The organism is Ignatzschineria sp. F8392 (assembly GCF_002252045.1).
In the GTDB taxonomy this organism is placed as follows: Bacteria; Pseudomonadota; Gammaproteobacteria; order Cardiobacteriales; family Wohlfahrtiimonadaceae; genus Ignatzschineria.
Genome location: NZ_NEFF01000001.1, coordinates 807,401 through 862,019 on the forward strand (window position 1 = coordinate 807,401; position 54,619 = coordinate 862,019).

Consider the following 54,619-nt stretch of genomic DNA (forward strand, 5'->3'; position numbering starts at 1 on the left):
TCTCGGCGCTAGAAAGTATTGCTTTTGCGAAAGAGATAGGGATGACAGATGAAGATATTATCCTCTCTGTGAAAGTGAGTCAGAGCCAGCAGTTAATTAAGGTCTATCGTGATATCGCACCATTGACTCAGGTACCGCTCCATCTAGGTTTAACAGAAGCTGGGATGGGGATGAAGGGAACAGTGGCTTCAACTGCGGCATTAGCCGTCTTACTTCAAGAAGGAATTGGTGATACCATTCGTATCTCTTTAACGCCGGAACCTAATGCCTCTCGGACCGAGGAAGTGCTCGTAGGGAAAGAGATTTTACAGAGTCTACAGATTCGTGCTTTTACCCCAAAAGTGGTCGCTTGCCCAGGATGTGGCCGAACAAGTAGTGATGATTTTCAACATTTAGCGCAAGATATCCAATCCTATATCGATAACAATATGCCTACTTGGAAGACCCAATATGAAGGGGTTGAGAAGATGGTGGTTGCAGTTATGGGATGTATTGTTAACGGCCCTGGCGAATCTAAAATGGCGAATATCGGCATTAGTCTACCGGGGAATGGTGAGCGACCTGTCGCACCAGTCTATATTGATGGTGAACGATCAGTAACCCTAAAGGGGGAGCAGATCGCTCAAGAATTTAAACAGATCATAAACGAATATATTAATGAGAAATATCGAAAACAGTAATGAAGTGGTGCTCGAAAAGCATGATGATGTAGTGAAGGATCAGCAAAAGGATCGTCCACTACGAACCGTTCGTTCATTTGTGAAGCGAGAAGGGCGACTAACAAAGGGGCAAGAGCGTATCTTAGCAGAGAGTCCCTATCTTCTCTCTCATACAATTGTGGATGAGGTCTGGGATCTTGATCAGATTTTTGGCCGTCAAAACCGTGCTCGTACTTTAGAGATCGGTTTTGGTGATGGGGCTTCGCTCTCTAAAATGGCAGAGAATGCACCAGAGCGTGACTTTTTAGGGATTGAAGTGCATCGTCCTGGCGTGGGAAGATTGCTCTTAGATGTTGAAGAGAAGAATTTAAGTAATATTCGTGTTATCGATTATGATGCGGTTCATATCTTAAAGCATGCGATACCTGATGGTGCGCTCGATTGTGTTCAGATCTTTTTTCCTGATCCATGGCATAAGAAGAAGCATCATAAGCGTCGTATTATTCAGCCTGAGTTTGTTGCACTCATTGCGAAAAAACTCTGTACAGGTGGTAGGCTCTGTTTAGCGACTGATTGGGAACCCTATGCAGAGCATATGATGGAGGTGATGCTCGCCGCCCCTGATTATGAAAATAGTGTGGAAGGCTTTATTGAAAACCCTACCCATCGTATGCCGACCAAATTTGAGGCAAGAGGGCGTCGTTTAGGTCATGGCGTTTGGGATCTTGTTTTTCTTAAGAGATGATAATTTCTAAATAGCGTTTCTAGGTCTTCTAGATAGAGTAGAAGATATCTAGCTGCGCTTGATTATTGATGTATCAATAATATATTAATAACGTATTAGCAATGTACTAGTAACGTATTACTGTAAAAGAACTGTAAAAGAGTGGAGGGCGTGATGATTGATAGTGCTATGATTCTCGCTCTCTCGATCTTTATTTTTACAATGATACTGGTGATTTGGCAACCGAAAGGATTAGGAATTGGATATAGCGCCTCATTGGGCGCTATTTTCGCATTAGTTACCGGGACAATTGCGCTTTCAGATATTTGGATTGTCTGGGGGATTATTTGGAATGCTGTTTTAACCTTTATTGCGATTGTTATCATTACCATTGTTTTAGATAAAGCCAATTTCTTTCAATGGGCAGCACACCATATCACTCGTTTTGGTGGTGGCGTTGGCTTAAGACTCTTCTTTTTGATGATGCTTTTAGGCGCCTTGATCTCCGCTTTTTTTGCCAATGATGGTGCCGCGCTGATTTTAACACCGATTGTGATGGCAATTTTAGTGAAAGCGGGGGTCAGTCGTGCTTCAACATTGGCTTTTGTGATGGGGGCAGGATTTATTGCCGATACGGCAAGTCTCCCTTTTACAGTCTCTAACTTAGTAAATATTGTTTCTGCTGATTACTATGCGATCTCATTTGGGCGTTATGCGTCAGTTATGGTGCCGGTCAATATCGTCTCTATATTGATGACGATGTTAGTGTTAGGGCTCTTCTATCGCAGAGAGATCCGATTTCAATATCAACTTTTAGGTAATGAGCTTCTCCCTAGTAATGTTATTGAAGATAAACCTCTTTTTTGGGCTGGCTGGGTAACGTTGATTCTTTTGCTGATCGGTTTTTTTATCTCTGATCACTATAAGATCCCGCTCAGTGTGATCGCCGGTGCCGGCGCGCTCTTTCTTCTCTATGTTGCCGGGAAACGGGGTGTAGTAGCACCTAAAAAAGTGCTTCTATTGGCGCCTTGGCAGATTGTTCTCTTCTCTTTGGGGATGTATCTGGTGGTCTTCGGTTTAAGAAATGCCGGACTGATGGCGTATCTGGTAATACTTCTTAATCAGTTAGTTGAAGCAGGGATCTGGAGCGCAACGATCGGGACCGGGCTCTTGTCGGCGCTTCTATCATCGGTCATGAATAATCTTCCTACCGTTTTAATTGGCGTTCTCTCAATCGATAGTTCTATTGCGACAGGTGTGACGAAAGAGGCAATGGTTTATGCCAATGTGATTGGTAGTGATCTCGGACCTAAGATTACACCGATTGGTAGTCTAGCAACCCTGTTATGGTTACATGTATTGAGTCAGAATAATCTCAAAATTACTTGGGGTTACTACTTTAAAGTGGGAATTGTCTTAACATTACCTGTATTGTTAGTCACCCTTGTCGCTCTGGTTATTCGGTTATCGTAGTTGCCGGGATCTTCTCTTTGATCTCTTCCGGCGTGCCATAGAAGATATCATCAATATACCAACGCTTTGAGAGATGCTCTGTTCTAACAAAGAGCTCATCATCGATCTCTTTTCCTAAGCAGGCTTTAGCAATGGGGGAGTTGACGGAGGAGTAATCTTTATGATGCGCGATCTCATCTGCACCAACAATGCGAAAAAATAGGCGATTTTCATCATCATCGACTAAGGTGACCCAAGCGCCAAAATAGACTTTTCCTTCCTGTTGAGGAGAGTAGGGAACAGGGCGAAGAACCTCAAGACGCTTCCGAAGATGCCGAACGCGACGATCGATTTCACGTAGTTTCTGCTTATTAAACTGATAGTCGGCATTTTCCGAGCGATCGCCTAATCCGGCAGCCCAAGTCACCTTCTGTGTGATCTCGGGGCGTTCAATTCGCCAAAGATAATCGAGCTCCTTTTGCAGAATCTCCATCCCTTCTTGTGTGATTAAGTTGATAGCCATGATAAACCTCTGTTTTTGATCTATTTTTTAATCTCTATTTCTTAATCTCTATTTCTTTCTACCACGTGTTCTTGGTCGATTATTTCTACCTCGGCGATTATTGGTCGAGGTATTTGAGTTGGGTGTCTGATTAGTATTAGGGCTCAATCCTTGGGTTAAATTTTGGATAAAATTACCATCTGATGATTGACCTAATCCCCCTGGAACGCCGAAAGGATCGCGATTTCTTCTACGATTTTCCCGCGCGATATTTGCTTCAAATGAGCCTGACTCAAAGGGGAGTCGATTTTTATTGACGATCTCATCGTGATTATTGCTGAAGAAATCGCTTTGGCTCTCACCTTTTGGCGCCGATTGAGCGGAAGGTGTTGGTTGATTCTCTCGATCATCCCGGCGACGACGAGCTGTGCGCGGCTTGACTTCACGTTTGACGCGTTCTTGACGCTTAACACGTCCACGGCGTGGTGTTCGTTCTTCACGTGTACTATTTTGAGCGCTCTGGGTATTCTCTTGAGCATTCTCTTCAATATTATTGGTGGTTTGAGATTGTGACTCTACTCTATTTTCGGCTACTTTTGCCTCGTGCTCTTCAGTGGCTTCAGGAGCAGGATTATTTTTAGAGGTGCGTGCTCTATGATCTCGGCGATTGCGTTGGTCTCTACCATCACGATTCTCTCGATGATTGTTATTTCGATTACTCTCTCCACGGCTTTGACGCTTTGGTGGTTTGATATCGACCATTTCGATAGGAAGATGAAGGTCGGGGTACTCTTCAAAGAGTGCATCGACCCATACCTGGTCATTTTCAGAAGCGATCGAGATAAAGTGTTGTGGGTTAAATTTTTGCTGAACAAACTGTAAGCGCTCCTCATATTCAGCATAAACAGTAGGAAAATCGAGGAAGAAGACGGCATCACATTTTGTAATCTTATCCGCAAAATCTTGAACGACACGATGCATTAAAATCAAGGTGTTAAATTGCCCTTCATGATAGCGATCAAAGAGACTATTGGCTGTTTCATCATCGATCTTTTCATGCACAATACGGCTACGAATACGCGCACGATAGAGATATTTCTCTAATAGGCGAGCTGATTGTCGATTGTGGGTGATCACTAATACATCTTGAAGATTATGTTCTCGGATATAATCACGAATATATTGACGCTGTAAATTTCTGGGAACCATTGCAATAAAGGTGCCACCTGTACTCTGTTGCTCTTTTGAAGCGGTCGACTCTGCGTCTTTTTGAGTCTCTTTCTTTGCTTTCTCTTTTATCTCTTCTTTTACTTCTTTTACTTCTTTTACCTCTTCTTTGCTCTCTTCCTTTTTATGGCTACTAAGACTAATTTTCATCCCTTTCTTAGCTGCAGGTTTTGTATTCGATGAAGGTCTAGTCTCTGCTGTTGCTGATGCTATCTCTTCAATATCAACATCAATATCGTTATTAGCTTTAGCTTTAGTTACAACTTCTACCTGGCTATTAGGAACATTGATAATATTGATATTAACGGCTTTTTCTATTTTTTCCTTCGGAAGAGAGGCTAAGATCGGCTCGCTAATTTCAGAAAAACAGGTAGCTAGAAAATAGGAAGGATGATTTTCAAAACTTTCGATGAGATAACTGCGATTTTGTTCTTCGAGGAAGAAGAGATCATCGATAAGTGCAATCGGTACTGCTTGATCGACAATGATACAGTCGAAGTTTGCTGGATTGAAGGGTTGTCTGCGCATCGCATCGAGTGAGAAGAGAGTATAGGGCGCGATAATGAGATCAGAAGCTGAGATATTGATAGGCTTATCCGCATCTTTTGGAAATAGTGTGTTGACGCTCAGTTTAGGATCGAGTGCTTCAAGAAAGAGCTTAAGGAAGATGGTATCACTGATAGAGCGAGTAATAATTAAACCGCTCGTGAGTAACTTCAGAGTGAAGAGTCGAGAGAGTTGAACCAAGATAACCGAAGGTGGAAGAATCTCTTCTACCTCTAAAGGGGCTTTCTGCTCTAATAGGGACTTTCCTCTGACAGAGAAGGTGTTCCAACGTGATAATATCGTCTCTTGTGTCGAATTCATATAATCTTTTTCTAAGTTGTCTTTGTGGTTGTAATTTTAATTGTGATTGTAGTTGTAGTTGTCATTTAGGTCCCTAATAGGACTTAAATATCTATCTTAAGTATCCATTAAGTATCTACCAACTAGGTATTTAATATGTATCAATATAGGAGAGAATCAAACTTCTTCTTTTTCTTTAGATTCTGCAATAAACCATACACTTACTCTTAAGAGCTTGCTTTAACCTTGGTCAACTTTAATCTTGATCAACACCGATGTTGATGCGATTAATTTTGATGAAGAACAAGATATCGACCAATAAGGCACTACAGCTCTCTACTGTTTAAATTTTTTAAAATTTTTTTTAAATTCTTTAAATTTTTACTCAAAACTCTTTTAACAATTCTTTCAAAATAGACTTCTAAATTGCTTAAAGTTCTGTAATTCTCTTTTTGAGATCGATGCCTGCCATTTAATGGGGAAGCAACGTTATTATTTGTACTTAATTTTTATTTAGTTTTAGTTTGAGCTCTATCGTTTGAGCTATTTAACCTTGAGTTATTTCACATTTTAAGTTTTTTAGCTCTCTTCTCAATGCTTATAAACTTGCTTTAATTTTGTAGCATTTAAGGATCGAGACCACTTAATAAATCTTCTCATTGGAGTAGTGATTTTATAATATGACGATTGAATGAGTATTGTAAATCGATAACGATATAAAATCTCTCTATAAATCGATAGGTGAAGCGCTAGATCAAGCATTATATTTCGCTATCAAGTTTATATCTCTATCTTCTATCCCTGTCTATGTTTATGGATATTAATGGTGTCAAAGTAATAGATCGTAACATCGTTATCTATAATGTCATTTAATCTAATCTATAGGAGATTCTATAATAGATCTTATGCTTTAAGCGTGCGGTTGCTATTTTAAGCAGTCTCTATTTAAGTGTTATATCTGGTATAGATATTATTCATACTTGATCTGCTTTATAGCGCTCTATTTATCGCCACCTGCAATCGATAGATGTGACACTCAACTTCAATCTTTGATAACGCTTTATAATTTAGCACGATAAGGGTAGAATGAAAAGCTCGTATTTGAATATATAGTGTCTACAACAGTATCTACCATTCCGGGCTCCGGAACGACTTATGGGAAAGGATTGATAAGAGTATGAAGCGAATCTACTTTTGGTTGAAATTGGCGATTTGGTTACTGATTTTTGCGGTAATGTTTATCATTTTCTATGTGAATCGTCATAGTGATGTCACCTTCAATTATCTGTTAGGTGAAGCAACAATTAATACCTCCCTCTTTATCTGTATTGTCTTTATTGTGGGGGCGATTTTTACAATCGCTGTTCTTGCATTGCTCAATGTTTCTCGACTCTTCCAACATCTCTCCCTGAAAAGCTCTGTGAAGAAGCTTGAAAGAGAGAATGCAGAGTTAAAGCGTAAAACGCATGTACTTTAATCAATAGAGCTTTAATAGAGCATGAGTGAGATGGATCAGTTTTTAGAGGAGCAGAGCGATTTTGATTTCTAGAGTAATCGGTATAAGCGCCACAACCTCTCTACAAAAAAGAGCCTCTTCGATAAGCAGATTCCCCTACCATGATCGTGATAGGGGAGTCATTGTTGCAATTTAATTATGCTTGAATATATCTGGTTACTTCTACCATTAGGCTTACTGATTGGCTGGCTTGCAGCGAAGCGAGATAACGTCAAAAAGCAGAAGATGCTCCGTTATCTCAATCTCCGCTACTTTATTGAAGAGAGTCAGGAGGTCGATGAATCGTTACTAACGCTCCCTCCAGATTTCGATGCTGATAACTTACGATTTAGCCTGATGTTAGGGGATCTTTTTAGAAAACGAGGAGAGATCGATAAAGCGATCAATCTTCATGAATACTTGATTAAGGAAGCTCCTACGAAAGCATTAACGGAGAAGGTCTATCTCTCTTTAGCGGAAGATTATCTTGCTGCCGGCATGCTTGATCGTGCCGAGAGTACACTTCGTCAACTTCTTGAGTCGGCAGAGTATCGAGATCTTGCTCTCCTCAAGTTAACAAAGATCTATAAGCAGCAACGAGAATGGTTGCAGAGTATTGCGATGCTCGAGCAGATGGAGTCGCTCACACCTCTTTTAAAAGCAGAGATGGCACATCTCTATTGTGAATTAGCGGAAGAAGCATTGGCAGAGAAGAGTGCAACAGGGTTAGAGCGCGTGATGCTGTGGCTCGATAAAGCTTATAAGGCAGATAAAAACTGTGTTAGAGCAACTTTGATTCGAGCTTATGGCCTCTATCAATATGAGCAATATGCCTTAGCCTTAGAGACATTATTGGAGATTGAGCGACAAGAGATTAAGCTGATTCCACTTATTGTTCCGATCGTTTATGAACTCTACCATCTACAAAGTCGAGAAGAAGATTTTCTCACTTGGTTAGAAGCGGTGATCGCTAAAAATCACCATATTATGTTAAAGGTTTGGAAGACGCATTACCTTATTTTGCATCAATCATTTGAGGCGGGGATCAATTATCTACAATCATCTCTCAAGCGAGATCCTAATTTATTGGGGCTAACAATTCTCAATCAACTACAAAAATATTGTCAAGAGAGTGAATCTGCGCGATTGATCGATCAAACATTTCAGGAGATGCTCGATCGTTATGCGCAGTTTCAGTGTGATTCTTGTGGCTATACGACAAAGACCTTACAGTGGAGTTGCCCAAGTTGCTTTGAGTGGAATCGCTCTATGCCGGTAGAAGATATCGTCGCGTTAAAAGTTAAACATCACGGTTCCGCTTAAATTTTGCCTCTCTTTTACTCAAAGAGCGACTAATTTTAAAACAGCACTTTGAGGGAGGTGATTGTATAGCTTATTCTTTTTCTCCTTATCTTTATGTAAAGATGAATTAAGCACCTGAATTAGGCTCTCTTTTCGAAAAAGAGGTGTATAATGTGCGCGTAATAGATGAGGCTGATATTGAATCTCTAATCTCGAATCTCGAATCACGATAATCTCTAACCTTGGATAATATCAACAATGATTAATATCGATATTATTTTGAGGACTATTACTGCTAGGTAACTTTACAGAAGGGTCATTATAGATACGATCTTTCTGCTCTTGTTTCATCGCTATAATAGGGCAGCCTCTCTAGTTGTACCGCTTTTTTATTACTCTTGAGAGACCTCTAATGAAAGAAGATAATCTGTTATACCATCTTGAAGATCGACCTCCCTTTTCAATCTCACTCCTCCTTGCCGCTCAGCACCTACTTGCTGCACTCGGCGGTATTATCGCTGTTCCCTTAGTGATCGGTAGCGCCTTAGGCCTTCCTAGTGCCGAAAAAGTGGCCTTAGTGAATGCCGCGCTCTTAGTTTCTGGTGCAGTTACCTTTGTTCAATCTCGAGGAATTGGTCCTATCGGGCTTAAATTGCCGGCTGTAATGGGGACAAGTTTCACCTTCGTAGCATCAGCTATCGCAATCGGTAATAGCGAATATGGTGTTGCCGGGATTTTAGGATCTTCATTAGTTGCTTCTTTAGTGATGATTATTGGCAGCTTCTTTATGCCACAAATTCGTAAACTCTTTCCACCTGTTGTCACCGGTACAGTGGTTGCAATGATCGGTTTAAGTCTTCTTCCTGTAGGGTTAGATTGGTTTGCCGGCGGGCAGGTGGGCTCTCCACAATATGCTTCAGGCCCTAATCTTTTAGTTGCTTTCTTTGTGCTCTTTGTGGTGATTGCTTTGACGCAGTGGGGAAAGGGTATTTTAGCATCTGCATCAATAGTGATCGGAATGATCGTTGGCTATTTGGTGGTGATTATTTTAGAGAAGGGCTTTGGCTATGAACTAGGTTTAGTCGATTTCTCAGGTGTTGAGTCTGCTAAAGTTTTCGCGCTTCCATCGCTCTTTGAATATGGTTTTGCCTTTCCAATCTCCGGCATTATCGGAATGAGTATCGCTTATCTTGTAACGATTGTTGAATCGAGTGGAAACTTCCTCGCACTAGGTGAAGCAACGCAGACTAAAGTAACCGGTAAACGGATGAAGGCAGGAATCTTATGTGAAGGATTAGGGTCAGCGCTTGCTGCTTTAATGTCCACGACGCCTTTTTCAACCTTTGCACAAAATATCGGCATCATCTCTTTAACAGGCGTTGCAAGTCGTTTTGTGGTTGCAATGGCAGGAATTTTACTTCTCTTTGCCGGCATCTTTCCTATCTTCGGTGCATTAGTTGTTTCGATCCCTCTTCCTGTCTTAGGGGGTGCGGGATTAATGATGTTTGCGATGATTATCGCTGCCGGGATTCAAGTTTTAGGACGTGTTGAGATCAATAAACGTAATGGCTTAGTCATCTCTGTCTCATTGGGATTAGGCTTGATGGTAACGATGCGCCCAGAGGTGTTAAATGCACTTCCTGAGTTTGTTCAGGTAATCTTTAAATCAGGTATTACCGTCGGTTCGCTCTCAGCTTTGATCTTAAATCTTATTCTTCCCGGAAGAGAGATTGTAGCGGATGATGAGGCAGAAGCTTAATCGATCTCCAGTAGCGACCAATGCCGGCCAAACTTACTCGATTGAGTTTGATCTGACTTGATTAGGTTTGATCGGATTTAATCACTCTTTAAGATTTAATGAGATTTAACAGTAAAGGCGAAAGTATGAGGATTCATGAATCTCACTGGCTTTCGCCTTTTTACAACTGCATTTTATCAAATTATAAAGATAAACTACTCGACAGTGAGTGATTTAGCGAGATTTCTCGGTTTATCGATATCCTCTCCTCGTTGTAGTGCCGCATAATAAGCGATTAGTTGGATCGGGATGGTAAAGAGGATAGGGCTTAGAAGATCACTCACTTCAGGTAGATGCATAATATGGGCACCTTTGAGATCATCTAGTGGCACCTTGCTATCGGTAATAATAAAGAGTTGACCTTTACGCGCTAAAACCTCATGAAGATTGGCGCGGACCTTTTCAAAGAGGGCATCATCTGGGAGAAGAGCGATAATAGGCATCTGATCATCGACAAGTGCAAGCGGCCCATGCTTCAACTCTCCTGATGGATAAGCTTCTGCATGAATATAGCTGATCTCTTTAAGCTTCAATGCACCTTCAGCTGCTATGGGGTAATGAATCCCGCGACCTAAATAGAGTGCGCTAGTTGCTTCTAAGAAGAGTGTTCCCCATTGACTTGCAAGTTCTTGGCAATTAAAGCTCTGAATAATCATCGCCGGTAATTCCCGCATCATCTGCAGATTATTCTTCGCCTCTTTGGAAGAGAGCTTTTCCTGGCTTATGGCAATGCTATTGGCCAATATAAAGAGGCTCATGAGCTGTGTTGTAAAGGCTTTTGTAGAAGCAACGCCCACCTCGATTCCTGCTTCGGTATAGAAGTAACAATCACTCATACGGGGCAGTACGCTCTCTTTGACATTACAGATAGAGAGCGAACTCATTGCGCCAAGCTCTAATGCATGTTTCAGCGCTTCGATTGTATCTAATGTCTCACCCGATTGAGAGATGGTTATCACTAGCGTGTTCTCTTCAACAATCGGTGTGCGGTAACGATATTCACTGGAGATCTCTACAAGTGTTGGGATTTTGGCAATCTCCTCAAACCAATATTTTGCGACTAAGCCGGCAAAGTAGGAAGTCCCACACGCAAGAATCTGGATTCGCTGGATTTGAGGGAAGAGTTTGATCGCCTTTTCTCCAAAAAGTGTTGGGGAGAAAGGTGAGTGATCTGCATCTGCCATTGTTTTCGCCATTGTATTTTCCAAGACGACTGGCTGTTCGAAGATCTCTTTGAGCATAAAGTGTTGATATGTGCCGATATCGAGCTTCTCTAATGTGAGATCGGAAATTTTAATTTTATCTGTAATCTCCTCAGAAGAGAGTGCTTCTCCTTGGTAATTAAAGAGCGTCGGTTCACCACCGGCACGTAAGATAGCAAGATCCCCCTTCTCTAAATAGAGAAGACGATTTGTCTCTGAGATTATCGCCGCAATGTCGGAGGCGATGTAGTGGCTCTCTTTTCCTAATCCGATGATTAAAGGGCATCCTTGAGCAGTTGCGATCAGTTCATTAGGATTGTTTTGGTCTAAAACTAAAAATGCATAATTACCGCTAATAGTTGCGATAACATGCTTTACTGCTTCTAAGAGCGAATCATGTTTTGTGGAGGATTCATGTAAAAGGTGCGCTAATACTTCCGTATCTGTCTCTGACTCAAAGTGATAACCGATACTTTGAAGGCGTTGTTTATGTTCATCATAACCATCAATAATCCCATTGTGGACAATCATTAAATGACTCGATTGATGAGGATGAGCATTTTCGATAGAGACGCCCCCGTGTGTTGCCCAGCGAGTATGGCCGATGCCGATAGAACTCTCATAAGGAGAGGCTTCTTGGAGCAGATTTTCAACACGACCTACAGCTCTGAGTCGTTTTAAATCATTTTTGTCTAAAAAGGCGATACCGACAGAATCGTAACCTCGGTATTCGAGCTGTTCTAAGCCGTTTAATAGGGTGGGAAGGATATTCTTTTGCTGACTAATGATTCCAAAAATTCCGCACATTGTTCGCCCTTTTATTAAATGTTATTACTGTATTAAATATCTATAAATATCTATTAAAGAGCGTATTTTAGAGGGAAAGCAGGATAATTTCTAATTAAAATTTTTAAAAACTAACACTTTTTTACTGCTCGAGTATGGTTGAGAGAGGGCAAAGAGCCAAATAGAGCTAAAATAGTAGAGGGATCTATAGAGAAGAAGGCGCAATAAACGATAAAAATTTAAGCTATTAGAGGGAAGGAGATCATATTCTTCGGGATATCTTTTGCAATAGCGGGGAAAAGTCCCTATTATTGAGATCTATTAGATGTATAGACCTTTTCAAAAGATGAGAAGATATTTAATCTAGATTGAGAGAGCTTAAGAAAATTATGGAACTTATAAAATACAGCACACTTATTGAAGAGCCTTGGAAAAACGGGTTAGGGACAACCCGTCAAATTGTTATTTGGCCATTAGATGCGGACCTTAGTAATTTTGAGTGGCGTGTGAGTGCTGCCGCTATCATCTTCCCAGGTCATTTTTCTCACTATCCAGGCGTCTCTAGAAGCTTAAGCGTTCTCTCAGGAAAGAGTGCCGAGCTCAAATTGGGAGAAACAAAACAGACACTCTCTTATCAAGGGCCTATTGTGACCTTTGATGGCGGTGATCATGCGGAAGTGTTAAGTGCTGATGGTCCCGTTTTAGATTATAACGTGATGAGTCGTGATGCCGCGGTAGAGCATGAGCTTTCCTGCGTGACGTTAAAGAAAGAAGAGGTCTATAACCGTAAAGGGGACTTTACTTTAGTCACTGTTTTCAAAGGTTGTAATCTTATTTTTGAAGGGGAAGTGGTTTACCTTGCTGAATATGATTCCGTCCTGTTTAAGAAGCATGATGGCGCTGATCTCGTTTTTGAGAGTGCCGATCCAACAACATCGATGTTAATTACCGAAGTTTGGTATAAGTAGTTGCGTATTTAAGGGATTCATTTTAAGGTTTTTAGCAGCAGTTTTTATGAATGATTTTAATTAAAAAATGTAAGACTGACCGCGTAACTCTTATCAATGGATAAGATTAATCGATAAGAATAAGTTAGAGCTGCAATATCTTTAGATGTTGTAGCTTTTTTCTATCTGGATTTTACCTTTATGGTTGTAGATAGCGAATCATCTCACCTAGACGCTTTCGATCGATTAAGATCACATCAAGCTTAATCGCCGCCTCAATAGCCGCTTTAGTAAAACCACTATTGGTAATCACAATAATACGATCAAGCTCATAGAGATCTTTCGCTGTATAGATCTCTTGAATAGCAGAGAGAGGAACGTTTCGGCTCCATCTTTTACATTGAAAACCATATTTGAGCTTCTCATGTTCAGCATAGACATCGAGCCCCTTATCATTACTATAAGGGGAGACGCGAATCTTTTTAAATTGATAGAGATGGAGAAGGTTAGCAACATAATGTTCAAATTTCTCCCCATCCATCTGATCGATCTCCTCTAAGGTATAGCTCGCAGTGCGTCGATCTTTCTCATATTCTCGACGGAAGATATTGAGTGAGATAATTTTTCTACCCATTCGTAAAACAAGATCGCCGATTGCTTTAAATGTAGGAATGATAGGGATAAGCGCCATAATACTTGGATAGAGTGGATTAACATGGCGAAAGAGCGCAATATAGAGCAGAAATCCGGCCCAAGCGGTCGTAATCATAAAAGCTTCTGATGCGGAGAGGTAGAGCCAGCGACCGATACTGACAATAGGGATCAGTAGAAGAAGCGTAAAGTAGAGAACGCCAAGATAAGCAACCCAATGATTTTCAGAGTGAATAAGGGAGAGCCCCATTAGGGTTAAAACCGAAAGGGTAATCAATGGCATTGTGATATAGCCAAAAAAATATTTTGATATTGTAAATGCGCACTTCATCGTTATTAATTTTCTACTTTTCTGCGCAAACCTTGATTTAAACTAGCTTAAGAGAGATTATTCTACCATAAGATTATCTGATTAATCTCAAAAAAGATAAAATCGGACTTGAAAAAGTGATTTTTATTAAATTTAAGGAAGGATTAAGGAAGAATTTAAGAAAGGAATTTGATAGAGCTGTTACAAAGAGCGTTGCTAGCAATAAAGCGGGAGAGGGGTAAAGAGGAAAGATAATGGTGAAAAGAGAAGATCCCGTTTAATTAGTGCGCAATTATAAAGATAGTGTTGACAGATATCGTGATACTATATAGAATTCCTTTCTAGTTCAGGACATATAGCTCAGTTGGTTAGAGCACAGCACTCATAATGCTGGGGTCGGTAGTTCGAATCTACCTATGTCCACCAAACCAGTGGTTTTAAATAGTAATTTTAAGGCCACAAAAAATTAGGACATGTAGCTCAGTTGGTTAGAGCACAGCACTCATAATGCTGGGGTCAGTGGTTCAACTCCACTCATGTCCACCAACACAAAAAGCCCACTTTTTAGTGGGCTTTTCTTATTGCTTCAAAAAAAGTTTATACCTTTTTTTATACCTTTAGTTTTTATTTTTTACACCATATCTTTCAGTGTAGATATTTGACCATTTTTTGCGCTCTATATAATTTCTTCCTTTTTTAGTATTAATTGCCATCCAAGCTGCAAATTCTTTTTTGCACCACCCGGAAGCTCTTTCTCCAATTTTTACTTGTTTAGGGAAGTGGTCTTTTTTAATTTCACTATAGATTGTTGAAACGCTTATATTGAGTTTTTCAGCTAATTCTTTTACGGTGTAGTAGCCAGAAATTTTACTTTCTTGGGATTTAATCATGTTTTCCAGGATTGTAACTTTATCTAATATTTTTTCGAGCATCTCTTGATTGTTTTGGGCTAACCGATGCTCATTTTCAAAATAGTGTAGAAAACCATGCAAGCTCATTGTTGTACCTCCAGATTCTTAGCTTATTCAATATGAAATTACTTTTTTAGAGAGATTTGATTGGGTAGTTTATTTTTAGAAGGGCAGGTCATCATCCTCAACATCAAAATCTGTATTTTGAGATATTTTATTTTGATGGGGGTGACCAAAATAATCTCCTACCATTGATTGGTCATCGACATGTTGATTTGCTGGGTTGGATGGACTGCCTCCATTTCCAAGCATCTGCATCTCATTAACATGGATCTCTTTTGAGTAGCGTTCGATGCCATTTTTATCGGTATATCTATTGGTTCGAATTGAGCCTTCCACATAAATTTGGCTTCCTTTTTTCAGGTATTGCCCGGCAGTTTCAGCTCTACGGCCAAAAAAGATTACACGGTGCCATTCTGTTCTTTGTTGTGGTTCGCCGGTATTTCGATCTCTCCAACTTTCTGATGTTGCTAATGAGATAGTGGTCACAGCAGTTCCGGTAGCTGTATAACGAACATCAGGATCATTGCCGAGTCGGCCAATTAAAATAACTTTATTGATTCCTCGTGCCATATCTGTCCTCATCTAAAAAGATGACTTTCTATCAATATAATCTTGTAGTTTGTTTCTCTTCCAATCTAATTCCATTCGAATTCGATCTATCTCAGCTAAAATATTGCCTCTCTGGTCGATGATCTGATAAATGAAGAGCCCATTTCTTTTTTTGCTTAAACGGTTTAGCAGGCATCCATTTTCTCGGAGGTGATTTTTAACTGTATTGTTGATCCAGTAAGAGGTTCTATCTCTGCTATCGGTCATTGACATTGATAAGCCTCCTTTTAATGAAATATTTTCTTTTGGGTGACTGTTGCACCTCTTAATTCGTTAATACAAATTTTGATGAGTCCGTGATGCTTGTGTTGATAGACAATTGCTTTCCCACAGCTACTTTTTGCTTTAACCTTAAATTTAAAGCCATTCAGGTACTCTATTTCTGCTGATGTTGTATCGATACGCTTGATATCAGATTCTGATTTAATGATGAAAGTTTCTTTATAAAATGATTTTAGAAACTGGATTCTTTTAGTGAAATTTGAGTTCTTACTATTAAAGAACGCTTCGATAGTGCTAGTCCCTGGCTTTACGGTTGCATTGATACCTAAGTTATTGAGTTCAACGCTTGTTAAAAAACCATCTTTATAAGCTTGCATTGCAGCATCGATAAGATCATGAAAGTTGAGTTTTTGTTCTTGAGTTTCATTAGTCTTTGTATCTTTATTCATTTGTTACTCCGATTAAAACTAAAACAGAATCACTTGATGAATTCTTCTTTCACATGAGCAGATTTCATTATTCATAAATTGCTGAATAGTGAATAACTCACCACAGTTAGAACATTTATAGTTGCGTTCAGGGCAACATTTTTTTGCTGTAATTTGCGTTACGTGTTTTCTGTAACACCAGTTGCATTGATAGATTTTTATAGAGTTGCTTGCACTGATTTTGACATGTTCGCAACATGCTTCTGCTTCATTTTCTGAGTCATGATTGTTACCACATATAGCGCAAGAGTAGATGACATGATTGCAACAATCTTGAGCTTGTTCTTCCTCTTTATAAGACCTACCACAAACTCTACAGGTGAAGCCTTTAGGATCTTCTGACTCTAGTATTGTTCTGTATCCCTCTCTCATTTATGCCACCCATTTTCTCTCTAAAGTGATCTTCGGCGCGTTAGCGATTGTTGATTGTCTCTCATAGCTTTTTTGACGGTTATTGATAAGTCGCTTTGCGCTATGAAGTCCTGCAACTAAGATTTGTTGATGCTTTCTGCGCGTGTTGAAAAATGACATACGCGCAAGCTTTTGCTCTTCATGTGCAATTACATCTCTGATTTGCTCGAGAGAGAAGCCTACGTGGGCTTTGGCGATTTCTATCTCTCTATAAAGACGTTTATCTTTAGCGATGCGTTTGTTCTCTAATCGACGTTGGATGATTTTCCTGATTGCTTGTAAGATTTTCATATTTTAGCTCCTGTTAAAACTGAAAGTTTCTTAAGTAGCTATAAATATTACATAAGTAACAATTTAAATCAATACATATGTAACAATATTTTTGAGGAGCATAAAAAAACCGCCGATTGGCGGTTTAAATTAAGTATTTATCTCTTAAATTTACTTATGATTCTAAGATTTTGATAAAATAGCACATCTAAAATCAAATTTTCTTGGTCTATCTTATAAAAATAATATTTAAAAACATCAGGATTTTCTCCAGAATAATCGCTGTATTCTTGTTTAACTGAAAGGAAAAATTCATGTATAAGTGATTCGTAGTTGTTTAATTTATTGTTATACTCTTGATCTTCATCATCGATTAAGAAAAGAGGAATAATACCAATATCACCATTAAATTTTTCATTATATTCATGATAGTATAATCCTCTAAAACACATTTCTAGTGTGTTAATTAGTCGAGCTCTATTTATTTTGACACCAAACACATGCATAGTTTTTTGTGATTCAAGATTGGTTAAAATAACAGGAATAGCGCTTTTTTTTAATTCTGCTATGCGTTTAGGGCTGCGATTAAAGCTTCTAGAGGTTTTACTCTTTAGTATTGCTAGTCCTGTAGAGTTAGCTGAGAGTGTCATTGATAAAATATCTCTTAAATACTCATCGTTATTAGATTTAGCATTGTTATGTTCCTCACAGGACGGGACCGTAATTAAATTTTTTCTGTGATTATTGCCTTGAATAGTATTGTCTGAATATTCAGGGAATAAGCATTTAGGCGGTATATGCTCTCTAGTTGTTCCAATATTATCGCACATATAGCAAGTTTTAGTTTCCGTCATAATATTCTCCTACTGGTAATAGTTGATACTTGTTTTATTCCATTTGCTTTAAGCATTGGCGATTAAAAAAACCTTATAGATTGCTCTATAAGGCTTTTTAAAAGGGTAGTTATATCATCTCGGTATTACGATTGGAAACCCTCGTAATCCATAGTCCTTTGCATAAATTGTGTTTCCATTCTTATCTTTTTTAGATGCTCTAAAGATAAGTCGATGCCCTTTAGGGACTTTTAGTTTGTTTGGATTTTTCATCACAAACTCCTTTATCAAAAAGGCGCTGTTGAAAAACTTAACCAAACACTGTACTATGTTTACTCTCACATAAACCATCATGTAACAATGTTGGGGTAAGAAGCTAACGATGCGCTTATATCGTTGGCTTTTTTTCTCTTTAAAAATAATATTCATAAATTTGATCTTAATAATCTGTTGTCCAGTAAAAGTCTATCGAGTACTGATAGCCTTTTAACTTCCAAGAAAAAACTTTTTCCATAAAAATATCTGCAAACGTATTTGCTTGCCATTCGGCATCTTCTTCCTTTGTTGGCTTCGCACTTTTTTCATCGTGAAGGACCGGTTTATGAAAAAGTAGAAGATGTCCTATTTCATGTAAGACTGTATGTATAGAGTCATAATCTTCTTTGCATACACCTTCGTATATGGACTCAGGTATATACGCGGTCATAGTTTCTGTATCTGCTATGCCAGCAGTGAGAAAATTCCACGTATGATTTTCTTCTATAGATATCGTTATACTGAATTTATCAGATAGCGTGTCAATTATATTTGAAATAATCTTTTCAGGGGGAAGAGTCACGTCTATATTTAAGACATCTTTTCCTAATAGGTTATCTATATACCTACTGATAGTTTTTCGATCTAAAGGGGTCACTCGATGCCCCAATAAAGAGTATTCTTCTTGATTTGATTCATTCAAATTACTTCTCCTTTTGGTTATTTAGTCTTTCCATTAAGCCTGCTATTTCTTCAAGTTCTTTTTGTGTAAAGTTTGATTTTGCAAATCCTGAGATCAATAGTTGATGAGAGAAAGGTAAGTCTTTAATGTCGACACTTTCATTGGCAATATCAGCATATTTAGCTAATTGATCACCAATATCTAAACCATGATCGTTAAAATATTTGCTTATATTTTCTGTCCATGTGCTCGGTATTTTTTTTCTTCCTGTTTCTAGCCCACTCAAAAAAGCTGATGATACTCCTAAGGTATCGGCCATTTCTTTCAATGAGACACCTATGTGTAACCGAGATTTTCTTACAATGCGTCCAAACTCAGTAATTCTCATATATATACTCCTTAATTAATAAACGTTAACTAAATTGATTTATTAATTTACCAATCTGGTTAACTGAAAGTAAGGCTATCATGTATATGGTGTGAATGTCAACATGTTAGTTGTTTTTATTTTTTAGGCAGTTTTTAGTATCTATTAATAAAAAAACCTAATAAAAAAAACCGCCGATTGGCGGTTAATTCATTAAGATGAGTAGGATTAATTAAAGTATCACATCTTTAAGTTCTAGCTCTTTGTATACAGAGCTTTCTTTATTTTTCCGACCAGCTACTCTGATTTTGACATCAGACTTTTGTAGTAAAGATTGCATTAGCAGGGTACTTTTATTTTTCTCATGCAGAGAGGAAAAAGGGGCAGTTATTATTAGATCTTGATTGATAGAGGTAACATAAACTTTAAGTTTCCATTCTGAGCTATTGTCAGTACTATCTTTGGTAGTGCTTATTCCTAAAATTTTTACGCACCACTCTTCATCGAAAGGCATGTAAGTTTTATTGTCTTTTTTTACTAATTGATTGGCTTCCTCTTTATTGAGTGTGATCCCATTAAAGTTTGTGGACTCAGCTTGAGTTGATGCTTTTAAGATAATTTCAGGTAATTCTTCAGTGTTTAATTGGTGTAATGAGTAAATTGTAGGGTCATGTTTAGCTAACTTATCTATAGTTTCAGTTAACTGTTGAATTACAAGGTCTTTGTCTTTAGACATTTCAGCAAAAATATCAAGCTGTTTATCTTTATAAGCAGATTCTCGTTCATCTTTTTTGGAATCTAAATATTTTTGATACATATATTTGGATGTCCATGATGCAATAATGATTATTGCAAGTATAAATATTTGCACAGGTGTCATGATATTTAATATCTCTGTAATTATTCCCACCAGGAGAGTTGTCAAGTCAAATGTTATTTGACTACTTCCTTTATCTATCCGGAATGGCATGTCTAGTCGATGCTTATCATGATCTGTAAGTCTCCCTATATTAGGTGAGCCGTAAGCGACTAGGGCATAGGATCTATAAATTATTTTTTGTAGATCTACTAAAGTGGTTGATAGATTGTAAGGAATCGTTTGATCATATTCATCTCCGGATAATGTGAGCTTAAATAGTGGACGCATGGCTTTAATTTCTTTAATAAGGTCATCCACCGAGATATTAATATCATCTATATTTTTTATATTTTCAAGCAAAGTGTATATGTTATTAATATCTTGCATGCCACTATTTGATGTCATAGGAGTCATCCTTTATAAATATTTGAATGTAAGACTTGATAGCGAAAAGGTGATTATAAATATAATTTAATACAGCGATTTTGGGTTAAAGCAATACCGAATACCAAAAAACACGACCTAGCACGGTAATATCTTCAAGACGCTTAATGATTGGTTTATAGCTCGGATTGTATGATTCTATCGATATCTCGTTACCAGAAACCCATCTTAAAATTTTAACCTGTAATAATCCGTCGTTATTGATAGCGTAAATTTTGCCATCTTTGATCTCTGTATCTGACATATCTACTGCAACGGTACAATTGTCAGGGATAACTGGCTCCATACTATCCCCGGTGGCTATAACGCATGCTGCAGATTCAGGGCTAACGCCTCTATTTTTTAGAGTATATTTACTGAACCTTAGCTTTTTCCTAGAGTAATCTTCTAATGCAAAACATCCATCTCCAGCTGATAGATGAATATTCTTAAAGTAGGGAACCTCTATTTCATGGGGCTGTAGAGGGGTTTCATCATCCCATGGATCAATGCCTAATGTTTCATTGTTTCTAACATTAGAATCTTGGGACTTATGTTTTATATCGACAGATTTCCCTTGTTCTGTACCATCTTTTAGCCATTCTGCAGATACACCTAAAGCATTTGCGATTTCTACTAAAAACTTAGAGCTTTCATTTCTCCCATTTTCTAGAAATGTAATTGTTGATGTAGATACTCCTGCCATCTCTGCAAGCTTCTCTCTAGAAAGTCCTTTTTCCTTACGGATCTTTAATAGTCTCTCTCTAAGCATAATCTTTCCTTCTATTGTTACTCTTTATTATTAGTCTAGTTACATCAGTAACAACTAGCAATGTACATAAGTAACAATTAGGGGTGTTTTATTTGACTTGTAATATTACATAGGTAACAATAATCGACGTAATTAATTTTTATTCTCTATGACGTGAGGAAAAATATGGTTTCTATTGAAGAGATTATTGAAAAGGCAGGAGGAGCAAGAGCGCTTGCAGAAGCTCTGGGAATAACAAGACCTGCAGTCTTACATTGGAGATCAAGAGGATTAAAGGTTCCTCCCATTGTTCATGCTGAAATTATTGAGGCAGTAACGGGAATACCTAAAGAGAAAATTTGGGTTGATTATTATGAACGTTTGAAAAACTTAAAGAGGGAATCAAATGGGTAGAGTAAAGTTTACGATCCATGGATTTCAGCAGAAAAAATTGATTGAGGCGGGATTAGATAATAATGACGCGCTAGTAATGAGCGTCATTAAAGATATGTACGCTTCTGCTTCAGTTGAAAGTTTGATGATAAATGGAGATCGATATATTTGGGTGAACCAAACTCAATTACATAAGTTTGTACCAATACTTGGTTCATTAAAAACAGTACAAAGAATATTTAGTAAGCTGCGTAAAGCAAATTTATTAGACTCGCATGTCACGCATGAAAAGAAAGGTGTTAGAGGAACTTTCTATTTCATTAAGCCTACGCAGCTATTTGATGATCTTACCGAATACGTAGCTGAAGTCAATACTCCCTTATTGCAAGGGGGTGGGACAAATTGTCCTAGAGGGGTAGGACAAAATGACGGAGAGGGGACGGACAAAATGTCCAGAGGTGGTAAGACAAAATGTCCTAACAAAGACTCTTCCACAATAGATTCTTCTACAAGAGACTCTCTTTCTTATGATCGTAATGAGCTGATCAAAAAATGGAATGCCGTCGCACCGAGAAAAATTAAAAGCATCATTCCTGGAAGTCCACGAGATAGATCGATTAAGGCGCGTATCAGTGAATATGGACTTGATGCGCTTTATGAAGCGATCGATAAGATTCCCAATAGTGATCTGCTCTCAGGGAAAGTTGTTAATCCTAAAACTGGAAAACGTTGGAGGATGACGCTTGATTGGTTTATCGGTCCGAGTAACTTTCAAAAAGTGTATGAGGGTAATTACGATCCAGATCCTGATGATGATTGCCAAACGAATGAGTTTGGTTCAGGAAATTATGGAGAAAATGTGATTCCCAATTTCGATTTCAGCAATGAGACAGATCGGAGGTAAGTTATGGCACAGGCATTAATCGACATCAATCACTACTTGGATCGCGTTAAACCAGAGAAGATCGATCCCCTGAAAGAGAAAGAATGGGTTGCTGATACCTATGACTATTGCGACATTCATGGCGAATATGTGAGTTCTGAGAGAAGAGGATTAGAGTTAAGAGGAATACCCCAATGCCCTCAATGTGCTGAGGAATCCCGCAAACGCGCAAGATTGGGTGGGCTTGATGGAATAGCGAAACGTTTTCAAAGATGTAGTTTTGATAATTTTCAAGTTGTCAACAAACAGCAGAGCGTTATTAAGGGCGCGTTATTAGATTTTGCTAAACATTTTTCAAACCATCTAGAGATGGGAACGCCAGTTCTTTTGCTTGGTGGTGTAGGGACAGGAAAGACACACTTGGCATCGGCAGTTGCGAACAAGATTGCCTTGGAAGGCTATGACACGATCTTTCGATCAGTGAATCAAATTATTCGTTCTATGCGAGATCGATGGGGCCAGTCTGGGGGAGAAGAGAAGCTGTTGGATGTCTATCGTTCAGTAGATCTTTTAATTATCGACGAGGTGGGTGTTCAGGCAGGAAGTGACAATGAGCGCAATATCTTATTCGACATCATTAACAGTCGCTATGAAGAGATGAAGCCCACAATTATGATTTCCAACTTAGATCTTGATCACTTTACGAAGACAGTTGGATTACGAATTGCGAGTCGGATACAACACGACGGATTAACACTAGTTTTTGATTGGAAGGATTATCGCAAGGGAGCTTAGAGATGAGTTGCAAGATAGAAAAACAATTAATGGATATTGGATCTCAAGTTATTAAAGAGGATGGCCCTTTAGGAATGGTTAATTTTGTAAGAAAGTTAATTATTGCAGCAGCCGCAACTGCCGACCTAATCGATATGAGAGATATTTCAATTGAGCTATCAGATGATCAGGCTGTTGATTTTAAGATTCGCTCAATCAAAACGCCAGTGCCGAAAGATATTCACTAGGAGGTCGTAATGAACAAGATAACGATTAAGTTCTGGGATGTAGAGCGTCAAGAGTATGCGCCTGATTCTTTGTCTGAGAATCTTCTTGTAAACGAGAAGGGAGATGTTTTTATAGATGTTGATAGTGGGTTGTCCTATCCAGTTGGTGGAGACTTTGAGTCTCATTTTTACAAAGATGGGGAGCGTATCGCATGAGTAAGTTCCCCGTCAAAAATGATAGACCCACTTATGGTGGGCGTAAGGAGGAGGCTTAGATGTTTAACCTCACATTACAAAATCAAGAGATCACCATGACCTCATTAGAAATTTCAGAACTTACCGGCAGTCGTCATGATTCAGTTAAAAGATCGATTGAAAGATTAGCCGATATGGGCATTATCGTCCGTCCACCAATGGTGGTTGAACGTTCTTATGACAATTTAGGACGCAGAAGACTTACGGACGTTTTGGTTTTTTCAGGTGAAAAGGGAAAGCGAGATTCGATTGTCGTCGTGGCGCGTCTATCTCCCCAATTTACTGCTCGTCTTGTTGATCGATGGGCAGAGTTGGAAAAGGAATCGAAAAAGCCAAAACTTCCTGATTTTACAGATCCGGCAGAGGCAGCACGTGCATGGGCAGATCAAGTTGAAGCGAATCAAATTGCATATCAGAAACTGGAAGAGCTTAAGCCCAAAGCAGAGTTTGTTGAGCGATATGTTCAAGGACATGGATTGATGACGTTTAGAGAGGTTTGCAAACTCTTAGGTGCTAGAGAAGCTGATTTTAGAGCATTTTTAGTGAGTGAAAAGATCATGTATCGCTTGAATGGCAATTGGGTTGTCTATGAGCCTCATTTGGCAACAAAGCGATTTGAGCATAAAACAGGAATCGCTCCTAACGGCAAGACCTTTAGTAACTTCTTATTTACCCCTAAAGGTGTTAGTTGGATTACTGAAAAGTGGCATGAATTTAATGATATTCAAGAGGCTTAAAAGAGTAAAACAGCGCCTCTTTTAAATGTTGGCGCATCTAAAAGAGGCAGTAACAAAACGAGCTTGTTACCCAAGCATTGCGCAGAATGCAAGGCTGTCCCTGCAGGGACGTCAATATTAGTACATTGACAGGTAACTTATGAAAAATAGGAAAATTTCAGAAATAAGATGTGTTAGATGCAATAAGAAATTGTGTGAAGGGGATGTGATTGTTTTAGAGATTAAGTGCCCTCGATGTAAGGCAATTAATGTTATTAACATCACTAAAAATTAAGTAAAACCAGAGCATCATGAATGCCTTAACTAGAACGCCTTTGAGTGTCTTTTTGAGGTTTATTCATGAAGAGATATTCAAAGTCACCGCTCCCATTTTTAGGGCAAAAGCGTAACTGGTTAAGAGTGCTAGAGCAGATCGATTTTTCAAATAAGACGGTTATCGATCTCTTCGGCGGTAGTGGTCTTATCTCACATGCTATTAAGTATCACAATCGAGATATTCAGGTGATCTGGAATGATTACGACAATTTTAAGAAACGACTCGAAATGATTGCAGAGACTGAAGCGTTAAGAAAGAGATTGTATAGAGCAGATATTAAAAAGCATCAGCGGGTTAATGATCTGCAAAGGGAAGAGCTCAAGGTGTTGATTGATCAACATTTAAAAGAGTTTGGGCGCGTCGATTGGATCACTGTATCGAGTTGGTTACTATTTGCCGGGAATTACGCGCATGACTATGACGATCTGATGGGGAGAACCTGGTATTACCAGGTAGTAAAAACACCATTAAATGCTGATGGTTACTTACAAGGCGTGGAGAGAAGAAGTTGTGATTTTAGGGAGTTGCTTGCCGAATATAGAGGCAAAGAAAACATTCTATTCATTGCAGATCCGCCATACATCATGACCAATCAAAAAGGATATGTCTCAAAAGGGGGAGATTTCAGACTGAAAGATTGTGTGGAGTTAATAAAGGAGATCCATGATCAGCCGGTACTATTTTTCTCAAGTCCTAAAAGCGAAACAGATTCGTTATTAGAAGTCTTTCCTCCAGAGAAGATTGAGCGCAAAGAGTTCTCAACGAGTATCGGCACTAACAGAATTTATGAGCACTTATATTTGATCAATATGAGGGAGTAGATGGGAAAGGTAAAAATGAAGGTAAGGATCGGTTCAGATCCTTATCGTTTAATTCAGAGCATCCAAGGTTTATCGCCGGAAGATGTCGATCAATATATCGAAGAGCAAGCAAGAAAGATCGCATATAACGATGCAGTGAAAGAGATCAGCAATCAGCCTCCTCGGGGCGGAATGCATGAAGCGGGCGTAAGGATGAGAAGAGTCAATCTATCGGCAAAAGAAAGACTGCCGGGAAGACTAAGACAGCTATCGAAATACAGAATCAAAGTTCATCGAATGATAGAGCTTGGTGATGGGATTGTAGAGATAACAGGGGAGCGTTTATAAATGAAAAACATCATGTTGGATATTGAAACATTAGGTAGTTCATCAAATGCAGCAATCATATCGATTGGAGCGGTCTACTTTGATAAGCAAGGTCTTGGGAGAGAGTTTTATCGTAATATCGATTTTGATTCATCATTACTGGCCGGCGGAACAGTTTGTGGGGAGACACTTAAATGGTGGTTTCAACAGAATGAATATGCGCGTAGCTCTCTATTAACGAATCAGAAGCCTTTGCGCGATGTATTAATAGAATTTCGGGAGTTTTGTGCTCCGGATGCAAAAGTCTGGGGAAATGGTGTCGGCTTTGATAATACGATTCTCGCAAGTGCATATAAGCGACTCTATATGAATACTCCATGGGCTTTTTACAATGATCGCTGTTATCGCACGATAAAGAATCTCTTTTCAGATATTGAGTTAGAAAGGCTCGGTATTCATCACAATGCATTAGATGATGCGAAATCACAAGCCAATCATTTGATTGCGATTGCGAATCAGTATGGAGTTGAGCTGTAGATGACTAGGAAAGAGATTAAAGAGCTTCTGCAGAGTGTTATCGACGATCCAAAGTACATCGATACTGCGACAGAAATTCTTATGCAAAGTATGCAAGCAATTGCGCTTCCAGATCTTCGGCAATGGCTACTAGATGGCAATGTTCCGTGCATGATTCGATTAGATGACTGCCAGGGTTTTGGAGATCAACGCGCACATGTTCGGATTGCCGGCAATACAGGAATGGGATTCAAAGCACCAGATCCAATTTTTGCATGGTCATGTTCAAGTTGCCATCGAAAAACTGAAAGTAATCCCGCGATGCGCGTTTACTTAATGGATGGTGTGGCGCGTACGCTTTTTTTATTAGTGAAATCGCTTCCGATCGTTTGTGCAAATGATGTGACGCGGAAACGAAAGAATAGGGGGATGGCATGAGTAGAAAGATCTATGACATTGTGCCAGTTCCAAAGCCTCGTATGACTAGATCCGATCGATGGAAAACTAGACCATCAACTGCGCGTTATTGGGCATTTAAAGAAGAGGTCAGGCTTAAGCGAGTAAAGGTGCCGGAGAAGGGCGCGCATATAACATTTGTAATGCCTGTGCCGAAGTCTTGGGCAAAGAAGAAAAAGGCGGAATATTTAGGAAAACCGCATCAACAGAAACCAGATGTAGATAATCTTGTAAAAGCTCTTTTGGATGCGATCTATGATGATGACGCGCATGTGTGGGATGTTAGAGCAACAAAGATCTGGGGTGAAATAGGGAAGATTGTTGTAGAGGAGGGTGGCAGTGAGTAGAAGAGATCTAAATCAAGCAAAAGCAGTATTAGAGGCTTGGGCATATTGGAAACTCAATACAGATGGCTTTCCAAAGAGAAGTTCTATTGCGCGTATTGGTGAGATACGTGGGGAAGCGAATGGTAGCCGTTTGCCAGATGGGGTAGAACAGGATCGTTTAGCTCAAGATGCAACTTTCGTATTTCTTTCTATGAGAAGAGATCCTAACAATAAAATCAGCCTGAAACACAGGGACATTCTTCAGCAGTTTTATCTTGAAAGAAAAGAGGGGGAGACAGTAAGAGGATTATGTAAGAGACTCGGCAAGTTTGATCATAACGAGTATTCGGCAGCAATTAATGAATTTGCTCATAAGTTGGATATGTATTACTTGATACAGGATATTGTGGAGATAGAACAAAGAATGGGGCGGAGATAGTTTTTAATATTTATAAAAGAGTATTTTATTGATATAAGAAGCTATATTAACTTTATATTATGATATTGTTATATTGGTTTTTTATTTTATTTGTAAAGGAAGTTATGCGTAATACTTATAGAGTTGCCTTAGCAACATTAATACTCCTCTTTTCATTTCAAGCATTTGCTGAGGTTTATGTGAAGGGGTATACCAGAAAAGATGGAACCTCTGTGCAGGGGCATTATCGTTCTAAGCCGAATTCTACGGTAAGAGATAATTATTCTCATTATGGAAATAAGAACCCGAGAACAGGCAAAATAGGGGATAATAAAAATCGAAATGATCCAAGCTCCAATTATTACAACGGTAGTAAAGGGTATAACAATGGCTCTGGAAAAAGTCGTAGTAATCGTAACAGTTATGGTTGGTAATAACTAATATATCTAGAAATACTTTTAATATTAATAGATTTGTTTTATTAGTGTATTCCAAAATAAAATATATGAATTTTGAATTTAAAGCTCGCAGATTAGCGAGCTTTTTTGCAAAAGACTTGAATGTAGGTAGATAGGTATTATGGAATTTTCTGATGAGAGCAGATTGGAAGAGGTTTATCTTGAGTTTAAGGGGAAGATTATAGAGCTTAGTAATAACTCTAAGGGTATTACTAGTATTGCCAGAGATATTGATCCTTCTATGGTAGAAATAATAGAGGAAATTGCTAAAGATATTGTGGTTTTAATTCCAATTATGGGGTCTTTACATAGAATAAAACATCGATCTATATTTTATAACATGCAACTTGTTTGTAGTATTTTGGATGAATTAAATAACTATATTTCACTCATAAAGAATGATATCGGCTATAGGTCTAGTGTTGATTGTAAAGGAAAGATTTTAATAGATATGACGAGTGCTCTCGTTTGTATAGCTTCTTGTTTAAATAATATTAAAGTAGATCTGTTTTTTTTTGAAGATGGGTTTTTGGGAAAATCTCCTTCTGAGTATCATAAACTTATCGATATTATAAGTGTGGTAGAAAATTTTGAGGATGAGATCTTAATTAAAAAAGAAAAAGCAGATGAGCTCCTTTCTAGGATGAAGTTAACAGAAAAAGCCATTTTAAAGGTAGGCTTGGCTAAGGCTTTTAAGCAGAGGGTCTCTGGATTATTTTGGAGAATCCTAGGTTTAGACCTTTTCAATTATACACTTTTGTTCTCTGTATTTTTTTTAACATTAGGAATTATCATAGATTTAGAGAATTTAAACTTTCTAGCTTTTTTAAAATTGAAAAATATAGGTGTATATGAAAGGTTCATGGTTATAATTCCTCTTCTTCTTATGTCATGGTTTGTTAGTAAAAGAAGCCAGTTTTTATATCAGATAAAGGAGGAATATTCTTATAAGCAAACTTCTGCTTTGGCATATGAAGCATATAAAAATGAAGTAGAAAAAGATGAGCATATGTTGAATAAGCTTTTAGACATAACTATAGATAATCTTGGGAAAAGCCCTCTGGAGCAGCTTGATAAAAATTCAGATCATTCCCCTTATATACAATTTATAAAAGAATTTAAAAAAAAGGGTGAGTGATTTTTTAAGGGTCAGTTTTGGATTTGGTGTTAAATATATGAGAGTAGATAGTTTTGTTTCAGAGTTTGGTAATTATCCAATTTTATTTATAGGTACAGGTCTTAGCTTAAGATATTTAAAAAACAGTTATACTTGGGATGGACTCTTGCAGAAGATTTTATATGAAGTATTAGGTGAGAATGATACTTATCGTGATCTTAAATATGATTGCCGAAAAAATGGAGAGGTCAGTTACCCCCTTTTAGCAACAAAAGTAGAGGAGATTTTTGACAATTATTTAAAAGAGCATAAACCAGAAAAATTTAAAAAGGTTAATGATATCTTTTATGAACTAATTGATGAGGGGCGGTACTCTAGTCGCTTTAAGGTATATGTTTCATTGCTAATTGGAAAGATGGATTGGCGTGAAAATATGCAAGAAGAGTTTGATGCTGTAAAAAAAGCAAGGAAAAACATTGGCTCCATTATTACAACCAATTATGATGGGTTAGTTGAGAGCTTATTTGAATTTTCCCCATTAGTTGGGAATGATATTTTATTGAGTAATCCTTTTGGTTCGGTATATAAAATACATGGTTGTAGTAGCAAACCAGAAGAAATCATTATTAATGAACTTGACTATGTTAAATTTGAAACTAAATATGAGCTTATAAGAGCACAGATGATTTCATTGTTTGCTCATAATCCAATTATTTTTATAGGCTATTCGATTACTGACAGTAATATTAGAGCTATTCTTAAAACAGTGTTTGATTATGTTGATTTAAATTCTGAAATTGGGAAAAAAATACAAAAAAACTTCTTGTTGATAGAGTACTTAGAGGGCGAGAAATCAGTAGAAGTAACAGATTATGATATTGATTTAGGTGGTACTAATATCCGTATAAATAAGTTGCAAACAGATAATTTTATTTCATTATTTGAGGCAATTGCATCTTTAAATCTGCCAATATCAACAATGGATATTAGAAAAGTACAGTCCATAGTTAAAGATATATATAGAGGGGCAGATAAACACGGAAATAGCATTAAAGTGCATGTAGATCACAATATTGATAATTATAACAATGGGGATAAAGTATTAGCCATAGGGGCAGTGAGTACGGTTAAGTACACTCATAAAAAAACAGCTGACTTTATTTCTGATTATTTTCGGATAATTGTTGAAGATGATAAGGCATATATAGATGTTATTGACCAGGTTTATATAGCTCCATCTGAATGGTTTCCTGCATATAGGTTTAGTGAGAAGTGTCCAGATATTGAAAAATTACAAAATGAAAAAAGAGAACAATGCTCAAAAATAATAAAATACATTACTACTAATACTGAATTTTGTAAAAGTAGAGCATATAGTGATAAAAATACTTTTTTATATAATAATATGAATGAAATAATGGGGGAAGGAAGTAATATTCCAGCCTCAAACCGAACAAAAGTAGCAATGTACACTATATATAAAAATCCTGATTTTAATATAAATAGTCTAAAAGATTATCTTGAAGAAAGAAAAGGAGTTACTAATTCTGATTATAGGAAATTGCTGTGTCTATATGATTATATGACTAGTGAAAATTACTTGAATTTGGATAATAAGTTTTGATTGTATCTATTAAATATTTTGTTATTTAAAGTACTCTTATAGAAACACGATATTTTTGACTTGTCTTAGAATGAAATGTACGATTGTAATTATAATTGGTTAAACAGTACCTAAAGCTCGCGACGAAGGTCGTGGGCTTTTTTACTAAGCTTTATAGGATTTATTATGGGATATTTGATGGTAGTATTTGCGGTTTTAGTATTCATGTTTTATACCATATTAGTTTGCAACTATAGATGTGAATATTCTCGGCAGATTACCTGTAAAATATTTCAATGCTTATTGTATGTACGAGAGGCTATAAAAAGATTTATTATAACCGTAACTGAGAATAAACTTGTAACCTTTATAATCACAGTATTTATTGTATTAATGTTATTTTTTTATTATAAATCTAATGGGTTTGAAGGGCCTCAGAAAGCTACCTTATTAGTGGGGCTGATAACTTTTAGTGGTGCTGGATTAGCATTCTTAGGCATAGTCTATCAATCTAACTATAGGATTAATGTCGAAGTTCTCTCTAAAAATAGACAAGACTGGATAAATGATCTTAGAGATCGAGTTGCTGAGTTTCTCGCTGTATCTAATCATATTGTATTTTCTGCATTTTATTTAAATAAAGATATAGAGGCACATAAAGAGGATGCTCAATCGATTATCTCAGAGCAATGGAGGAACATTGAGAAAAATAAAAAGGAGATGCTACAAAATTACTATTACATCTCATTATTATTGGGCTCAACTCAGCAGGCTTCAGGAAAGGATAAAGATGATGCTGTAGAATTATTGGAAATATTAAGAAAGATAAAAGAAAAGGCCTATGTAACAAGCGTGTCAGATACTCTTCCTCATGAAATCTTTGGTGATAATGTTGAACAAGCAACACTAAAGACAGAAGAGATTTTAAAGAATGAATGGCGTAAAGTTAAGCTAGGCAAGTAAGTATTGGTTGTAAATGTTGTTTTAAAATTATTTCTGAAGCTTGCAAAGAGGTCTCTTCAGTGGTCTTTTTTTGTGTCTTTAGCTCAGCTAGTTAGAGAGTCTGTTTTATGGGTGGAAGGTTATCAGCTCTATGCCGACAAGGCCTGCGTAAGCAAAAGAAATCATTGTATTCCTCTCTTGTTACTTCAATAAAACTATTTTTATGGATTGAAATAAATGAATGCAATTATTAAAAATCGAGATTTAGTTCTATCAAAAGTAATGACAATGCAAGAAGCAGAGGAGACGCTTAAAAAGTTAAAAGTGATCTATCCAAATGCGCGTATTGTCGAAACAGATGAGCCAGTAAAGAAAAAAGTTGAAATTGATGTAGTGCCGGAAGAAGTAGAGGATGTTGGTTGTGTTGGTGGAGGATGCTCGCTCTAACGAAGAGTTGATATCTCTCTTTGCAGTAATAAATGCTTAAGCTTTAGCTTCTACCAGTATTACTCCCTTAAAGAGGACTTAGACTCGCTAAAAAGGGCCTAAACTAAGTTATAACCTAATTAGCTAACAGTAATACAAAATTAGGCAGCGGCAATGATAAGTTTAAGCATCGACTCGCCGGCGTAACCGGCTTTTCTTTTAATTACAGTGCAACTCTTAATTACAGAGCAGGACTGTAACTAACGATTTACAGATCGATGGAAAGATGACTTTTTATCGGTCTACTGAGCACTATGCAGGAGTGCAATATTGCATGCTCACAGCGCAAGAGCCCGTATAAAAGCGGGCTTTCTTTTATTAAATTTAGTTGCCATCTTTTAATTGCCCTCGTAACAGAGGGCTTTTTTATGGGTAAAAGAAAATGAATATGGGAAAAGTAGTAAACGAAACAGTGAAAACAATTTCTAAAGATCGATTAAGTAAGAATTTTGTTAGAAAGGAATTCGCATGTAAATGTGGGTGTAAGCTTGGTATGAATGATGGTGATATTAATCTTGAGCTTGTGCGCGTTGTTCAAGATGTACGAGATCATTTTGGTAAGCCAGTTGTCATTAATAGTGGTTTGAGATGCGCGTTTCATAACAGCCGTGTTGGTGGAGCCTCTAGATCTCAGCACTTATTCGGCAATGCCGCAGATATTCGCATTGCAGGCGTAAATTCTAAGGATATCTATGACTATCTCGATAAAAAATATCCAGACAAATATGGGATTGGTAGATATCCAAGTTTTACCCACATTGATGTAAGAGAAAAGAAGGCAAGATGGAGAGGCTAAATGAAAGAATTATTGAGAATGCTACAGAGCAGATCGAGTGATAATGAGCTTCGATTAGATCTTAATAAGACAACATTGTTTCTCACGACTGTTGCCGGGATTCTGTTAACGGCTTACGCAGTGATTGTGGAGGCTAGTTTTGCTGAAGTATTTTTTATAACGATGATCGGTGCAGGAGCAGGAACGACAGTATCTAAGGGGATTGTGGATACGATCCAAATGAGAAAAGATCATGATGAATAAGTTGTGGGCATTTTTGAGTGGAGTTTTGGGCGCGTTAAGCGTCTTTTTTTATGTCTCAAATAAGCAGAAAGATCAAAAAATTAAGAGGCACAAAGATGAAGCGGAGCGATATAAAGCAGAAGCAGAGCAACAGAGATACATTGCAAAATCTGAAAGAACGACAAAGCGCATTAAAGATCGCATCGATCGCGCTAGTGAGTCTGATATTGACTGCATGCTCAAGCAACAGGGCGCTTTACGAGATGAATCTGAGCGAAGTTAATTGTGCTGGTTGGTTTTTAATAACGGCATCAACTAACGATACCTCTGAAACTAAGAAGCAGGTTGTCGTTCATAATGAGCGCTTCATCTCAAACTGCATTGATTGATGGTGTTTAAATATGGCAAATGAAAGATTAGGAAGATTAGAACAAAAGGCAAATGGTGTCGAGCAATGGATCTGGAAGACCATCTCGGCAATTGGACTCGCTTTGATTGTTTGGTATCTGAATGGGATCAACATCAGTTTAAAAACATTAAGTGATGACATCATTGCTATCAAGTTATCTGATAGTGCTAATGCTGTTCGAATGAACAAGATTGAAGAGGAAGTCATTACTCTTAAAGCGAGCGATAAAGAGATTAGACAGCGTGTAAGCGCATTAGAGCGAGAGAAGTAGTTATGAAAGAGTACATAGAACTTGAACCCTTCTTCGATGATCAGGGTGTTCTTCTTGTGCGCGATAAGATCACGAAAAAGGTTGTACATAATTTAAAAGCGGTATCAGTATCGAATGATGTTGAGACTATGCCGTATAAGATTTTAGATATTAAAGTTGCATCTGTGGGGAAGATTGAATGCAACGTCAAGTAATGCAACGTGGAAGATGGTGGCGCGCTTGGTATTCGACTGCACGATGGCGTGAGATGCGTAAACGCTTATTGCAGAAAAAACCTTACTGTCTTTATTGCAAGAAGCGAGAGGGAAGAATCGTTAAGGCCACGGTTGCGGATCATATTATTCCACACAAAGGAAATCCTACATTGTTTTGGGATGAAGATAATCTACAGCCTCTCTGTAAACGATGTCATGACAGTGATAAAGCACGAGAAGAATCCGGCGGTAATGCCAAGATAAGATTTGGTGCTGATGGTTATCCGATCCAGGTACCCGGGGGGGAGTGATTCTATTTTTGCGGATGCTCTTCTGTTTACCGCCCCCCCATACTTTTTTCTCTGCTTTGGACATTTTGCCTCACGCGCACGCGCGCGATTTATAACTGTTTTTTAATCTTGTCAAGGAGAGTATTATGAAAGCTGATACAGCAAATGCAATAGTTGATGCATTTAAGCAAGCTCAAAAGATTCATGATCCTCCTGAGTTTATTCATTTAAAAAAGGAGGAGATACCTTTTTGGGAAGCGATTATGCGTTCAAAAGCATATGAGACATGGACAGAATTTGATTTGATTCAAGCTGCAAATCTTGCCGTTTCTCAAGCAACGATTCAAAAGTTAACGGAAGAGATCCGGGAAGAGGGAGTTGTCGTTAAGAAAGAGGGAACAAATACAACGATTCCAAATCCGAAGATTGATGCAAAGATCAAAGAGACAGATCTCTCAATTCGCTTATCGCGGATCATTCACGTTCATTCGGAAGCGACAGGTGGCAGAGCAAAAGATGCTAGAGGAAAAAATAGAAGCGTAAGAGATGCTCGAAATGTGATGAGAGCAGGATCTCCTCTACTTGCAGGAGGAGGGTTGCCACTGAATGATTGAACCACGTTATATTGAGTTGCCAGTACATATCATCAGAGCAATCAAGAGTGGTCCTGTTCCTAAAGTAAGAAATTGGCGAGAGTTAGAGTTTCATCAGCTGACAAGAGCTGAACGAATGTGCGCTTTTATAGAGAATCATTGTGTTGTGCCAGAGGGTAAATTAGCAGGTCAGCCGGCAAAGTTAGCGCTCTTTCAAGAAGCTTTTATCTATGCTGTTTATGATAATCCTCATCAAACAACTGAAGCGATTCTTTCAATTGCCCGTAAAAACGGCAAAACCGGATTAATCGCTTTTTTAATGCTTGGTCATATTGTCGGTCCAGAATCAAAGCTCAACTCTCGAGTGATATCGGGCGCAATGAGTCGTGAGCAAGCTTCAGAAGTTTATCGGGCAGCTTCTAATAGTGCCGAGTTATCTGATGATCTTCGCTCTTTAGTGCGAGCAACACCATCGCAAAAAACGCTCTTAGGATTAGCTGTGAATGCCGAGTATAAAGCGATCAGCGCGGAGGGAAAGACGGCGCATGGTAATAACCCTGTTTTAACAATTATTGATGAGGCTGGGCAGATTAAAGGAAGCACTTCCGAATTTATCGAAGCAATTACAACTGCCGGCGGTGCTTATGATGATCCTCTGCGAATCACAATTAGTACTCAGTCTGAAACAGATCATGATTATTTCTCTCTCGATATTGATGATGCCATCGAGCATCAGCCGGCCGATAAAGTTTGCCACTTATATGAAGCCGAGAAAGATTGCGATCTGCTCGATGAGAAGCAGTGGCTCTATGCAAACCCGGCGCTTGGTGAATTTAAAGATATTAACTATTTGAGAGCAGAAGCGGATAAGGCGACAAGATCGCCTCGATTAGCGAATACCTTTCGGCGTTATCAGCTTAACCAACGGATAGTGTCTAATGAAGCTTATATCCAGGCGGATGAATGGAAGCTCTGTAATGGCAAGCCAGCAATGCTTGATAAAGAGATGCAGATCTTTGGTGGACTCGATCTATCGAAGACGACCGATTTAACGTCATTGGTTTTGATTGGGATCGATTCTGTTGATTCAGATCATGCAGTTCATGTTCATCCTTACTTTTGGATGCCGAATGAAAAGATAGAAGAGCGCGATAAAACAGATCGTGCGCCGTACATCTTTTGGCGTGATGAGGGATATATCAAAACAACACCGGGGGCAACGGTTGATTACGATTTTGTTGCGTATCAATTGATTGAAATCCTAGAAGATCACGGGCTTTGGTTCACTGATCTTAAGATCGGTTTCGACAGATGGAAGATCGGGGAGCTTAAGAAGTCTTTATTAGCGCTCAATGTTCCAGAATCTGATATTAATCAATGTTTTATAGAGCATGGGCAAGGCTTTAAAGATATGACGCCGGCATTGGAAAAGCTTACGGAATATATTCTCAATCATCAGCTTAGGCATGGTGATAATCCCGTTTTAAATATGTGTTCATTCAATGCGATAGCGGTAGAAGATCCGGCGGAGAATGTGAAGCTCGATAAGAGGAGAGCAACAGGTCGAATCGATGGAGTACAAGCATTAGCAATGGCAGTGGGAACATCTCTAAAAGAGCCTAACGAAGCTCCTAAAGAGCCTTCATTATTTTTTATTTAGGAAAGAGTAATGGATCAAAACTTACAGAAAAATAAACGTGCATATTCGGTAATTAAGCTTAAAAGCTTTGATTCTGAAGATGATTTTTTCATCTTTTCCGGTATTGCAACAACACCTAAAACAGATCGTCATGGTGATGTTGTTGAGCCGAAAGGCATTGAATTTGAAAACCCAGTCCCTCTGCTTTGGCAACATCGACATGCTGAACCTGTAGGCCACGTTTACTTTGAAGAGGCTACAGATGAGGGGGTAAAGTTTACCGCTAAGATCCCCTATATCAAAGAACCAGGAGAGCTTAAAAAACGTGTCGATGAAGCGATTCACTCAATCCAATATGACTTGGTGCGATGCCTCTCTATCGGGTTTGGTGTGAAGAAATATGCCTGGATTGATGAAACTTACGGTATGCATATCCAGGAGTGGGAATGTTATGAATTATCGCTTGTAACAATCCCGGCCAATTCAGATGCGATCATCACGGAAATTAAGAGTATTGAGCAACAACAACGGGCGCTACCGATCAATGTTGATCAATCAAGAAAATCAGTCGGCGTTACGACTTTAGCTTCAAAGAAAGCGAAAAAAGTTATTCCAATCTATTCATAGATTTATTCATAGATTTATTCATTAATAGATTCATTAGTTGATTTATAAAGATAAGAGGAAAGATATGTTTGCAGATCATATTAAAGGGCTTAAGGCCGCAAAACAGAAAGCACTTGAAGAGAAAAAAGCGATCTTGAAAAAAGCACAAGATGAAGGGCGTACACTCTCTGAGAACGAAATTGCTGAGCTACAAGAGCGAGATGAGAATATCGCGACAATTGATACAGATCTTAAATATTATCAAGATGCGATGAATGCTGATCAAACCACTGCCGAGCCAGTCAATGGGGACACCCAAGAAGCAGGGCAAAAATCTCGGCAAGGCACGGGATCGGTGCGCGTTATTGAACCTAAGTTAGAGAAGGGCGTGCTCTTTGCGCGTGTGGTGAAAACATTGGCGCAGGCGAAAGGATCAGTTTCTGATGCCATTGCGATTGCCGAGAATCAGGCGCGTTTAACGAATGACAATCGAGTGTTGAAGATGGTAAAAGCCTCTGTAGCGCCGGCAACAACTCAAGATTCGACGTGGGCAGGCGCATTAACGGAAGGGAAAGAAGCTTCTAAAGAGTTTATCGAGCTTTTATTGCCGGAAACCATTATGGGTAAATTTGGTCGTGATGGTATCCCGGCTCTTCGCGAAATTCCCTTTAATGTGTTAGTGCCAGGGCAGAGTTTAGGCGGTACAGCAGATTGGGTCGGTGAGGGTAAATCAGCGCCGGTAACATCGGCAGGTTTCTACAATGTGAAGCTTGATCGAATGAAGTTATCAGCTCTATCAGTGTTGACTGAAGAGATGGTCATGGATAGTAGCCCGGCAGCAGATCTGCTTGTTCGCGATACATTGATTGCTGCAATCTCCACAAAGATTGACCAAGACTTTATTGATCCCGGTAAAAAAGAAACTCCTAATCGTTCTCCGGCATCTATCACAAATAAGGCAACGGCAATCGAGAGTACCGGCAACAATGTTGCAGCGATTAAGCGAGATGCAACGTTACTTCATAAGCCATTTATTGAGGCTAATATTCCCACTAATCGTCTCTGCTGGTTGATGGGTTCATCTACTGCATTAACGCTCTCATTGATGACGACAGATTTAGGGGTTCAAGCATTCCCAGGCATGACGCCAAATGGTGGATTCTTCCTTGGTCGACCAGTGATTGTGAGTAGTAATATTGGGAAGATGCTTATTCTTGCTGATGCAGCAAGTATTCTCATTGCTAAAGGTGATGATATCGCTGTGAAATATAGCCAGGAAGCGACGATTAAGATGAGTTCTGATCCAGATAACGATACCAATTCAGAATCTGTCAGCATGTTCCAAAACGATATGATCGCGATTAAAACGGATCAATATATCAATTGGAAATTAGCACGAGATAAGGGTGTTGCTTACATCAGAGAGGTTAATTGGGATTTTGAAGATGGCGCGCCGGGAAAGTAATCACCCCACAATCCGCTATTAGAGTGAATTCTGATGAAGTGAATGCTTCAAAAGCTGCATTAGAGTATGCGGAAGAAAAGGGCATTGATATTCGTCAGGTTCCGGGAAGCGGATCAGGGGGAAGTATTACGAAACCCGATGTTGAAAAATATCTTGAAACGTTAAATCAAGAGTAAAAGATAAGCCCCGAAAGGGGCTTTTTTGATGAGGTTAGCATGTTTGGTTTTTTTAAGAGAAAGCGGAAAGAGAAGCAATTGAGTCCGGCCACCAGTGGTGGATGGAGACCTCTCATCATCGGCGATATCTTTACAGGCGCTTGGCAGAAAGGGGAAGAGCTACAAAAAGAGACTTCCTTAACACACTATGCTGTCTTTACTTGCTTAAGTCTGATCTCACAAAGTATTGCACAATTGCCCTTTATTTTTGTTAAGCAGAAAAATGGCGTATTAAAGCGGACGAAGAGCGAGATTCTTAATGTCTTACGCAAGCCTAATTACTATCAAAATCACATTCAATTTAAAGAAGCGTGGATGTTGTCGAAGCTCATGTACGGCAATACTTATGTTCTTAAAGTGAGAGATAGTCGGGACAAAGTGATTGGTTACCACATTTTGAATCCCACAGCCGTACAGCCATTGGTTTCCGATAGTGGGATTGTCTATTACAAATTATCAACAGATAATTTAGCGTCCATTGGTGAAGATGTTACGGTGCCAGCCAGTGAAATTCTTCATGATCGCTTTAACTGCTTTTATCATCCTTTGGTGGGTATTTCCCCGTTATCGGCAGCTTCTCTATCTGTAAAGCAGGGATTAAAAATCCAGGAAAACAGCACCACATTTTTCAGTAATAAAGCGGTTCCCAGTGGTTTATTGATAGCGCCGGGATCTATCTCTGACGAGACGGCAAATCGAATGAAAAAGCATTGGGAGGCAAATTATTCCGGCAATGGTGCCGGCAAAGTGGCGGTATTAGGCGATGGTTTAAAGTTTGAGCCAATGGCGATGACGGCTCTTGATTCACAATTGATTGAGCAATTGAAATTGACTGCAGAAGTTGTCTGTTCAGTCTTCAAAGTTCATCCCTATCTAGCCGGCATTTCAGATAAACGGCCACAGGAGACGGTAGAAGCGATTCATTTGGAGTTTCTTCAAAAGACATTGCAATTTCATATTGAATCGATGGAAGCGGTGCTTGATGATGCGAATGATCTCGACGGCGTCACGGAATCGATCGATTTAGATACTGCAAATATGCTCAGGATGGATACGGTTAATCGCTATAAATCCCATAGTGAAGGGCTAAAAGCAGGATTTAGAACGATCAATGAAGTGCGTGCTTCTGAAGGATTAGATCCGGTGACAGGTGGTGATACACCGTATCTGCAACAGCAGAATTTCTCGCTAGAAGCATTGGCAAAACGGGATGCAAAAGAAGATCCCTTCTCCAACAGATCAGAGCCAGAACCTAAAAAAGATCGAGAAGAGGATACAAAATCGCTATTGAAAGGCTTAATCGAAGGATTTAAGAATGGATAAGTTAAAGCAAGAATTATTAAGTACCATCAAATCATTTATTCATGAGCAGATTGCACCTCTTCATAATGAAATCAAAGCATTACATGAAGAGAATCAGCGACTTAACGATCTTATTAAAAATCTTCCCAAGCCGGCAGATGGCCAAAATGGTAAAGATGGTCGAGATGGCAAGGATGGCCAGAACGGCAAAGATGGAAAAGATTTCGATCAGCAGATTGCGAAAGAGATGTTAGAGCTGATGTTTGAGCCTTACAAAATAAAGCTGGCCAATCTCAAAGATGGGCGTGACGGTAAGGATGGCCAAAACGGTAAGGACGGCGCATCTGCTTACGACATTGCTGTTAAATATGGCTTTAAGGGAACTGAACTTGAGTTTGCTCAAGCGCAATTTGGTAAAGATGGTCGAGACGGAAAAGATGGTGCGCCGGGGAAAAATGGCGCGGATGGTCAAGATGGCGCTTCCGCCTATGATCTTGCCGTTAAATATGGTTTCAAAGGAACGCAATTAGAATTCGCAAAAGCTCAATTTGGAAAAGACGGCAAAGATGGCCAAAACGGTAAGGATGGCCGTGATGGGAAAGATGGTGTCGGTTTTGATGATCTCAAAGTTGAGTTTGATGGGGAACGAACTATTCAATTGAAATTTGAAGCTAATGGAAATACGAAATCTTATGAGTTTTCTTTCCCGGCAATGATCTATAAAGGTGTTTATAGAGATGGCCAAGAGTATCAAATAGGCGATACGGTCACAGATAACGGAAGCTTATGGACTTGCTTAAAGCCCACCAAAGAGCGACCTATTTCAGCAGAAAAAGGCTATTGGCAATTAGCTGTCAAGCATGGGCGACAGGGCGAAAAGGGAGCGCCGGGAATGAGTGCTTATGATTTGGCTGTAAAAAATGGCTTTAAAGGCTCTGAGAAAGAGTATTTAGCTGAGATCAGAAGGGGAATAAAATGATGTTAGTGACATTAGAGGAAGCGAAGCATCAATGCTATGTGGATCATGATTTTGATGATGAATTAATTACTCTCTATATCAAAACGGCAAGTGCGGCTGTAGCTAGATATATTAAGCGTGATGATCTAACAAGTGAAAATGCGCCAATAGAAGCTAAATACGCAACATTAGCTTATGTCGGAAAGATGTATAAAGATCGCGATAATGATGAAAACCAAGATTATACCCACGGCATGCTCCCCAATTTTGTAACGGCAATTCTCTATCCTTTACGTGAACCCACAGTGCAGTAGGAGGGAATATGAGAGGATTAAGAGCAGGAAGCTTACGGCATCGAATCACCATTGAAGAGCCTATTATCGAAGAAGGCGCTTTCCAAAAACAGAGTTGGCGCGTCTATAGAGAAAATGTGCCGGCAAAAGTCACCTTTCTAAGTGTCAAAGAACAGGTGGCCAGCGGTGCAGAAATCTCAAAAGTCAGTGCGCGTATCCAGATACGGTATGACAAGAATATCAATGCGAAGATGCGTATTAGATTCCGTGATGATCTCTATGAAATTGAGGGTGTGGTGCCGGATAATGAGAGTGGGCTTCAATGGTTAACACTTACGGTAAATAAGGGCTTAACTCAAGAGTAGAATTTAATGTTATTAAATTTGATAATATTTTATTTTGTATTATTCTGACTTGAATTTACAAATATTATAAGTTGGAGAGCTATGTCTGAAATTTATTCCTTAGACCTTTCGTATGCTATAAAATATGAAACAGATCAATACATCCCCTTAAATGAAATAATTAAGGCTTTGAGTTCTTTAGAAGTTCTTTTAAGTAAAAGTGATAAAATTGTATCAGAGTTGATCAATATTGATATATCAGGGCAAGAACTGTATATCACTAGACTTCAGTCAGGGAGCTTATGGGAAGATATTCTTGTTAAGCTGATATTTAAGGATCAAGAGTCGCTTGATAAAGCGATTGAAAAATTAAGGGACTCTAAAATGAGGGAATATATACTTGGTGCGATATTAGGAGGTGCACTTTTATATGGGTATACTCTACTGACCTCTAATAATCAAGCATCTAACGTAGTGTCTGATACAAATCAAAGTAATATAATTCAAGATAGTGATAATAGTAATATTTTCAATTTCCATGGTGATGTAATTGATGAGGAAACAAGAGAAATTATCAATGAAGTGATACAAGAGTCTTTTGCTAAAGATCCTGCATCAGTTGCTAAACAGACTATCAACTTCTTTGAGCCGGCTAGAAAAGATCCCGAGGCGAAGATCTCAATGGGGGGAGATACTGAACTTCCATCAGTTATCTCAAAAGAGGTAATTAACACAGTTCCTGAGAAATATAAGAAGCCTGATAATAAAGATGTTAAAGAATTAGATGATGTTAAGATATCGTTTAGAGCTAAAGACTTAGATAGTAACAAAGCAGGGTGGGCTGGTGTTATAGAATCTGTAGGGGATTTTGGAGATTCGGGTATTGATTTAGATGATATAGGCGATGGAAGACTTAAGGTCGAACTAGATCCCTTACTAGATCCTGATGATATTTTTGAGCAGGACTACATATATGCCAATATCTCTCTTGAGCGCAAATATGATCAAGCCTCTAACAAATTAAGACCAACAAGAATTATTATTAGATCTATACTTGATAAATAGTGTTTTATTAAACTCGAATAGGAAAGTATATGTTAGATCAAAAAGAGATAATTAAGCACGAGTTGAATGTTAAAGCAGAACTGGAACATATTAAAAAGCGTTTTGCTAGAAAGCTAGGAGAAGGCCGTCAGATCCATATGTGCAGCGATGAATTTTGGGCTCAGGATAGATATTGTTTTTATTCAGGTGATGCATCGGAGAAGGATGATGTGTTAACTAAGGGTGTTATTTTGCCTGACAGGAGTAACTCTAAGTTAATCCTATTTAAAGATCATTACGAACTGAGAACTACTGCTAACCCAGCTAAGTTGATTACTTACATTATTGATTTAGATGGATTATCTTACTGCACTCCAGACAACTCTATTCAAGAAACATATGTTTTTGAAGATATTAGCCCTGACAATATCTTAGGATGGTTTATTTATGATGCGGATAAGCATTATGATCAAATAATCGAAATAGGCTTTAATTCCTAACGGCATTTCAGGATACAAAGCTCGCAAATGCGGGCTTTTTTATTGCCCAAAATCCAACTATCCGGAATTTCCGGACGGTTCACTATCAAGTATTACTTTACAATTGAGAGAGGCTAATCATGAGCAAAATCACACGCACACGGATACGTGGAATGAAAGAGCTCAAAGAGAAGCTCAAGAGAGTTAGCGACGATATGATTAATAAAGGCGGTCGCTCTGCATTGAGAAGTGCTGCTAATGTGATTCGAAAAGAAGCGAGATTGCGTGCAGAAAGACTTGATGATCCAAGCACTCCGGAGCGGATCGCTGACAATATTGTTGTGCGATGGGATCGTAAAACATTCCGTAAAACAGGGAATCCTGCATTTAAAATCGGTGTTCAGGGCGGAGCAAAGGGCAATGCAAAAAAGCAAGGAAAGGGTGGCGATACTTTTTACTGGCGATTCTTAGAGTTTGGTACTAAAAATATGCCGGCAAGGCCATTTATGCGACCGGCGATCGATGCTAAGCAACAAGAAGCAGTTGAGAGATTTGTTGAGGTGTATAAAAAACAATTGGATAAGATTATCAATTGATAAAATGATAAAAGGAAATATTAGTTGTGCCTACAGAGGCTTAAGGAATTTTAACCATCTGATTTGAGAGAAAGACTTGAAGATGGACTTGTCTGATAATTAGATAGCTACCTATATACTAACATCAAGTTGATGTGGTAATATAGGTAGCATTAACTTAACGACAAGGAAAAATTCATGTTTACATTAACCCAAGAAGTTTTTACGCCAGAAACGCATTTTGAATCTAATGCAGAGGAAAGGGTGAATTTCATTTTTAATGGAAAAATAACATTGCAAACCATAAAGGATTGCATGCTTAAAGCTTATTCAAAAAGGGCGGACACATCAGTGTATAATTTAGATACTGTACCGAATACTTATTTTTACCATGAATTCCAGTCCTCTATATCAGAGGAACTCTGTAAACATGGTTGGACACACAAGAAGGTTAAAAATTATCCTCTCTGTGTAAGCCCAGATAAAAAAATAGTGGTTATTTTTGGAACAGGCTCAGAAGGAACAGGGCAAAATACGGATGTGATGCCAACATTAAATAAGGGGAAACTAGGCATAATGGCCGTTAATACTATAAATGAAAGCTTTGATTTTAGTAAGGATCTTACGGTGTATATGATTTTATTTAAACCTGAAGATGAAGCTATCTATTGTGAAATATCTATCCCAGATAAGATTGTTGGCAATAAAATCGAAGGTTGGAAAGAAAGAAACTTGTTACCTGTAATGTATACCACTAAACCAGGGCCTATTTCACCTAATAAAGAGACTACCGATAAGGATGATAGCTCCGATTTTGAGATAACTAGGAATGCTATTTGATTTATAATATATCAGGAGGTTAAAAGAACACCATGTACTTTAATCCAAGTAGATTAACAACGGCTCGTTTGTTAAGAGGATTAACGCAGACAGAGATAGCAAGAAAGCTAAATATCATACCTAGAACAATTAGAGGGTATGAAAATGGTGAGTATGAGCCTGAGAATATTAAGGAATTAGCATCTGTTCTTGAATTACCAGTTAGTTTTTTTATGCAGGAAGAGCCTTTAACGTTGCCTAGTCAAGATGCAATATCTTTTCGTGCAGCATCAAGATTAACTGTGAGAACGAAAAACCAAGCTCGTAGCTTGCAAGTAATAGCACATCGTATAAACAAGTGGTTTGAAAGAAAATATAATCTTCCATCTGTAAATTTACCTAATTTATTGAATGAAGATCCAGTGACAGCGGCAATGTCTTTAAGAAAATATTGGGGGCTTGCTGATAAGCCAATTTCCAATATGATTTCATTGTTAGAGAAAAATGGGATAAGAGTATTCTCTTTAGCTATAGATAACTTGGTTGATGCTAATTGTGTTTGGTTTGGGGAGCAACCATATGTCTTTATGAATACTACAAAGTCAACTGAGAGGGATCGTTTTAATTTAGCTCATGAGTTAGGACATTTAGTATTGCATTCTGAATCTATGCGAGGTTATGAGGAAAGAAAAGAATCAAAAGTTGAGGAAAAAGAGGCAAATGAGTTTGCGGCTGCATTTTTAATGCCAGAAAGTAGTGTCTCATACAATGTCCCTAGTTTCATCACTGTTGATATGCTTATTGAGATGAAGAAAAGGTGGGGGGTATCCTTAGCCGCTCTAGCGTATCGTTTGTTTGGTCTCGGAAAGATTACTGAGTGGGTATATACGAGAGTATTATCTCCGGAGATGGCAAGAAAAGGATATAGAACGAAAGAACCAAGTCCTATGCCCACGGAAACATCTAGTTTATTGACACAAGTATTTAATTTACTTAAAGAGGATGGACTTTATATTGATGATTTAGCTAATGATCTAAATATGCCAATCAAGGATATCCAAGATCTTGTGTTTAATCTTGGGATAGAAAATAAGCGAGAATTGACCATCATTAAAGGGCAAGGTTTGTTGTCAGAAGATAAGAAGATATCCCCAACTCTTAAGCTTATTAAGTGATGTTAATATAAAGCATATTAGATTTTAATTCACCTTAATAAAAGCTCGCTCCGGCGGGCTTTTTTCATGCGAGTAAGAAAATGAATAAGTTGATATATGACATTTCTCGAAAGATGCAGATCCCTTTTTATAGTGCGGGAGTTGCACAGCAAGTGAGGGGTGATAGTTATATTGTTTGGCAGATCATTAGTGATGTACCGGGGAAGACAATCGGTTATGCGAGCAATATTTCAAAAGTACGGGTGCAATTTGATATCTATTCAAGAAATGAGGAGGCGGTATTTGAAATCGGAGATCATTTAGAAAGTGTAATGCTTGGTAAGGGGTTTGTCTTATTGCGGACTGGCCCCTTTTTTAATGCCGATACAAAGATGTATCGAAGAGCCATTGATATAAGTTTTATTAGGAAAGGATATAGACATGGAAAGAAGCAATGAAATTTGGACGCAGGGCACACAAATGTATGTCTCTGGAATAGATTCAAAAGGCAAATTAGTTGTGTATGAAGTCGAAGGTGTAAAAGATTTTAGCCCACCACAGCCGACTAAGAATGAGATCGAGCTTACAACGTTAAAAGATAAAGCCAAACGTTTTATGAGTGGTCTAATTGATGCCGGTGAAGGTTCGATTACACTCAATTATTTAGAAGATGATAAGGGGCAGCAATTCTTGTATGAAATGTACGAGAAGAACGGACGTGTAGAAGTCATTATTGGCTTAGATAATGGCTTTGGTATTGATATTAAAAAAACGGAAGATGGGTATACCTTGCCCGATACTCGAGGTTGGTTTGTTTTTAATGGCATTGTGAAGCAGTTTGCAATCGAAGTTGGCCAAGATGATGTTGTAAAAGCTTCAATAGTTGTTAAGTCTTCCGGTGAGCCTAAACTGAAGCGTAAAAAAGCTTAATAATTAATTGGTTAAAACTATAAATGGCCCCAAAAAGGGGCTTCTTTTTTGGAGAAAACACCATGAATTTAAAAGATTTAGTTAAAAAGCAATACATCACAAAGAAAACCTTGCAGTTAACAGATGAGGTTTCGGTAGATGTTAATTTACGTCCAATGCCTTTTTATCTCTTTTGGAAAGGGTTAGATGAAAATGGGAACGAGCTTACAGACGATCAATTAATTGCCCATAGAATTGCTCATTGTGTGGTTGATGATGAAGGCAATCCTGTATTTACATACGAACAAGTGATTGGAAAAGATCCTGACTTAACACTTGATCCACTGCTAATTTTAAAGCTTGGTGAGCTATTGGCCGATAACTCAACATTGGGAAAGATGTTGAAGACAAGCTCAGATTCGAAGAAGAGTTCTGGTGCGAGCTTGTCATTAATGGAATCGGTGGAAAAACAATAGCTGAAGCAAAGAAGAATATCTCTCTCAATGAAGGGATGACATGGTTAAGGTATATCAAGCAGAGAGGTACGCTTAATCCCTCTCGAAAGTTGGAGCAGACAGTTGGATTGTTAACAGCGCTTTTTGTAAGTGCAAACAGTAAAGATAAAGTGGATTTTTCAGATTATATGCCGTTCGAATTTTCTAAAAAGAAAGCTAAAACACAAGAAGATCTATATGAGCAAATAATTGCAGGAGAATATCAATGAGCAGTAGCTTAGGTACATTGACTCTTGATCTCATTGCAGAGATTAAAGAGTTTAAGCAAGGGATGGATAAAGCCTCTAGAATTGCAGAGCAGAACTCAAGAGAGATTCAGTGCTCGATCAGAGATATTGAGCGAAGAATTCAAAGGATGTCCCGTGTAGTAGCTTCTGTTGCAGGTGTTTTTGGTGCAACTCTAACAGTATCTGCTTTTAATAACTGGATTAAAGGAAGCTTAGAATCTGCACAGAACACCGGTATTTTTGCGGAAAAGATAGGGCTTACAGTAGAAGAGTTAACGACCTTTAGATATATCGCAGGACAAGCAGGGGCGAGTGTTCAGGAGTTAGATTCTTCAATGCTTAGATTAAACTCTAGGCTTGGTGCTGCCGTATCCGGCGGTGGACCTGCTGCATCAACTCTAAAAAGGCTTGGACTTAACGCTAAAGAGCTACTCTCTTTGCCACTTGAAGAGCGTATTTTAGCAATCTCTAAGGCAATGGAGGGGCTAACCAGAGGGGAGCAACTTCGTGCGTTACAAAATATGGCCGGTGATTCTGCTCGAAGTCTTATAAAGATCTTCGATATGAGCCAGAAAGAGATTCAAGAGTTATCTGCCAATGCTCGAAAGCTTGGTTATGTCTACTCCACAGAGATGGCGCGTAATGCCGATACGGTATTAACTCAGATAGGGGAGATAAAAGGGGCTTTTAGCAATCTTTCTCTTCAAATTATTAATGAGTTTTTACCCGATGTTGAGAAATTCTTCTCTTCTATTACTGCAGATGATATTAAAGAGAGTACCAAGGTTGTAAAATCTGTTATTGAAGATGCCGGAACAGCAGTTAAGGCGCTATCAATCGCATTTGGATTAAAGCTAGTTGGTTCTGTCAGTGCATCTACAGTGGCTTTTGGGATTAATACTGTTGCGAAGACAGTTAATATTGCAACAACACTCAAGTTAGAAGGCGCATCATCTAGGGCAGCATTAGCAATTGCAGCTCAGACAATGGCCGTTAGAGGGTTATCAGTTGCCTATAGTGCTCTAGGTGGTCCTTTAGGCTTGCTTTTACTAACAGCGGGTAGCTTTGCTTTTCTAAAGAAAAAGCAACTAGAAGCTAAAAAGTCAACAGATGAACTTACAGAGTCGATTGGTGATTTAACGGTTGGAATAGAGAAGTTATCTATTGAAGAGGCCAGATATAAAAGAGATAACTTAGAAACCAGAATAAGGGAAGCGAAAGATAGGGAAGCCTCTATTCGTCAAGAGCTAAAAGAGATTGAAAGCCAAAGAGAGTTTATTGAGAAAAGAGGGTATAAAAAACTTAGTATTTGGGGGAAAGAGACCCTCGATATTGAAAAAAATGCAGAAGAATTAGAGAAGCTCAGAAAGAAAAAGAATGAGCTAGAGTTTGAGCAGAAGAAATTAAATAATTCTATTCGTGCCGGAGAAGAGGCATTTAAGAGCTATGACGATGTCATTAACAGAGTTGTGAGAAATATGGGTGATCTCGCAAGCGAATCGGATGCTGTTAAAAATAAGCTAGATGAAGTGATATCTAAAATTAAAGATGACACTGCAAGATTAAGCTTAAAAACCGAAGTAGAGATATTTCGTCATGAATGGAATAACACTACAAAATGGGATGAGTATAAAGTAGGAAGTGAAGAAGAACAAAAAGAGATAAAGGCTAAAATTGAAGCTGCCTATGCGGAGTTTGATAATAAGAAGAGAATTGTAAACCAAGCTTCCCAAAAAGGCATCGATCTAGCAAAAGAATATCAGCGTATCATGGAATCGACACTTTCAGATGAAGAGCGCCGGGGCTTAGAGCTCCAAAAGAATCTTGAGATCCTCCGACAATACGGCGCGTCTGAAGCAGATATGTTGGCGGTTCGTCGAGCAGCATATGAATCAATGAGTGTGGATCTGCCGGGATACGATGGTTCAGGCGACACATTGACAGCACAGCTTGCGCGTATTAATGAGAATATTGCCGAGCTTGATCAATGGAGAGAAGAGCAATTACAGAAGATCCAACAAGCCTACGGTGATGAAGAGAGCGCACTAGCAGAATCGATCGCTCGTAAAGAAGAGATTGAACGTGCTTATCGAGAGCGTCGCTCACAGTATGAGGGAGAGTTGAATCAAGAATTACTCAATATGGCGCAATCGCTCTCCTCAGAAACTCTTTCAGTTTTAGAAACCGCAGGTTTAGAAGCAAGTGGAATCTATAAGGCTCTGTTTCTTGCCAACAAAGCTGCTGCTTTTGCTAATGCTATTGTTAGCGCTCAGGTGGCAGGGGTAAAAGCGATGGAAGCTTATTCATCGATCAATCCAGGAATGGCTATGGCAATGGGCAAAATGATTACCGGAGTAGGTATGGTTAATGCCGGGATCATTGCCGGCACGGCATTGCGTGGATTCGCCACTGGTGGATATACCGGTCATGGTGGCAAATATGAACCTGCCGGGATTGTCCATGCCGGTGAAGTAGTCTTCTCACAAGATGATATTCGTCGATTAGGTGGCGTGCAAGTTGTCGAATCAATTCGTACAGGCAAACTTCCAGGATTTAAAGAGGGAGGTATTGTCGGATTAGGCTCAGTGAATATTCCCGATCGAACCTTCCAGTCGCTCAATCATTTCTCTCCTGAAATCAACATTACCGTCCATGTCTCGGAGGATGGAACAGCAGATGCAGAAGCATACGATGGTCTCGGTAAAAAGATCGATGAGCGCATTAAAGTCACCGTAAAGCGAGAGATCGCCACAGCACAAAGACCGGGTGGGGTGTTGGCGAGGAGGTGAGTTTTATAAGGTAAATTTTACTTTATAGGGAGTTATCGCTACTATATTACTAAATATCATATGAATATATCTTGTATATAAAGTTGGGATAATTCACAGAATGAGTAACATTATAGAGGTGGCGTGTCATGAAAAATTATCTCCACCACCGAGCGATATAAATGAGTGCACTGAGAGCGATAGGTTTATTCGTGATAGTCATCCTTTATATCCTCAGGTAGTTGTTGCACAAATAATAGAATCAGGTAAGAGCTTTCATCCTTCAAAAGAAGCAATGAAATTTATTGCAGATCATTCTGAGGAAGGTGAAGATCTTTTGTATGATGTAATGCATAGTAATTTTTGTACAGAACCACTTAAGGCAAAGTATATAAATTCTTCTTGGTGTCTGTTTTACTCTAAATGGGCTCCTAGCGACGCTTATATATTAAATCCGCATGAAACGGAGGATTATTATTGTAAGTTTTTTGTTCGTAGCAAAAATATTGTGTTGAATTTCATATCGTTCCATATGCCAAGATTCTCTTATTAAATAGGTGAGCAATATGTATAGTCAATATAAAGAAGATTGCTGTATTTGCGATAGCGCTGATACACATATAAAAATAGAAAACTCTCCAACTTCCGTTGATGGTATTAACTTTTCATATAAGTTAGTTTATATTCATTGTAATGAATGTGGATATGAATTTGGCAACAGGGCTTTAACTTTACTTAATGTGAGTAATAAAAATGAAGCTCAGAAAGAGGCCATAGAACAAGGGCATATTTTCAATTTTATTGAAATAGATGTACTTCCTGAAACAAGGCCAGATGTTAAGTTTCCCGAGGCTATGTATCGACAGATTAAAAATCATGGGGGGCAAACATTAATGATGTCATTGAAAAGTGCAACTCAGACCATTCTTTATCCAAATGTAGGTTCAGAGTCAAAAGATTATGAAACTACATTTTTGAGGTATGCGTAAATTAGTTTGCGATTGAGCTTATAAAAGGAATTATAATTCGTGAGTACAGATAGCAAAATAGAGGAAAAAGTGATGGAGTTTGATTTTAAACAGAGCTCTTTCGTCATTGATAAAGTAATTAAAAACTCTTTAAATGAATCATCACTACCACCTGATCAGCCATTAACTCTAAAGGCTAATAAGAATTATGGTTTTTCTCTCGTAGATGGCAATAAGAATCGAGTTAGACTCAATATAAATTTTATAGGAGACATGGCTTTATCTAGCGATGAAAGTCAAGTGTTTAGATTTTTAGAGATAGTCGCAAGAGCTGAATTTGAATTGAGTTCAGATAGTGCTGATGTTGATAAAGATGAAACGTTACAAAGAATGTTATTGCTACATACCAATGTACAGCTTACTGACTTTGTTAATCAGCTAATTCTTACTAGTGAGTTGAGAGGAAGTAAAATTCCTTATGATGTATAAATAAAATAGAAATTAATTTTATTAAACCTCGCATCGCGAGGTTTTTTTACGTCTAGAGAAAGGTGAAAGTGGAAAGAAAGATGAAAACATTCAAATGGCAACCGATGATCGAGGCGACAAGTAAACGACAGTATCAAGCGAAGATTCAGTCGTTTGGTGATGGTTATGAGCAGAGACAGAAAGGCTCACCACATACGGATCTACGCATTTATGAAAATATGGTCTTTCGCGGTACACGGGAATATGTTGAAGAGATTGCTAATTTTGTTGATGAGCATGCCGGCGTAAAGGCTTTTTTATGGCATGCGCATGATCGCAATCAGCCTCGTAAATATCGAACCGATGGCGACCCGATTGTGAAGTTTATCACCGGTGATGCGTGGGAAATCACATTAACAATGAAGGAGGTTTTAATATGATTTCAGATCAGTTTTTAGCGACTTTGTCGGGAGTTGAGCAGGACTATATTGTCGATCTTTATGAGGTAGATGTTTCCCATGTGATTCGTGATGGTAGTAATTATTTCTATTTCTGTAATCACGTGAACGAGAAAGGTGAGAACGTTGTTTGGAATGGTCGGCCTTATGTGCCGATCCCAATTAAAGTTGAGGGAATGCAACTTAAAAGTGAAGGTCCAAGTAGCAGGCCGACAATGACCATTGCTAATGTGAATGGTTATATCACCGGCATTATTAATCAGTTTAATGGCTTGATTGGTGCGAAACTCGTTCGCCGGCGCGTACCATTACAGTTTTTAGATGCAGTTAACTTTTACGATGGTAACAAGCGTGCCAATCCGAATGAGTATCTGTTGCAGGTTTATACCGTCAACTCTGCAATCTCATATAACCGAGAGCAAGCGACGTTTGAGTTATCGCTTCCGAGCGAAACAGATGGCGCGTTATTACCAAAGCGGACGATCTACTCATCTGTCTGTGTCCATCAATATCGTGATGAGTGTTGTGGTTATACCGGGAGACCGGTGGCCGATATCAATGATATTAGGACGAATGACTACAGCAAAGATCAATGCTCAAAGACTCTCAATGGATGCAAAATGCGTTTTGGGATGAATAGTCAGCTTCCATACGGAGGATTCATAATGGCGGATAAGGTAGGGTAATGAGAGAGATTATTGAATATTGTCAAAGCAGAAAAGACCAAGAAGCCGGCGGAGTTATCCAAGCCGGTATTTTTTTGCCATTTGAAAACATTGCGGACGATCCAAAGAATCAATTTGAGTTTGATCTATCGGGTATTGATTACGATTCTATTGATGTCATCGTTCATTCTCATATCAATGGGATTCCCTATTTATCTGATGCAGATCGTAAAGCGCAAGTGGCCAGCGGTAAAGAATGGTGGTTAGTTATTGGCGATAAGATACACAAATATAAGCCGGTGCCGTTACTCCGAGGGCGTGAATTTATCTATGGGAAGCATGATTGCGGAACATTAATAGAAGATGCGATGCACCTTTGCGGTATCAATCTCCGGCATTATCAGCGCGGAACAATTGAGAAAGATGCAGAGATTGGCAAGCTTGAAAACACTTTTCCAAAACTTGGGTTCGAGCGTATTGATGAGATCGTAGAGGGTGCAGTTATTCTCACATCTAGCGGAGATGAAGCGAATCATGCAGCACTCTATATTGGCGATGATCGTGTCCTGCACCATGTTTACGGCGGTATCTCTAAGCGAGCATTTTACGGGAGTGAATTCCGTTCCCGGACACATTCGATTTGGATTCATAAAGATTGGAAGCCAGAGATGATTGAAGCTATTGATAATGATTTGAGGGCATACGAATTATGAGACGAATAACCGTAAGATTTCATGGCGACCTAAAGCAATTCGGCGATAACTTTAAACTGCATGCCGATTCAGCGAATGAAGCCTTACATTCACTTATGTGTCAGATCGATGATTTACGAAATCATATCAGAAATGGCTGGTATGAGTTGCGCGTCGGTAACCGGGTTAAAAGTGAAGAAGATCTCAAAAATGGGATTGATCTTAAGGAGAGCGATATTGTCCATTTAACACCGAAAACCGTCGGTGCCGGTAAGTTTGGCACATTTATTGCCGGTGCAGTTCTTGTTGCTGTAGGCGCCATCGGTTTTGTAGCAGGATGGGGAACACCGTTCATTCAAGCAGGGATTGGATTAATGATCGGTGGCGTGGCGCAGATGTTAGTTCGGCAACCTTCATTTAATGAGAATCATATGGGCGTAGAAGATTCCAAAAGTAGTGCATTCAGTAATTTATCCAACATGGTCGGACAAGGGAAACAGATTCCGCGCGTGTACGGCGAGATTCGCGCCGGCAGTATGATTATCTCGCAAGATATGTCGAGCTATCGACCAAACTCTGGCGAGAAGATTAGTGGTATCGAGAAGCCGACTTACACGAAAAAACGAATTAATGTCATTCATGCCCAAGATAAAAATGGCGATTACATCGATACAGATATTAATGATGAATCAGTGCAGGAAGCAGCAGTCACAATCGTGACAAATTGGAGGTAATTAATGGGTGGTAAAAAAGGGGGCGGTGCAAGAACACCGAATATTGCACCTAATACACTTGAATCACATCAAAAATTAAAAGTATTAGATCTTATCAGTTCAGGGGAAGTCTATTCCCTTGAGCATGGCGATGAGATGCCACTTCGCTCTATCTACTTGAATGATACGCCGATCCAAAATGAAGATGGTTCGTTGAACTTTAAAGGTGTGCGCGTGGAATATGCGAAAGGTGCAGTGGATCAAGATTATCTACCAAACTTCTCATCAGTGAGTACAAGCGTTAATGTCGGTGCAGAGGTGAAAAGAGATCAGCCGATTACTCGCACAATCGTCAATCCAGAGATCACAAGTTTACGCGTAACTGTCGGCGTTGATGCATTGATGCGTTCCACAAAGGAAGGAGATCAACTTCCGACTGATGTGAACATGACGATCTCAATTATCAAAGATAACAACTATTACGCGAGC

The 54,619-nt window shown here is 38.7% G+C and carries 72 protein-coding genes and 2 tRNA genes (2 of these 74 cut by a window edge); 60 read left to right on the top strand and 14 right to left on the bottom strand.

What is annotated here, in order from left to right; genetic code table 11:
• The 3 genes from ispG to B9T19_RS03425 all read left to right on the top strand — a co-directional run.
• On the top strand, nucleotides 1-680 hold the 3' portion of the coding sequence (ispG, locus tag B9T19_RS03415) for a flavodoxin-dependent (E)-4-hydroxy-3-methylbut-2-enyl-diphosphate synthase (protein ID WP_094567168.1). It extends 544 nt beyond the left edge of the window; 680 of the gene's 1,224 nt are visible here — the last part of the coding sequence; the start codon falls outside the window, past its left edge; the stop codon is at nucleotides 678-680.
• Nucleotides 658-1,404, top strand: a complete 747-nt coding sequence (trmB, locus tag B9T19_RS03420) for a tRNA (guanosine(46)-N7)-methyltransferase TrmB (protein WP_094567169.1) — start codon at nucleotides 658-660, stop codon at nucleotides 1,402-1,404. The genes ispG and trmB overlap by 23 nt, the downstream gene beginning before the upstream one ends.
• 168 nt (nucleotides 1,405-1,572) lie before the next feature.
• On the top strand, nucleotides 1,573-2,856 hold the full coding sequence (locus tag B9T19_RS03425) for an arsenic transporter (protein ID WP_094567378.1): 1,284 nt from the start codon (nucleotides 1,573-1,575) through the stop codon (nucleotides 2,854-2,856).
• Here the strand turns inward: B9T19_RS03425 and greB are convergent.
• Nucleotides 2,840-3,358, bottom strand: coding sequence for a transcription elongation factor GreB (greB, locus tag B9T19_RS03430; RefSeq protein WP_094567170.1), 519 nt, complete (start codon nucleotides 3,356-3,358; stop codon nucleotides 2,840-2,842). The two genes, B9T19_RS03425 and greB, sit on opposite strands and share 17 nt — an antisense overlap.
• Before the next feature lie 48 nt (nucleotides 3,359-3,406).
• Nucleotides 3,407-5,431: a hypothetical protein gene (locus B9T19_RS03435; protein ID WP_094567171.1), complete on the bottom strand. Its 2,025-nt coding sequence runs from the start codon at nucleotides 5,429-5,431 to the stop codon at nucleotides 3,407-3,409.
• Nucleotides 5,432-6,587: 1,156 nt separating this feature from the next.
• On the opposite strand from B9T19_RS03435, the gene B9T19_RS03440 reads away from it, so the two are divergent.
• The 3 genes from B9T19_RS03440 to B9T19_RS03455 all read left to right on the top strand — a co-directional run bounded on the left by B9T19_RS03440 (nucleotide 6,588) and on the right by B9T19_RS03455 (nucleotide 9,966).
• Nucleotides 6,588-6,887: a lipopolysaccharide assembly protein LapA domain-containing protein gene (locus B9T19_RS03440; protein ID WP_094567172.1), complete on the top strand. Its 300-nt coding sequence runs from the start codon at nucleotides 6,588-6,590 to the stop codon at nucleotides 6,885-6,887.
• 177 nt (nucleotides 6,888-7,064) lie between these two features.
• Nucleotides 7,065-8,228 carry a hypothetical protein gene (locus B9T19_RS03445; protein ID WP_094567173.1) on the top strand — a complete coding sequence of 388 codons (1,164 nt, stop codon included), beginning with the start codon at nucleotides 7,065-7,067 and terminating at the stop codon, nucleotides 8,226-8,228.
• A gap of 391 nt (nucleotides 8,229-8,619) precedes the next feature.
• A complete protein-coding gene (locus B9T19_RS03455) occupies nucleotides 8,620-9,966 on the top strand; it encodes a nucleobase:cation symporter-2 family protein (protein WP_094567175.1) in 1,347 nt (448 codons plus the stop codon).
• Nucleotides 9,967-10,160: 194 nt separating this feature from the next.
• Here the strand turns inward: B9T19_RS03455 and glmS are convergent, their stop codons facing one another.
• Nucleotides 10,161-12,014 carry a glutamine--fructose-6-phosphate transaminase (isomerizing) gene (gene glmS, locus B9T19_RS03460; protein WP_094567176.1) on the bottom strand — a complete coding sequence of 618 codons (1,854 nt, stop codon included), beginning with the start codon at nucleotides 12,012-12,014 and terminating at the stop codon, nucleotides 10,161-10,163.
• Between the two features lie 368 nt (nucleotides 12,015-12,382).
• On the opposite strand from glmS, the gene B9T19_RS03465 reads away from it, so the two are divergent.
• Entirely contained in the window at nucleotides 12,383-12,961 is a 579-nt protein-coding gene (locus tag B9T19_RS03465) for a HutD family protein (RefSeq protein WP_094567177.1), read from the top strand.
• Nucleotides 12,962-13,139: 178 nt separating this feature from the next.
• Here the strand turns inward: B9T19_RS03465 and B9T19_RS03470 are convergent, their stop codons facing one another.
• Nucleotides 13,140-13,922 carry a restriction endonuclease gene (locus B9T19_RS03470; protein ID WP_094567178.1) on the bottom strand — a complete coding sequence of 261 codons (783 nt, stop codon included), beginning with the start codon at nucleotides 13,920-13,922 and terminating at the stop codon, nucleotides 13,140-13,142.
• Nucleotides 13,923-14,250: 328 nt separating this feature from the next.
• On the opposite strand from B9T19_RS03470, the gene B9T19_RS03475 reads away from it, so the two are divergent.
• Nucleotides 14,251-14,327 (top strand) — tRNA-Met (locus B9T19_RS03475).
• Between the two features lie 43 nt (nucleotides 14,328-14,370).
• A tRNA-Met gene (locus tag B9T19_RS03480) sits at nucleotides 14,371-14,447 on the top strand.
• Between the two features lie 71 nt (nucleotides 14,448-14,518).
• On the opposite strand, the gene B9T19_RS03485 is transcribed toward B9T19_RS03480, so the two are convergent.
• From B9T19_RS03485 to B9T19_RS03535, 10 genes are all read right to left on the bottom strand, one after another.
• Nucleotides 14,519-14,899 carry an AlpA family transcriptional regulator gene (locus B9T19_RS03485; RefSeq protein ID WP_094567179.1) on the bottom strand — a complete coding sequence of 127 codons (381 nt, stop codon included), beginning with the start codon at nucleotides 14,897-14,899 and terminating at the stop codon, nucleotides 14,519-14,521.
• 75 nt (nucleotides 14,900-14,974) lie between these two features.
• Nucleotides 14,975-15,445 carry a single-stranded DNA-binding protein gene (gene ssb / locus B9T19_RS03490; RefSeq protein WP_094567180.1) on the bottom strand — a complete coding sequence of 157 codons (471 nt, stop codon included), beginning with the start codon at nucleotides 15,443-15,445 and terminating at the stop codon, nucleotides 14,975-14,977.
• A gap of 12 nt (nucleotides 15,446-15,457) precedes the next feature.
• Entirely contained in the window at nucleotides 15,458-15,697 is a 240-nt protein-coding gene (locus tag B9T19_RS03495) for a hypothetical protein (protein WP_094567181.1), read from the bottom strand.
• Between the two features lie 14 nt (nucleotides 15,698-15,711).
• The gene (locus B9T19_RS03500; protein ID WP_094567182.1) at nucleotides 15,712-16,155 is read right to left on the bottom strand and encodes a hypothetical protein; all 444 of its coding nucleotides are present in this window, start codon (nucleotides 16,153-16,155) and stop codon (nucleotides 15,712-15,714) included.
• Nucleotides 16,156-16,566: 411 nt separating this feature from the next.
• On the bottom strand, nucleotides 16,567-16,896 hold the full coding sequence (locus B9T19_RS03505; protein WP_094567183.1) for a hypothetical protein: 330 nt from the start codon (nucleotides 16,894-16,896) through the stop codon (nucleotides 16,567-16,569).
• Nucleotides 16,897-17,033: 137 nt separating this feature from the next.
• A complete protein-coding gene (locus B9T19_RS03510) occupies nucleotides 17,034-17,729 on the bottom strand; it encodes a hypothetical protein (protein WP_094567184.1) in 696 nt (231 codons plus the stop codon).
• Between the two features lie 418 nt (nucleotides 17,730-18,147).
• Nucleotides 18,148-18,666 carry an ImmA/IrrE family metallo-endopeptidase gene (locus B9T19_RS03520; protein ID WP_094567186.1) on the bottom strand — a complete coding sequence of 173 codons (519 nt, stop codon included), beginning with the start codon at nucleotides 18,664-18,666 and terminating at the stop codon, nucleotides 18,148-18,150.
• Nucleotide 18,667: 1 nt separating this feature from the next.
• The gene (locus B9T19_RS03525) at nucleotides 18,668-19,033 is read right to left on the bottom strand and encodes a helix-turn-helix domain-containing protein (protein WP_094567187.1); all 366 of its coding nucleotides are present in this window, start codon (nucleotides 19,031-19,033) and stop codon (nucleotides 18,668-18,670) included.
• 211 nt (nucleotides 19,034-19,244) lie between these two features.
• On the bottom strand, nucleotides 19,245-20,276 hold the full coding sequence (locus B9T19_RS03530; protein WP_094567188.1) for a hypothetical protein: 1,032 nt from the start codon (nucleotides 20,274-20,276) through the stop codon (nucleotides 19,245-19,247).
• Nucleotides 20,277-20,361: 85 nt separating this feature from the next.
• On the bottom strand, nucleotides 20,362-21,066 hold the full coding sequence (locus B9T19_RS03535) for a helix-turn-helix transcriptional regulator (RefSeq protein WP_094567189.1): 705 nt from the start codon (nucleotides 21,064-21,066) through the stop codon (nucleotides 20,362-20,364).
• Nucleotides 21,067-21,231: 165 nt separating this feature from the next.
• On the opposite strand from B9T19_RS03535, the gene B9T19_RS03540 reads away from it, so the two are divergent.
• The 51 genes from B9T19_RS03540 to B9T19_RS03790 form a co-directional block, all read left to right on the top strand.
• Nucleotides 21,232-21,459 carry a carph-isopro domain-containing protein gene (locus B9T19_RS03540; RefSeq protein ID WP_094567190.1) on the top strand — a complete coding sequence of 76 codons (228 nt, stop codon included), beginning with the start codon at nucleotides 21,232-21,234 and terminating at the stop codon, nucleotides 21,457-21,459.
• Complete coding sequence (locus tag B9T19_RS03545) at nucleotides 21,452-22,342, top strand: hypothetical protein (protein WP_094567191.1); 891 nt, start codon at nucleotides 21,452-21,454, stop codon at nucleotides 22,340-22,342. The genes B9T19_RS03540 and B9T19_RS03545 overlap by 8 nt, the downstream gene beginning before the upstream one ends.
• A 3-nt stretch (nucleotides 22,343-22,345) precedes the next feature.
• Complete coding sequence (locus tag B9T19_RS03550) at nucleotides 22,346-23,116, top strand: ATP-binding protein (RefSeq protein WP_094567192.1); 771 nt, start codon at nucleotides 22,346-22,348, stop codon at nucleotides 23,114-23,116.
• Between the two features lie 2 nt (nucleotides 23,117-23,118).
• On the top strand, nucleotides 23,119-23,343 hold the full coding sequence (locus B9T19_RS03555) for a hypothetical protein (RefSeq protein WP_094567193.1): 225 nt from the start codon (nucleotides 23,119-23,121) through the stop codon (nucleotides 23,341-23,343).
• Between the two features lie 9 nt (nucleotides 23,344-23,352).
• Complete coding sequence (locus B9T19_RS03560; RefSeq protein WP_094567194.1) at nucleotides 23,353-23,538, top strand: hypothetical protein; 186 nt, start codon at nucleotides 23,353-23,355, stop codon at nucleotides 23,536-23,538.
• A gap of 59 nt (nucleotides 23,539-23,597) precedes the next feature.
• Complete coding sequence (locus B9T19_RS03565) at nucleotides 23,598-24,314, top strand: phage antirepressor KilAC domain-containing protein (RefSeq protein ID WP_094567195.1); 717 nt, start codon at nucleotides 23,598-23,600, stop codon at nucleotides 24,312-24,314.
• 139 nt (nucleotides 24,315-24,453) lie between these two features.
• Nucleotides 24,454-24,588 carry a Com family DNA-binding transcriptional regulator gene (locus B9T19_RS10895; RefSeq protein WP_094567196.1) on the top strand — a complete coding sequence of 45 codons (135 nt, stop codon included), beginning with the start codon at nucleotides 24,454-24,456 and terminating at the stop codon, nucleotides 24,586-24,588.
• A 65-nt stretch (nucleotides 24,589-24,653) separates the two neighbouring features.
• Nucleotides 24,654-25,451: a hypothetical protein gene (locus tag B9T19_RS03575; RefSeq protein WP_094567197.1), complete on the top strand. Its 798-nt coding sequence runs from the start codon at nucleotides 24,654-24,656 to the stop codon at nucleotides 25,449-25,451.
• The gene (locus B9T19_RS03580) at nucleotides 25,452-25,778 is read left to right on the top strand and encodes a hypothetical protein (RefSeq protein WP_094567198.1); all 327 of its coding nucleotides are present in this window, start codon (nucleotides 25,452-25,454) and stop codon (nucleotides 25,776-25,778) included. It begins immediately after the preceding gene.
• Nucleotides 25,779-26,294, top strand: a complete 516-nt coding sequence (locus B9T19_RS03585) for a 3'-5' exonuclease (protein WP_094567199.1) — start codon at nucleotides 25,779-25,781, stop codon at nucleotides 26,292-26,294.
• On the top strand, nucleotides 26,295-26,711 hold the full coding sequence (locus B9T19_RS03590; protein ID WP_094567200.1) for a DUF1364 family protein: 417 nt from the start codon (nucleotides 26,295-26,297) through the stop codon (nucleotides 26,709-26,711).
• Entirely contained in the window at nucleotides 26,708-27,076 is a 369-nt protein-coding gene (locus B9T19_RS03595; RefSeq protein WP_094567201.1) for a RusA family crossover junction endodeoxyribonuclease, read from the top strand. Before B9T19_RS03590 ends, B9T19_RS03595 begins: the two co-directional genes overlap by 4 nt.
• A complete protein-coding gene (locus tag B9T19_RS03600) occupies nucleotides 27,069-27,494 on the top strand; it encodes a hypothetical protein (protein ID WP_094567202.1) in 426 nt (141 codons plus the stop codon). The genes B9T19_RS03595 and B9T19_RS03600 overlap by 8 nt, the downstream gene beginning before the upstream one ends.
• 104 nt (nucleotides 27,495-27,598) lie before the next feature.
• Complete coding sequence (locus B9T19_RS03605; protein WP_094567203.1) at nucleotides 27,599-27,907, top strand: hypothetical protein; 309 nt, start codon at nucleotides 27,599-27,601, stop codon at nucleotides 27,905-27,907.
• A 145-nt stretch (nucleotides 27,908-28,052) separates the two neighbouring features.
• The gene (locus tag B9T19_RS03610; protein ID WP_094567204.1) at nucleotides 28,053-29,069 is read left to right on the top strand and encodes a hypothetical protein; all 1,017 of its coding nucleotides are present in this window, start codon (nucleotides 28,053-28,055) and stop codon (nucleotides 29,067-29,069) included.
• Entirely contained in the window at nucleotides 29,062-30,672 is a 1,611-nt protein-coding gene (locus B9T19_RS03615; protein ID WP_094567205.1) for an SIR2 family protein, read from the top strand. Before B9T19_RS03610 ends, B9T19_RS03615 begins: the two co-directional genes overlap by 8 nt.
• Before the next feature lie 165 nt (nucleotides 30,673-30,837).
• On the top strand, nucleotides 30,838-31,614 hold the full coding sequence (locus B9T19_RS03620) for a hypothetical protein (protein ID WP_094567206.1): 777 nt from the start codon (nucleotides 30,838-30,840) through the stop codon (nucleotides 31,612-31,614).
• A 216-nt stretch (nucleotides 31,615-31,830) separates the two neighbouring features.
• Nucleotides 31,831-32,040 (top strand): hypothetical protein, encoded by a 210-nt coding sequence (locus tag B9T19_RS03625; RefSeq protein ID WP_094567207.1) that lies wholly within the window; start codon nucleotides 31,831-31,833, stop codon nucleotides 32,038-32,040.
• A 427-nt stretch (nucleotides 32,041-32,467) separates the two neighbouring features.
• A complete protein-coding gene (locus B9T19_RS03630) occupies nucleotides 32,468-32,875 on the top strand; it encodes a D-Ala-D-Ala carboxypeptidase family metallohydrolase (protein WP_094567208.1) in 408 nt (135 codons plus the stop codon).
• Nucleotides 32,876-33,118 (top strand): hypothetical protein, encoded by a 243-nt coding sequence (locus tag B9T19_RS03635; protein WP_094567209.1) that lies wholly within the window; start codon nucleotides 32,876-32,878, stop codon nucleotides 33,116-33,118.
• On the top strand, nucleotides 33,108-33,380 hold the full coding sequence (locus B9T19_RS03640) for a DUF2681 domain-containing protein (protein WP_094567210.1): 273 nt from the start codon (nucleotides 33,108-33,110) through the stop codon (nucleotides 33,378-33,380). Before B9T19_RS03635 ends, B9T19_RS03640 begins: the two co-directional genes overlap by 11 nt.
• A gap of 118 nt (nucleotides 33,381-33,498) precedes the next feature.
• Nucleotides 33,499-33,777: a hypothetical protein gene (locus B9T19_RS03645; protein ID WP_094567211.1), complete on the top strand. Its 279-nt coding sequence runs from the start codon at nucleotides 33,499-33,501 to the stop codon at nucleotides 33,775-33,777.
• A 2-nt stretch (nucleotides 33,778-33,779) separates the two neighbouring features.
• Nucleotides 33,780-33,971: a hypothetical protein gene (locus B9T19_RS03650; RefSeq protein ID WP_094567212.1), complete on the top strand. Its 192-nt coding sequence runs from the start codon at nucleotides 33,780-33,782 to the stop codon at nucleotides 33,969-33,971.
• Nucleotides 33,956-34,282, top strand: coding sequence for an HNH endonuclease signature motif containing protein (locus tag B9T19_RS03655; protein WP_094567213.1), 327 nt, complete (start codon nucleotides 33,956-33,958; stop codon nucleotides 34,280-34,282). The genes B9T19_RS03650 and B9T19_RS03655 overlap by 16 nt, the downstream gene beginning before the upstream one ends.
• 125 nt (nucleotides 34,283-34,407) lie before the next feature.
• Entirely contained in the window at nucleotides 34,408-34,875 is a 468-nt protein-coding gene (locus tag B9T19_RS03660) for a hypothetical protein (RefSeq protein WP_094567214.1), read from the top strand.
• Complete coding sequence (locus B9T19_RS03665) at nucleotides 34,868-36,514, top strand: terminase large subunit (RefSeq protein ID WP_233146780.1); 1,647 nt, start codon at nucleotides 34,868-34,870, stop codon at nucleotides 36,512-36,514. Before B9T19_RS03660 ends, B9T19_RS03665 begins: the two co-directional genes overlap by 8 nt.
• 9 nt (nucleotides 36,515-36,523) lie before the next feature.
• Nucleotides 36,524-37,120, top strand: coding sequence for an HK97 family phage prohead protease (locus B9T19_RS03670; protein WP_094567215.1), 597 nt, complete (start codon nucleotides 36,524-36,526; stop codon nucleotides 37,118-37,120).
• Between the two features lie 64 nt (nucleotides 37,121-37,184).
• Nucleotides 37,185-38,564, top strand: a complete 1,380-nt coding sequence (locus B9T19_RS03675) for a phage major capsid protein (RefSeq protein ID WP_094567216.1) — start codon at nucleotides 37,185-37,187, stop codon at nucleotides 38,562-38,564.
• Nucleotides 38,565-38,602: 38 nt separating this feature from the next.
• Nucleotides 38,603-38,740 carry an E3 binding domain-containing protein gene (locus tag B9T19_RS03680; RefSeq protein WP_158214342.1) on the top strand — a complete coding sequence of 46 codons (138 nt, stop codon included), beginning with the start codon at nucleotides 38,603-38,605 and terminating at the stop codon, nucleotides 38,738-38,740.
• Nucleotides 38,741-38,779: 39 nt separating this feature from the next.
• Nucleotides 38,780-40,102, top strand: a complete 1,323-nt coding sequence (locus B9T19_RS03685; RefSeq protein WP_094567218.1) for a phage portal protein — start codon at nucleotides 38,780-38,782, stop codon at nucleotides 40,100-40,102.
• Nucleotides 40,095-41,060, top strand: a complete 966-nt coding sequence (locus B9T19_RS03690; RefSeq protein WP_094567219.1) for a hypothetical protein — start codon at nucleotides 40,095-40,097, stop codon at nucleotides 41,058-41,060. Before B9T19_RS03685 ends, B9T19_RS03690 begins: the two co-directional genes overlap by 8 nt.
• Nucleotides 41,057-41,353, top strand: a complete 297-nt coding sequence (locus B9T19_RS03695) for a head-tail connector protein (protein WP_094567220.1) — start codon at nucleotides 41,057-41,059, stop codon at nucleotides 41,351-41,353. The genes B9T19_RS03690 and B9T19_RS03695 overlap by 4 nt, the downstream gene beginning before the upstream one ends.
• Nucleotides 41,354-41,361: 8 nt before the next feature.
• Complete coding sequence (locus B9T19_RS03700; RefSeq protein ID WP_094567221.1) at nucleotides 41,362-41,697, top strand: phage head closure protein; 336 nt, start codon at nucleotides 41,362-41,364, stop codon at nucleotides 41,695-41,697.
• 81 nt (nucleotides 41,698-41,778) lie between these two features.
• On the top strand, nucleotides 41,779-42,741 hold the full coding sequence (locus B9T19_RS03705; protein ID WP_094567222.1) for a hypothetical protein: 963 nt from the start codon (nucleotides 41,779-41,781) through the stop codon (nucleotides 42,739-42,741).
• Between the two features lie 29 nt (nucleotides 42,742-42,770).
• Nucleotides 42,771-43,220 (top strand): hypothetical protein, encoded by a 450-nt coding sequence (locus tag B9T19_RS03710; protein ID WP_094567223.1) that lies wholly within the window; start codon nucleotides 42,771-42,773, stop codon nucleotides 43,218-43,220.
• Nucleotides 43,221-43,339: 119 nt separating this feature from the next.
• Complete coding sequence (locus tag B9T19_RS03715) at nucleotides 43,340-43,795, top strand: HK97-gp10 family putative phage morphogenesis protein (protein WP_094567224.1); 456 nt, start codon at nucleotides 43,340-43,342, stop codon at nucleotides 43,793-43,795.
• Nucleotides 43,796-43,972: 177 nt separating this feature from the next.
• Complete coding sequence (locus tag B9T19_RS03720; protein WP_094567225.1) at nucleotides 43,973-44,614, top strand: hypothetical protein; 642 nt, start codon at nucleotides 43,973-43,975, stop codon at nucleotides 44,612-44,614.
• 32 nt (nucleotides 44,615-44,646) lie between these two features.
• Complete coding sequence (locus tag B9T19_RS03725) at nucleotides 44,647-45,768, top strand: XRE family transcriptional regulator (RefSeq protein ID WP_094567226.1); 1,122 nt, start codon at nucleotides 44,647-44,649, stop codon at nucleotides 45,766-45,768.
• A gap of 80 nt (nucleotides 45,769-45,848) precedes the next feature.
• Entirely contained in the window at nucleotides 45,849-46,205 is a 357-nt protein-coding gene (locus B9T19_RS03730; protein WP_094567227.1) for a hypothetical protein, read from the top strand.
• Nucleotides 46,189-46,677, top strand: coding sequence for a phage tail tube protein (locus tag B9T19_RS03735; protein WP_094567228.1), 489 nt, complete (start codon nucleotides 46,189-46,191; stop codon nucleotides 46,675-46,677). Before B9T19_RS03730 ends, B9T19_RS03735 begins: the two co-directional genes overlap by 17 nt.
• 62 nt (nucleotides 46,678-46,739) lie before the next feature.
• Entirely contained in the window at nucleotides 46,740-47,132 is a 393-nt protein-coding gene (locus B9T19_RS03740; protein WP_094567229.1) for a phage tail assembly chaperone family protein, TAC, read from the top strand.
• 107 nt (nucleotides 47,133-47,239) lie between these two features.
• Nucleotides 47,240-47,380, top strand: coding sequence for a hypothetical protein (locus B9T19_RS10565; protein WP_158214343.1), 141 nt, complete (start codon nucleotides 47,240-47,242; stop codon nucleotides 47,378-47,380).
• The gene (locus B9T19_RS03750; protein WP_094567231.1) at nucleotides 47,377-50,187 is read left to right on the top strand and encodes a hypothetical protein; all 2,811 of its coding nucleotides are present in this window, start codon (nucleotides 47,377-47,379) and stop codon (nucleotides 50,185-50,187) included. Before B9T19_RS10565 ends, B9T19_RS03750 begins: the two co-directional genes overlap by 4 nt.
• A gap of 100 nt (nucleotides 50,188-50,287) precedes the next feature.
• Entirely contained in the window at nucleotides 50,288-50,719 is a 432-nt protein-coding gene (locus B9T19_RS03755) for a hypothetical protein (protein ID WP_094567232.1), read from the top strand.
• A gap of 13 nt (nucleotides 50,720-50,732) precedes the next feature.
• A complete protein-coding gene (locus B9T19_RS03760) occupies nucleotides 50,733-51,155 on the top strand; it encodes a hypothetical protein (RefSeq protein WP_094567233.1) in 423 nt (140 codons plus the stop codon).
• Nucleotides 51,156-51,194: 39 nt separating this feature from the next.
• On the top strand, nucleotides 51,195-51,623 hold the full coding sequence (locus B9T19_RS03765; RefSeq protein WP_094567234.1) for a hypothetical protein: 429 nt from the start codon (nucleotides 51,195-51,197) through the stop codon (nucleotides 51,621-51,623).
• 80 nt (nucleotides 51,624-51,703) lie between these two features.
• On the top strand, nucleotides 51,704-52,042 hold the full coding sequence (locus tag B9T19_RS03770) for a phage tail protein (RefSeq protein WP_094567235.1): 339 nt from the start codon (nucleotides 51,704-51,706) through the stop codon (nucleotides 52,040-52,042).
• Nucleotides 52,039-52,746 (top strand): phage minor tail protein L, encoded by a 708-nt coding sequence (locus tag B9T19_RS03775; RefSeq protein WP_094567236.1) that lies wholly within the window; start codon nucleotides 52,039-52,041, stop codon nucleotides 52,744-52,746. The genes B9T19_RS03770 and B9T19_RS03775 overlap by 4 nt, the downstream gene beginning before the upstream one ends.
• Entirely contained in the window at nucleotides 52,746-53,438 is a 693-nt protein-coding gene (locus B9T19_RS03780) for an NlpC/P60 family protein (RefSeq protein ID WP_094567237.1), read from the top strand. Before B9T19_RS03775 ends, B9T19_RS03780 begins: the two co-directional genes overlap by 1 nt.
• Nucleotides 53,435-54,151, top strand: coding sequence for a tail assembly protein (locus tag B9T19_RS03785; RefSeq protein WP_094567238.1), 717 nt, complete (start codon nucleotides 53,435-53,437; stop codon nucleotides 54,149-54,151). The genes B9T19_RS03780 and B9T19_RS03785 overlap by 4 nt, the downstream gene beginning before the upstream one ends.
• Before the next feature lie 3 nt (nucleotides 54,152-54,154).
• Nucleotides 54,155-54,619 carry the 5' portion of a phage tail protein gene (locus B9T19_RS03790; protein ID WP_094567239.1) on the top strand. The gene runs 4,476 nt beyond the window's last position, so only the first 465 of its 4,941 coding nucleotides appear in the window; it begins with the start codon at nucleotides 54,155-54,157; its stop codon lies beyond the right edge, outside the window.

Excerpts from the sequence above, each read along its gene's own strand:
- B9T19_RS03725 (WP_094567226.1), top strand. The coding sequence starts at position 44,647 with ATGTACTTTAATCCAAGTAGATTAACAACGGCTCGTTTGTTAAGAGGA.
- B9T19_RS03545 (WP_094567191.1), top strand. The coding sequence starts at position 21,452 with ATGGGTAGAGTAAAGTTTACGATCCATGGATTTCAGCAGAAAAAATTG.
- B9T19_RS03700 (WP_094567221.1), top strand. The coding sequence starts at position 41,362 with ATGAGAGGATTAAGAGCAGGAAGCTTACGGCATCGAATCACCATTGAA.
- B9T19_RS03440 (WP_094567172.1), top strand. The coding sequence starts at position 6,588 with ATGAAGCGAATCTACTTTTGGTTGAAATTGGCGATTTGGTTACTGATT.
- B9T19_RS03500 (WP_094567182.1), bottom strand. The coding sequence starts at position 16,155 with ATGAATAAAGATACAAAGACTAATGAAACTCAAGAACAAAAACTCAAC.
- trmB (WP_094567169.1), top strand. The coding sequence starts at position 658 with ATGAGAAATATCGAAAACAGTAATGAAGTGGTGCTCGAAAAGCATGAT.
- B9T19_RS03525 (WP_094567187.1), bottom strand. The coding sequence starts at position 19,033 with ATGAGAATTACTGAGTTTGGACGCATTGTAAGAAAATCTCGGTTACAC.
- B9T19_RS03690 (WP_094567219.1), top strand. The coding sequence starts at position 40,095 with ATGGATAAGTTAAAGCAAGAATTATTAAGTACCATCAAATCATTTATT.
- B9T19_RS03560 (WP_094567194.1), top strand. The coding sequence starts at position 23,353 with ATGAACAAGATAACGATTAAGTTCTGGGATGTAGAGCGTCAAGAGTAT.
- B9T19_RS03510 (WP_094567184.1), bottom strand. The coding sequence starts at position 17,729 with ATGACGGAAACTAAAACTTGCTATATGTGCGATAATATTGGAACAACT.
- B9T19_RS03625 (WP_094567207.1), top strand. The coding sequence starts at position 31,831 with ATGAATGCAATTATTAAAAATCGAGATTTAGTTCTATCAAAAGTAATG.
- B9T19_RS03750 (WP_094567231.1), top strand. The coding sequence starts at position 47,377 with ATGAGCAGTAGCTTAGGTACATTGACTCTTGATCTCATTGCAGAGATT.
- B9T19_RS03670 (WP_094567215.1), top strand. The coding sequence starts at position 36,524 with ATGGATCAAAACTTACAGAAAAATAAACGTGCATATTCGGTAATTAAG.
- B9T19_RS03780 (WP_094567237.1), top strand. The coding sequence starts at position 52,746 with ATGAGAGAGATTATTGAATATTGTCAAAGCAGAAAAGACCAAGAAGCC.
- B9T19_RS03605 (WP_094567203.1), top strand. The coding sequence starts at position 27,599 with ATGCGTAATACTTATAGAGTTGCCTTAGCAACATTAATACTCCTCTTT.
- glmS (WP_094567176.1), bottom strand. The coding sequence starts at position 12,014 with ATGTGCGGAATTTTTGGAATCATTAGTCAGCAAAAGAATATCCTTCCC.
- B9T19_RS03650 (WP_094567212.1), top strand. The coding sequence starts at position 33,780 with ATGAAAGAGTACATAGAACTTGAACCCTTCTTCGATGATCAGGGTGTT.
- B9T19_RS03640 (WP_094567210.1), top strand. The coding sequence starts at position 33,108 with ATGATGAATAAGTTGTGGGCATTTTTGAGTGGAGTTTTGGGCGCGTTA.
- B9T19_RS03730 (WP_094567227.1), top strand. The coding sequence starts at position 45,849 with ATGAATAAGTTGATATATGACATTTCTCGAAAGATGCAGATCCCTTTT.
- B9T19_RS03735 (WP_094567228.1), top strand. The coding sequence starts at position 46,189 with ATGGAAAGAAGCAATGAAATTTGGACGCAGGGCACACAAATGTATGTC.
- B9T19_RS03770 (WP_094567235.1), top strand. The coding sequence starts at position 51,704 with ATGAAAACATTCAAATGGCAACCGATGATCGAGGCGACAAGTAAACGA.
- B9T19_RS03685 (WP_094567218.1), top strand. The coding sequence starts at position 38,780 with ATGTTTGGTTTTTTTAAGAGAAAGCGGAAAGAGAAGCAATTGAGTCCG.
- B9T19_RS03620 (WP_094567206.1), top strand. The coding sequence starts at position 30,838 with ATGGGATATTTGATGGTAGTATTTGCGGTTTTAGTATTCATGTTTTAT.
- B9T19_RS03755 (WP_094567232.1), top strand. The coding sequence starts at position 50,288 with ATGAGTAACATTATAGAGGTGGCGTGTCATGAAAAATTATCTCCACCA.
- B9T19_RS03760 (WP_094567233.1), top strand. The coding sequence starts at position 50,733 with ATGTATAGTCAATATAAAGAAGATTGCTGTATTTGCGATAGCGCTGAT.
- B9T19_RS03655 (WP_094567213.1), top strand. The coding sequence starts at position 33,956 with ATGCAACGTCAAGTAATGCAACGTGGAAGATGGTGGCGCGCTTGGTAT.
- B9T19_RS03635 (WP_094567209.1), top strand. The coding sequence starts at position 32,876 with ATGAAAGAATTATTGAGAATGCTACAGAGCAGATCGAGTGATAATGAG.
- greB (WP_094567170.1), bottom strand. The coding sequence starts at position 3,358 with ATGGCTATCAACTTAATCACACAAGAAGGGATGGAGATTCTGCAAAAG.
- B9T19_RS03550 (WP_094567192.1), top strand. The coding sequence starts at position 22,346 with ATGGCACAGGCATTAATCGACATCAATCACTACTTGGATCGCGTTAAA.
- B9T19_RS03530 (WP_094567188.1), bottom strand. The coding sequence starts at position 20,276 with ATGACATCAAATAGTGGCATGCAAGATATTAATAACATATACACTTTG.
- B9T19_RS03675 (WP_094567216.1), top strand. The coding sequence starts at position 37,185 with ATGTTTGCAGATCATATTAAAGGGCTTAAGGCCGCAAAACAGAAAGCA.
- B9T19_RS03425 (WP_094567378.1), top strand. The coding sequence starts at position 1,573 with ATGATTCTCGCTCTCTCGATCTTTATTTTTACAATGATACTGGTGATT.
- B9T19_RS03720 (WP_094567225.1), top strand. The coding sequence starts at position 43,973 with ATGTTTACATTAACCCAAGAAGTTTTTACGCCAGAAACGCATTTTGAA.
- ssb (WP_094567180.1), bottom strand. The coding sequence starts at position 15,445 with ATGGCACGAGGAATCAATAAAGTTATTTTAATTGGCCGACTCGGCAAT.
- B9T19_RS03705 (WP_094567222.1), top strand. The coding sequence starts at position 41,779 with ATGTCTGAAATTTATTCCTTAGACCTTTCGTATGCTATAAAATATGAA.
- B9T19_RS03665 (WP_233146780.1), top strand. The coding sequence starts at position 34,868 with ATGATTGAACCACGTTATATTGAGTTGCCAGTACATATCATCAGAGCA.
- B9T19_RS10895 (WP_094567196.1), top strand. The coding sequence starts at position 24,454 with ATGAAAAATAGGAAAATTTCAGAAATAAGATGTGTTAGATGCAATAAG.
- B9T19_RS03565 (WP_094567195.1), top strand. The coding sequence starts at position 23,598 with ATGTTTAACCTCACATTACAAAATCAAGAGATCACCATGACCTCATTA.
- B9T19_RS03435 (WP_094567171.1), bottom strand. The coding sequence starts at position 5,431 with ATGAATTCGACACAAGAGACGATATTATCACGTTGGAACACCTTCTCT.
- B9T19_RS03695 (WP_094567220.1), top strand. The coding sequence starts at position 41,057 with ATGATGTTAGTGACATTAGAGGAAGCGAAGCATCAATGCTATGTGGAT.
- B9T19_RS03785 (WP_094567238.1), top strand. The coding sequence starts at position 53,435 with ATGAGACGAATAACCGTAAGATTTCATGGCGACCTAAAGCAATTCGGC.
- B9T19_RS03660 (WP_094567214.1), top strand. The coding sequence starts at position 34,408 with ATGAAAGCTGATACAGCAAATGCAATAGTTGATGCATTTAAGCAAGCT.
- B9T19_RS03590 (WP_094567200.1), top strand. The coding sequence starts at position 26,295 with ATGACTAGGAAAGAGATTAAAGAGCTTCTGCAGAGTGTTATCGACGAT.
- B9T19_RS03445 (WP_094567173.1), top strand. The coding sequence starts at position 7,065 with ATGCTTGAATATATCTGGTTACTTCTACCATTAGGCTTACTGATTGGC.
- B9T19_RS03585 (WP_094567199.1), top strand. The coding sequence starts at position 25,779 with ATGAAAAACATCATGTTGGATATTGAAACATTAGGTAGTTCATCAAAT.
- B9T19_RS03715 (WP_094567224.1), top strand. The coding sequence starts at position 43,340 with ATGAGCAAAATCACACGCACACGGATACGTGGAATGAAAGAGCTCAAA.
- B9T19_RS03645 (WP_094567211.1), top strand. The coding sequence starts at position 33,499 with ATGGCAAATGAAAGATTAGGAAGATTAGAACAAAAGGCAAATGGTGTC.
- B9T19_RS03610 (WP_094567204.1), top strand. The coding sequence starts at position 28,053 with ATGGAATTTTCTGATGAGAGCAGATTGGAAGAGGTTTATCTTGAGTTT.
- B9T19_RS03775 (WP_094567236.1), top strand. The coding sequence starts at position 52,039 with ATGATTTCAGATCAGTTTTTAGCGACTTTGTCGGGAGTTGAGCAGGAC.
- B9T19_RS03575 (WP_094567197.1), top strand. The coding sequence starts at position 24,654 with ATGAAGAGATATTCAAAGTCACCGCTCCCATTTTTAGGGCAAAAGCGT.
- B9T19_RS03710 (WP_094567223.1), top strand. The coding sequence starts at position 42,771 with ATGTTAGATCAAAAAGAGATAATTAAGCACGAGTTGAATGTTAAAGCA.
- B9T19_RS03540 (WP_094567190.1), top strand. The coding sequence starts at position 21,232 with ATGGTTTCTATTGAAGAGATTATTGAAAAGGCAGGAGGAGCAAGAGCG.
- B9T19_RS03470 (WP_094567178.1), bottom strand. The coding sequence starts at position 13,922 with ATGAAGTGCGCATTTACAATATCAAAATATTTTTTTGGCTATATCACA.
- B9T19_RS03495 (WP_094567181.1), bottom strand. The coding sequence starts at position 15,697 with ATGTCAATGACCGATAGCAGAGATAGAACCTCTTACTGGATCAACAAT.
- B9T19_RS03580 (WP_094567198.1), top strand. The coding sequence starts at position 25,452 with ATGGGAAAGGTAAAAATGAAGGTAAGGATCGGTTCAGATCCTTATCGT.
- B9T19_RS03740 (WP_094567229.1), top strand. The coding sequence starts at position 46,740 with ATGAATTTAAAAGATTTAGTTAAAAAGCAATACATCACAAAGAAAACC.
- B9T19_RS03535 (WP_094567189.1), bottom strand. The coding sequence starts at position 21,066 with ATGCTTAGAGAGAGACTATTAAAGATCCGTAAGGAAAAAGGACTTTCT.
- B9T19_RS03505 (WP_094567183.1), bottom strand. The coding sequence starts at position 16,896 with ATGAAAATCTTACAAGCAATCAGGAAAATCATCCAACGTCGATTAGAG.
- B9T19_RS03485 (WP_094567179.1), bottom strand. The coding sequence starts at position 14,899 with ATGAGCTTGCATGGTTTTCTACACTATTTTGAAAATGAGCATCGGTTA.
- B9T19_RS03555 (WP_094567193.1), top strand. The coding sequence starts at position 23,119 with ATGAGTTGCAAGATAGAAAAACAATTAATGGATATTGGATCTCAAGTT.
- B9T19_RS03455 (WP_094567175.1), top strand. The coding sequence starts at position 8,620 with ATGAAAGAAGATAATCTGTTATACCATCTTGAAGATCGACCTCCCTTT.
- B9T19_RS03465 (WP_094567177.1), top strand. The coding sequence starts at position 12,383 with ATGGAACTTATAAAATACAGCACACTTATTGAAGAGCCTTGGAAAAAC.
- B9T19_RS03630 (WP_094567208.1), top strand. The coding sequence starts at position 32,468 with ATGGGAAAAGTAGTAAACGAAACAGTGAAAACAATTTCTAAAGATCGA.
- B9T19_RS03595 (WP_094567201.1), top strand. The coding sequence starts at position 26,708 with ATGAGTAGAAAGATCTATGACATTGTGCCAGTTCCAAAGCCTCGTATG.